Origin of the sequence: Tolypothrix sp. VBCCA 56010 (assembly GCF_050875635.1) — a bacterium.
In the GTDB taxonomy this organism is placed as follows: Bacteria; Cyanobacteriota; Cyanobacteriia; order Cyanobacteriales; family Nostocaceae; genus Hassallia.
In genome coordinates, this window is sequence record NZ_JBPAOH010000034.1 from 1 (window position 1) to 57029 (window position 57029).

The window sequence follows — 57029 nt, forward strand, 5'->3', positions numbered from 1 at the left end:
TGACTCTCACCTACATGGTCATTCAGTTGTCAAGGTTCTGTACCTTGCGGCTAATCCTCCAAGTCCATGTGGGCTTTAGTTTCTAGCCAACGATTCGCACCAACTTTCCTGGGTCTACACCGACTACAATTGGCTGCGTTTTGTCGCTAGCATACTTAGTTAGCTGGATTTGAAAGATTCCCAAATCGTTGTAAACAATTCGCGCTTTTCCTTCTTTCAACCAACGTCGCGCCCTACTGGGTTTTGTTGGCATTAAAGGTAATCCGCGTTTCGATAAAACTGGTACTCGTTGCATGGAGATAATCCTTTCGAGTCAAGTAATTTGTCCCCTCGCCCAACTAATTACAGATGTCTCGGCTTAACCCGACGACTTAACAAAAAGTCTTAAAATATTTCCGAACTAGGGAAGTATTCGGAAGTTTTAACCGCGATTAGTCTCAGTGGGCTATTCAACGCTTACGTTGCCAAGTTTGTTCTTAGCAATCCCCGTCCTCAGTCCCGAAGGGCAGGGCGGGGTAGTTGAAAAATTTTCCCGTGACTGATAACTTCAGCAACAGCAACCAATAATACAATCAGTCCCATCAACACCAAGCCGCTGACAAATAGTGCAGAACGGTGGTCTGCTGTGGCATAAGCCATTTCCAAGGCTATATTTGCTGTCAGGGTGCGGATGGGGTCAAATAAGCTTTTAGGGGTCTGTACCACATTGCCACACACCATTAAAATCGCCATTGTTTCGCCGATCGCGCGACCTATTTCTAGAATCAAACCTGTAAATAATCCCGATTTGGCAGCGGGAAACACCACCCGGCGGATAGTTGCCCACCGAGATAATCCCAATGCAGCTGCGCCTTGGAGATAAGAGTTTGGGACTTTTGCTAAACTGGCATCGGCTACAAGCGCAATTGTTGGCAGAATCATCACCGTGAGAATTGCAATACCCGCTAACAAACTTGCTCCCGGTGGATGTATCCTACCAATCAGGGGGACTAATACCACCAATCCCCAGAATCCATAGACTACCGAAGGAATTCCCGCTAGTAGTTCAATCAGGCGACGGTAAAGCCGAGCCACTGTTAGTGGAGCGTAGAATTGGCAAAAGACAGCGGAGATAATCCCAATCGGGGTAGCAATTAGCACCGAGCCGACCATTGCCAGGAGTGTACCCCAAAGCATGGGTAAGAGATTATATAGCCCTGCGGTTGGGTTCCAAGAAGAGTCGGTAAAAAAGCGCGTAAGTCCGACGTGGTTGAGGACTGGCAGAGATTCTAAAATCAGGAAGACGATAATTAAAAGTGCGATCGCTCCCGCCATTACCGCCAAGGAGCGCAGTATCCAAATTAACCACAGGTCATTTGGAGACGAGGACAAAGTTTTGCTTTTTAACAATGTCACTTACCTGCTGCGATTGAGCGAAGTCAATAAATTCTTTTGTCAATCCTTGGGGTTCGGTTTTTGTTACCAAGTTAAGTGGGCGAGAAATCGGAAATGTACTGTTTTGCACGTTGGCAGTTGTCGCCGCTACGCCATTTACAGGCAGTAGCTTAATGGGTACTTTATTTGCCGCGCTATTTTCTGCCGAACCAATGGAAACATAACCAATTGCATTGGGATTGCCTGCTACAGTCTTGATTCCCTGTTCGTTTTCACCAATTACTACTTGAGCCTTAATATCGCTATTCTTCAGCTTGAAGTAATTAGTAAACAATTCCAGGGTAGAACGCCCTTCGGCTTTGTTAACAACGGTAATTGCCCGATCTTGACCTCCTACCTGCTGCCAATTTGTTACCTTGCCAGTATAAATATCTACAACTTGCTTGTCGCTCAAAGATTGTACGGGATTTTCTTTGTGGAGAATCACCGTCACTCCATCGCGGGCAATCGAGAATACTTTTAAATCTTTTTCTTCTGGCTTTAAGGCACGGGATACCATACCAATATCAGCCACGCCCTGACGTGCATCAGTTATACCGCGAGAAGACCCCCCCGATTGCACGTCTACCCGTACACCTGGATGTCCGGATTCAAAACGCTTGCTGATTTCCGCAGTTAGTGGGGCAATGGTGCTAGAGCCTGTGAGTACTAGTTTTCCCTGAGGTTTATTTGTATTATTAGTTGCAGCCGTGTTGGATGAAGAGCAGCCTTGCAACCACACGCAGGATGTTAAGGCGATCGCTAGCGGTATCAAAAGTTGTGAAGGTTTGATCATGCTTTTTTATAAAGGCTTTTATTTAAACGAAAGAACACAACAGCCGAGATTCAGCGCTTTAGTTGTAGCTACTTCCACATCCGGAGCTAGACGGTAGAGAAATGCTTTGCCATCACGCTCTCTAACCACAAATTTAGAGGTTCGCAAAACTTGTAAATGATGGGAGAGCAAACTTTGTTCCAAGCCCAGAATCGCGTTCATCTCCCCTACACGCATCGGACTATTCATCAGCAGTTCTAATACTGCCAGACGGGTTTCATCTGCCAGCACCTTCAGCCTTTCTACGCAGTCAACCTGCGATGTGCTATCCACTTATCGCCCCCTAATACTGATACTGATTTTTTCCCACTTAACGAAAGCGATCGCGCTCTGAATGCTAATTCATATGAAATTGCATTCATATTAAATGCGATCATTATCACTTTTAATCGATGAGCTTAAACTTCTTTTAACTAAAACTTAATATTTATTTATTCTATCGAAATCAGCCGCTTGGTTCACCTTCTGTCATCTGCCTTGATTCTTGCTTGTTCATAGCGACGTCGGTAAAGCAATTCTAATTGTCCGCCATTCTCTTGAATCATGGCGATTTGCCGTTGGTAAAGTCCTCGGAAGGTGTTAGCAAATAACAGTGTAAAGATAGCAACTACTAAGCCTGATGCGGTAGAAACTAAAGCTTCACTAATCCCACTGGTAACACCCGCTGTTTGAGTACCTCCTATATCACCAATATTTAAAGAGGCAAAAGAAGCAATTAATCCTAAGACGGTTCCCAAAAGACCTAATAAAGGTGCAAGGCTTATAATTGTGTCGAAGATGTTTTGAAATCGTTTGAGTAAAGGTATCTCGGCTTGCGCTGCTGTTTCTAATGCTAAACGAAAGTCTTCTGGTGTGGCTTCTTCTAATTCTAATGCTGCTAAAAAAATGCGGGCGATGGGCAAGTTAGTATTTTGCTGCAATAGTGCGATCGCACTAACTACATTATTCAGACGATAAAAATTCAGCACCTCCTGCACCATCCGGCGTTGGCGGCTAACCAACATTACCCAAAACCTGATACGCTCAATAATCAACGCCACCGCTAACACACTAAACCCCAGCAGGGGTATCATAACCACGCCACCTGCGGTAAATATATTATTAATTGCCATCAGCTCTTTTTAAAAGGAATCAATGCACACCTAGAGTAACAGATTGCTTTGTTGCATCTTGGGATCATCCTTCATCTTTTAGCTGACCATCTTCCATATAAATGATGCGATGTCTAGCGACAAGCCGCTTCGCGTCTACGGCAATATCAAGGATGCGGTTGTCATGAGTAACCAGCAAAATTGTGCAGCCTTGTTCTTTGGCAAGTTTTTGCATTAATTCGACGACATCGCGTCCAGATTTTTTGTCGAGTGCAGCGGTGGGTTCGTCTGCTAAAACTATTTTAGGTTGACCGATCAAGGCACGAGCGATCGCTACTCTTTGTCTTTGTCCACCTGATAAATTCTCTGGGTAATAATTCGCACGATTTCCCAAACCTACTGTATTTAACATGGCAAGCGCTTTGGCATCCATATCTTGATTTAACATTTCGTCATGTAACTCTAGAGACATTCGCACGTTTTCTTTGGCTGTCAAGAATGTCATCAAGTTATGCGCTTGGAAAATATAGCCAATCTGCCGCCGAATTTGAGTTAACTGCTTTTTGGTGGCTTTGCACATTTCTTCTGATAATATTTTTAGGCTACCTTCTTGAGCTGAACGCAGTCCACCCATCAGGGACAATAGTGTGGTTTTTCCGGAACCACTTGGACCTGTCATAATTACTATGTCGCCTGGATAAATTTCTAAGTTAATGTCGAATAATGCTTGTTTGCGAAGTTCTCCGCTACCAAAGTAATGGTTGAGGTTTTGGACGGAGATGATGGGTTGTGTTGACATGGAATTTTTCTCACGCACTCGTAGCAAAGACGCAAAGGAGGAAAGTTAGAAGATGTCGGCGGGATCGGCGGCTTGTAGTTTTCGCATGGCGATCGCACCAGATGCACTGCACATGACTACGGTTAAAATAAATACACTGATGGCGCGGCTGAGTGTCATTCCAATCGGTAGTAGTGTCGCTACATAAATCAGTTGATAAAGTCCGATGGAAATCAAAAATCCGGGAATATACCCTAATACTGCTAACAAAAGTGCTTCTTGTAACAACACGCCTAGGAGGTAGCGATCGCTATAACCCATTGCTTTTAATGTGGCATATTCTGGTAAATGATTTGTCACGTCGGTGTAAAGTATTTGATAGACAATCACAATCCCGACGATAAATCCTACAACTACACCAAGTCCGAAAATAAAGCCAATTGTGCCTTGGCTTTCCCAGTAATATCTCTCAACTGCAATAAAGTCTTTGCGAGTCAAAACTTTGACATCGTTCGGCAGGGCGGCGGTAAGCTGCGCTTGAGTTATGTGAGGATTTATACCGTGTTTGAGTTGAATTAAACCTACGTCTATTTGATGCGCTTGACGTTCGCGAAACAACTTAAGAAATGTGGAATCGCTGGTGATGACGTTGCCATCGGCACCAAAGGATGCCCCAAGGGTAAACAGTCCTGCAACTTGAATGTTTTGGTTATTCAATTCTGTTTCCATTGTCTGATGTTTTTGCACTATATCAGCGATCGCCCCATATTCTGGGCGAGAAGCGCGATCGAATAATACGTTATTCAGAAGTTTTAACTCTGTCGCATTTTGTCTCACTTCTGGTAGTTTAAAGCTGGGGGCTTCAGGTTCTACTCCCCAGATTAAAATGGCGCGGTTTAAGCGAGTTTCGGCATTTTTCCACTGTCCCATACCAATATAAATTGAACTGACTGCTTCAACATTTTCCGAAGCTAATGTTTGATACAATCGTTCTCTAGGAAAGCTTTTTGGTGAGGCTAAAGTTTGAAATTGGGGATTAATAACTACTAAATCTGCTTCTAGTAAGCTATGCGCCAAGGTAGCGCTGTCATAAAGCGAGTCTTGTAAGCCCAATTGACTAAACATTAGCATGTCTGCAAAGGCGATCCCAGCCGCTGCAATTATCAGACGAGTTTTTTCTTTCATTAACTGCCGCCACGCTAGCGGAGTTTTCCGAAATAATTTGCCCAGCATATTATAGTCCTAAGTATTGATAACTTCGTAGTCGGCGCTTCAGCGCTGAAGCGCCGACTACAATTAGTCAGTTTGCTGTTCAACTTGGCGCTGTCGAATTAATAGAAACAATGGCAAACCAAACGAAACGCCAACCAAAAGATTGCAGACAACGTAAACCCAGAGATATCGCATTTTCAAACGTGTTCCTTCCGAAAATACAAATGTCCAGAGGACTAGGGATGACACCGCAACATCCATGCCAAAAAATCCAGAAATTCGGTTAGCAAAAAGCTGTTCAAAAAACAGCTTTATATCAAGTCCATGTTCTAAAAGAAACGGAACGAACTGAGAATAGGGCAAAACAAAACCAAGGATGCAAAGTATTAAGTAGAAACTTTGAAGCATATTAAACTCCTCCATTTATATCAAACATTCGTTATAAATCAGGTCATTGAAAATTTACAACTCAATTGCTGTCTGCACTTGCAAGTTAGTAAAACCTGCAACTCGCTGACTATCTTCTCTTTGAAGGCGAATTTTTACTTCAATCACGCGGCGATCTAAATTTTCTCCTGGCTGATTGCTGAAGACGTTTTGCCGATTTACCTGCAAGCCAATTTGAGAAACGGTGCCGCGCAGTTTACCAGAAAACGCCTGACTGGTAATTATAGCTTGCTGTCCGAGTTTAACTTTACTAATATCGGTTTGATAAACTTCTGTAACGGCAACCATCTTGTCAGTTTGCGCTAAGTCTGCAATGCCAGCATCATTAATCTTTTCTCCAATTCGCGTGTGAATCTTGAGAATCTTTCCTGTTATTGGTGCTTTGATGTAAGCTGCTTCTAAGTCGGTTTTGGCGTGTTTGGCTGAGGCGATCGCATTATTAACTTCTGTTTGCGCTGCTTGCACATCTACCGCACGAACTTCGGCAATACTATTAAATGTGGCTTTGGCTTCGCTAATTTGTTTGTCACCGGTAGCGTTGATTCGGTTGAGTGTGGCTTTAGCTTCGCTGATTTGTTTGTTACCAGTGGCGTTGATTCGGTTGAAAACGGCTTTCGCTTCGTTTAGTTGCTGTTTGCTAGTTTCTACACTCAAGCGCTTGCTGTCAAACAAAGAGTTAGAAATTGCGCCTTCTTGATATAATTGTTGATAGCGCTGATATTCAGCTTCGGCGTTGTTAAGTTCTGCCTTCAGTTTTCTAATTGTTGCTTGTTGGGCGATGTTGTCTCCTTGTAATTGCGCTTTTAATCGAGCTATAGTTTCAACTTGAGCGATTTTATCACCTTGCAATTGCGCCTCTACGCGTTCAACAAAAGCTTGTTGTGCTTGAATTTCTCCGGTTTTTGCGCCAGCTTTCACTTGTGCGAGTTTAGAAGAAGCAACATTTATTTGTTGTTGAGTTTGTTGCAAAGCATCCTGCAAGCGATCGCGTGAATCGAGAATTGCCACAACTTGTCCTGCTTTGACAGTATCACCAACTCTAACCAATAATTTGGCAATGCGATCGCCATCTAAAGCTAGAGGTGCAGACAACTTAATTACCTCTGCTTCTGGTTCAAGTCGTGCTAACGCTGTTACTTTTTGAGCGCGAGGCGTAGTTTCTACTTTATTAGATGTAGAATTGTCAGCAACCCCAAATTGAGAAACACCATAAAGAGCGATTCCGCCTGTAATCGCACTTGCAGCAACTATTATACCAATCAACCAGAAACGATTTGCAGCTTTAAATAAAAGATTTGTACTCATAATTTTTCCCTAACTCCCGTACAGACGTTCCACCGGAACGTCTGTACTATTTTCTTTCTCTAAATATGCAGTTAGCATCTTGCCCAATAAAGCGCATTGTTCGGGAATCGAAACCATTTCATTATTCAATAGCCGCTCGAAGATTAAGCCATCAATAAACGAGTAGATAAAGGCGGCAAGTACTGGATCTTGAATACCTAAAACATCATATATTGCTTGCTTATATCTTTTGTTTATCCGATTAAATGCGCCAACATTTTCCATACCTTTAAAGTTTTGATGCTGACAAAAATCAACTAATAAATAAGTCCATTTAATCAAGTAATCCTCTTTTTTTATTAGGAATTTGCCAATAATTTCCAGCTGTTCTGGCAGCGTTTGCGTTCCTGACAACTCAGCCGTTGCCATCGACACATCTTGTTGACATATTTCCTCCATCAATTGCTCAAATAAAGCTTGTTTGCTGGGAAAATAATGATACAGCGTTCCCGTAGAAACTCTTAAGCCGTCGGCAATTTGGCGCATGGTAATCGAGCCATAGCCTTTCTCGGCAAATAAATCAAAGCATTTGCTAAGTAGTTCTTTGCGATATTGGTCATGGTCAACAATCTTCGGCATTAGTTTTCCATGTATTTATATCGAACGGTCGTTATAAAATAATAATATGCTTTTTACAGTTTTGTCAAGGAAAGGGGAGCATCGAGCATCGAGATAATTTTTCTTATCAATTAGCACGTTCCCGATTGGACAATGCCCAAATCATCGCAGATTCGGATGAAGCAGATAAATGCTGTATATTATCGCATTTTTCGGTGACAATCTGAGCTTTATACGCCCAGATAAAATATGAAGATCGCCTATCTCAAGCTTTATCTGACACTCTTCATCATTTCCTCATTTTTATCCTCTAGCTTTCGTGAGATGGCAACTTACTCAAGTAAGAGGTTGGATATGAGCGGCTTATGTGTTTCAGTGGCTAAAAACTCTACTAAATTGCAGAGACTACTTTTGTCTGTGCGGGTAAATAGCAGCACCCAGTTAGAGATCGCTAAAATTATAAAGCAAAGTCCTGAGTTAAAAATCCTGAAAAGCCTAAGTAAGCGACTTGCTTTTCAGCATTTAGGACTAATGAAAAATATTGCCAATTGGTGCTACTTTGATGCGGTTGTTTTCCCTAATAAGCCTTCGTTATTTGCAGTGATTCCAGAAGCTTTATTAGCGATTCAGTCATTAGCTCAAAAGTGCCATGAAATAGCAGTTTACCTGACGACAGGGACTCTTGAGGGGGATATCGAGAGAGAAAGGGTAACGCTACAGGGTAAGAGTAAGCAACTCGCTTGTACTTATTATCCTTACTTTACTTATGAAAATTTGCGATCGCTTTCTTTGATTCCTCAATTTTCCACCCAAGGCAGTTTATCAGAATTAACAATAAGCATAATGAGTTAATACTCGGCAATGACGGAGTATGACATGAAAATTCTAGTAGTGGAGGACGATCAGCCTACTGCTTCGATGGTGTCAGAAGTGCTCAGATCCCATAACTATATAGTTGATACGATCGCTGAAAGTCAAACAGCTTTGCAACTAGTGCGAGGCTTTGCATACGATCTGATCGTTCTGGATATAGTTTTGCCGGGGTTGGATGGTATTAGTCTTTGTCGTCAATTGCGATCTAGCGGTTATCAAATGCCGATTTTGCTATTAACTGTCAAAGATAGCAGCACTGATAAGGCGATGGGCTTAGATGCAGGTGCGGATGATTACATGGTCAAACCTTTTGACGTATCAGAACTAATTGCCCGCGTTCGCGCTTTATTGCGACGAGGAAGTAATATTTTAGCGACCGTACTGACTTGGGGAAAGCTACAACTTGACACCAGTAGCAGCAAAGTTGTTTATGAAGGGAGGCTTTTACGACTGACAGCAACAGAATATCGTTTATTACATCTTTTTTTGCGAAATCCGCAACGTATATTTAGCCGGAGTATGATTTTAGACCGCCTTTGGTCGATTGCCGAGTATCCGGGTGAAGATGCGGTGACAACTCACATCAAAAAACTTCGCCAGAAATTAAAAGCAGCAGGAATGACTGCTGATTTAATTGAAACAATCTACGGCTTAGGATATCGCCTTTTACCTCCACCAGAACAGACACCTGCCCCTAAGTCGTCCGCAGTTTCTACTGATGCCGACAGGCAACAGGCTGAAAATATGGTGATAGAATCTGTTAACACTATTTGGCAGCGCAACAAGGAGAGTTTTACTTGTCAGGTGGCATTATTTGAGCAGGTGGTTGCAGCTTTGATGACAGACACCCTCACCTTGCAAATCCAAGACGCAGCAAAGCTAGAAGCTCATAAAATGGCTGGTTCACTGGGTTCTTTTGGCTTTAATGAAGGTTCGAGATTAGCACGCGAGATTGAACAGTTGCTAGAAAGTGAAGCAATAAAACAACAAGCAACACAACTACAGCAACTAGTTAATTTATTGCAACAAGAACTAGAAAAGCCACCAACTTTAAGTGCTGTTGCACCTGTTTTGGAGGAGCAATCTGCTTTAATACTGATAATTGATGACGATCGCTCATTAATTGAACAAATCACTCAATCGGCATACGCCTTAAATTTGCGCGTAGAAGTAGCGAATTCTTTGGCTGCTGGTAGAGAAGCGATCGCTCAAAATCCCCCGGACGCGATTTTGCTCAATCTGATTTTTGCTAACACCAATGAGAATGGACTGACGCTACTGGCTGAACTCGCACAAAGCAAATCTCCAATCCCGGTGTTAGTATTGACCATCAGGGGTAGCTTGCTTGACCGAGTAGAAGTAGCTAGTTTAGGCGCTCGTGCCTTTTTACACAAGCCCATAGACCCACAGCAAATCCTCAAAGCTGTCACCCAGATACTAAATCAAGCTACCGCGACTGAAGCCAGAGTTCTAATCGTGGATGACGATCCTCAAGTACTGACAACCTTGAGCGATTTACTACAACCTTGGGGACTTGATGTCACAACTTTAGAAGATCCGCAAAATTTCTGGGAAGTGCTAACTACCACAGTTCCCGACCTACTAATTTTAGACGCTTCTATGCCTACCTTCAGCGGCATAGTTCTTTGTCAAGTGGTACGTCAAGACCCTCATTGGGGAGATCTACCTATCGTAGTACTGACATCTGACACAAATGCTGATACCATACGTGAAGTATTTGCCGCAGGTGCAGATGATTATGTAGGTAAACCGATTGTGGAACCAGAACTTATTACCCGGATTATTAGTCGTTTAAAACGGGTACAACTGTGGTAAGACAAACTTTTGAGTCCTGAGTTACGAGTCGGAGAAAGTTTAGAAATCTTGAGTTCTGAGTCCTGAGTTTGAAATTTTGACTAATTTATTTAACTCAACACTCAATACTCAACACTTAATAATTAACACTTAATACTCTAACTCTGCTCTCAGCACTCGTAGTGATATTATTTATATTATTAATTGTTAATTTAAAATTAATCTTGCTTTTATTGGCAATGGGAAAAATTTGACTAACATCGAATAGCTATACCATCAAAAATAATCGCGTCAAATTTACCGTAAAGACGTTTTTTGGAAACGTCTCTACATTGCTGATGTCAAAAGGCTATACTAATCAATGCTTCAATTTAAAGCAAACATTTAATAGTTAAAAGTGTAATTATTATGCAAACAAATGTAGACTTAACTAACTGCGATCGCGAACCAATTCACATTCCAGGTTTAATTCAACCATACGGTATTCTTTTTGTTTTACAAGAACCAGAATTTACTATTTTACAAGTTAGCAAAAATACTTTTGATTTGATTGGTATCCATCCCGAAGAATTGCTAGGCAAACAACTTAAAGAATTACTGGATATACAGCAAATTTCTCAGATTAAACAATGTTTTTCTACCGATTTTGAAAGCATCAATCCCGTCAAAATATCTTTAAAAACTCCCAAGAATACTTTTTTGTTTGATGGAATTATACATCATTCTCAAGATGTTGTAATTCTGGAATTATTGCCTGTAACATCACAAGACGAACAAGACTTTTTTACTTTTTATCAGTTAGTCAAAGCCCCTCTTAACCAAATACAAAATACACTTACTTTACAAGATTTATGTCAAGTTTTAGCCAAACAAGTGCGAAAAATTACAGAATTTGACCGAGTTATGATCTATCGATTTGATGAGGAAGGCGCTGGTAAGGTCATAGCCGAAGATAAATTAGAAAGCTTGGCTCCTTATTTGAGTTTACACTATCCCGCATCAGATATTCCCAAGCAAGCAAAGCAATTATACATTTTAAATTGGCTGCGGTTAATTCCTGACGTTAATTATCAACCAGTAGAACTGATTCCTACTTGTAATCCAGTTACTAATGAACCAATAGATTTAAGTTATTCAGTCTTGAGGAGTGTTTCTCCCATACATGTTGAGTATTTGCAGAATATGGGCGTTAGCGCTTCGATGTCAATTTCTTTAATCAAAAATAAAAAATTATGGGGATTGATTGCCTGTCATCATAATACACCTAAGTATGTACCCTATTATATACGCACTGCCTGCGAATTTTTGGGACATGTAATGTCTTTAGACATTGGAACTAAAGAAGAAAATGAAGACTTAGATTACAAACTCAAACTCAAGACAATTCAATCAAAGTTTTTTGAGACTATTTCCGAAACCAAAAATTTGGTAGATGCTTTAATTGAGCGGAAAAATGAATTATTAGAATTAGTCAGCGCTGAAGGTGTTGCTATTTCCTTAAATCAAGAATTGGTATTATTTGGCAAAACACCATTAAAAGCGGAGATTCAAGACTTAATAAACTGGTTAGCGACGCAAATTAATAACGATAACGTTTTTTATACAGATTCACTCATTAAGGTTTATCCCGCATCAGAAAATTTTCAAGATGTTGCTAGTGGAATGTTAGCACTTGCCATTGCTCAAAGTCAAAAACATTGGATTTTGTGGTTTCGTCCAGAAGTGATTCAAACTTTAAAATGGGGGGGTAATCCCAACAAACCAGTGGAAGTTGGCGAAAATGGAAGTTTGCATTTATCACCGCGTAAATCTTTTAAAATGTGGCAAGAAACGGTACGATTTAAGTCTTTACCTTGGAGAAAATGTGAAATTGATGGTGCTTTAGAACTCAAAAGCGCTATTGTAGCAATGGTACTCAAAAAAGCGGATGAATTAGCAAAAATTAATGTCGAATTAGAACGCAGTAATAGAGAATTAGATGCTTTTGCTTACATTGCTTCTCACGATTTAAAAGAACCGCTACGGGGAATTCACAATTACTCAACATTTCTGATTGAAGATTACGCTGATTCGCTGCATGAAGATGGAGTTTCTAAACTACAAACTCTGGTGCGTTTGACTCAGCGAATGGAAGATTTGATTAATTCTCTGCTGCATTTTTCTCGTTTAGGACGAGTCGAACTAGTAATGCGACGAACTAACCTGAACGAATTAGTAGAAAGTGTGATAGAAGTATTAAAAATTAGTTTAAAAGAAACGTCTAATGTAGATATTCGCATTTGCCGACGATTACCGAATGTGAAATGCGATCGCATCCAAATGAGTGAAGTATTTAGTAATTTAATCAGCAATGCGATTAAATATAATGATAAAGCTAATAAATCAGTAGAAATTGGCTTTTTAGACCAAGAAGCAACAAACCAAAGTACAATCACTTTCTATGTGCGAGACAATGGTATAGGAATTAGGCAAAAACATCTAGATAATGTTTTTCGCATTTTCAAACGTCTGCACACAGCAAGTCAATATGGTGGTGGTACCGGCGCCGGTTTAACTATTGCCAAAAAAATTGTCGAGCGTCACGGGGGCAAAATTTGGGTAGAATCTACTTATGGGGAAGGTAGCACTTTCTATTTCACATTACCAAATTGAGGTAAGTAAGTAAATGTTTGGACAGCAAACTCCAACATTATTGGTTATTGAAGATAGCGATGAAGATTTTGTTGCTTTACAACGCATGATGAAGGGTGCATCTCTTCCTCACCGAGTTGAACGTTGTACTGATGGCGATGATGCTTTAGACTTTCTTTATCATACTGGCAAATACATAGACAACAAAACAGCGCCCCGTCCATCTTTAATTTTACTCGACCTCAATTTACCAGGTACAGATGGACGAGAAATTCTACACCAACTCAAGCAGGATGATAGTCTGAAAATGATTCCTGTAGTGGTATTTTCTACATCATCAAATCCTAAAGATATTGAAGCTTGTTATGAATATGGTGTAAATAGTTATATTCTCAAACCAATCGATGTTCATAAATTGAAAATGACAATCGAAATTTTTAGTAAATACTGGTTTGGAGTAATCAGTCTACCTGATAGTTAAAAAGGGTAAAAAATTAAGATTAAAAACTAATTATTAAATCTAATAAAAAGCAAGATAAGATTCCCGACTCTTTAAGAAGTCGGGTATATGAACGCAATAGCTGCACATTCCATGTAAAAGAAATGCATACTAGAGAACAAATTCAGGATATCACCGATGCCTATCGGCAAGCTACGCAACGCAAACAAACACAAGCCGCATTGCAAGATGAAAGACGATTTCGCGCTATCTTTGACCAGACATTTCAATTTATGTGGCTTTTAAAACTGGATGGTACACTTTTAGAAGCTAATCAAACAGCACTGAATTTTGCCGGATTGCAACCAACAGATGTAGTTGGACATCCATTTTGGCAAGCGCGATGGTGGATGATTTCTCAAGAAACACAAACGCAATTATTTAGCGCGATCGCTCAAGCCGCAAAAGGCGAATTTGTTCGCTACGAAGTAGATATACTTGGTGCAGGAGAAATAGTCCAAACAATTGACTTTTCCCTGAAACCAGTTTTAGATGAAACCGGCAAAATCGTATTACTAATTTCTGAAGGATGGGATATTAGCGATACCTGCGGCACACTTCGCGATCGCAAACTTGCATTATCAGCCTTACGCTGCTGCGAAGACGAATTTCGCGCTTTAAGCGAAGCTTCCCCAGTCGGCATCTTTCGAGTAAATCCCCAAGGAAAATGTATCTACACCAATCCTCGCGCTCAAGCAATTTGCGGCTACACTTTTGAAGAAGCTTTAGGACATGGCTGGGTCAAATTCGTTCACCCAGAAGATCGTCAGCTTTATTTTTCTCGTTGGTTACAAGCAGTAACAGCAAATCAAGAATTCATTGGGGAAGTGCGTTCTGTTCATCGAGACGGAACTATACGTTTTTGTCGGCTGAAAACAGCTCCTATTTTTTCTGACCAAAAAGAATTAATCGGTCATGTCGGAACCGTTGAAGACATCACCGAAATGCGAGCTATAGAAAAAATGAAAAACGAGTTTATTTCGATTGTCAGTCACGAATTGCGAACACCATTAGCTTCGATTCGCGGTTCTTTAGGATTGCTTGCTTCCGGACGACTCGACAACCAACCGCAAAAAGCGCGACGCATGTTAGAAATTGCCGCGCTTGATACCGAACGCTTAGTACGTTTGGTCAATCAAGTTCTTGATTTAGAGCGACTCGAATCAGGCAAAATTGTCTTGGCAAAACATTCATGTAATGCTGCTACTTTAATGCAGCAAGCAATAGAGGCTGTGCAACCTCTTGCCGAAGAAGCCAACATCAACCTAACAGTTTTTCCCCTATCTGTTGAGATATGTGCCGATCGCGATCGCATCATTCAAACTCTTGTCAACCTGTTAGCAAACGCCGTTAAATTTTCGCCTTCAGGAAGTACTGTTATTCTGAGTGCAGAAGTTGAAAAGGACAAGGGGGAGTGGGGGAGTGGGGGACAAGGAGACAAGGAGACAAGGGGACAAGGGGACAATTCTTTCTCCCCCTCTCCTTGTCTCCCCATCTCCTTGTCTCCCCCTCTCCCCCTCTCCCCCTCTCCCACTTCCCCCACTCCCCACTCCCCACTCCCCACTCCCTATCTCCTATTCAAAGTCAAAGACCAAGGACGAGGTATTCCTGCTGATAAACTAGAAAGTATTTTTGGCAGGTTTGAGCAAGTTGATGCTTCAGACTCTCGCAATTCCTGCGGTACAGGACTAGGGCTAGCTATATGTCGCACTATTGTGCAGCAGCACAACGGAAAAATCTGGGTAGAAAGCGTTTTAGGTGAAGGCAGTACCTTCTATTTCACCTTACCGCTGTAGAAACCCGACTTCTTTGAGAAGTCGGGTTTCTGAAGGACTTAAATAAAATCTACCTTTAGATTACCACCAGCGCTAGAGGAGGAGTAGAGCCTCGCAAAGTAGGCTGATTTGACCGCCTAAAAAAATACTCCTTTGGTAATGCGACGAATTCTGCTGATTGATGACGAAGAACGTTTGAGCGAAGTAGTTCAGACTTGCTTAGAAACCTTAGGAGGTTGGGAAGTACTCATCGCTACCACCGCTAATGAAGGGTTACTCATAGCGGAAATTGAACAGCCAAATGCCATTTTGCTAGATGTGATGCTGCCGGAAATGGATGGTATTACTTTATTTCATCATCTACAAGAAAAACCTGATACCCAATCGATTCCAGTCATTTTGCTGAGTGCGAAAATACAGTTTCCCTCGAATCAATTTGCTCACTTAGGTGTAGCAGGAGTAATTGCCAAGCCCTTTGACCCTTTGAAGCTGGCAGATCAAGTGGCAAAAATCTTAGGTTGGAGTTAGGGGGAGAGACGTTCCAATGGAACGTCTCTAGGGGAATGGGTAATACAATTATTTATAATCGCTAATCTGGAATTATCTATCTATCTTTAGATATAAATTATCGTAAGTTCATAATTTGCTCAGTTTTGAGAGATAACTTTGGTTGTGCAAAGGGAAATTAAGAATATCTGCTGTAAAAGCAGTAAAAGCTTAATTGGAGGAGGGCGATCGCCTGACTCCTGGGATTAAAAAAAATTATATGCAAATAAATAAACCAATTAAGGAAGCAAGCACAAATGAATTGCCGCTAAGGGTGGAAAAAATGGCACACAAGCGACGCAGTATTCTCATCGTTGATGATTGTCACGAAGACAGGCAAACTTTCCGCCGTTATTTACACCAAGCCTCGAACTACATATATAGTGTCATCGAGTCAGAGTTTGGCGAAGAAGCGCTAGAATTGTGCAAGATTTTGCAGCCAGATTGTGTTGTAGTCGATTACTCTCTACCTGATATGGATGGTCTTGAGTTTCTTGAGAAATTGAGGAACGCAACCAATCAGGTAGATATTCCCGTGGTGATGCTGACAGCTTGCGGTAATGAAGCGATCGCTGTCCAAGCAATGAAAAAAGGAGCTACCGACTATCTCACCAAAGAACAGCTCACAGCAGAAAATTTGCAAACAACCCTTCAGCACGCTCTCGAAAAAGTAGAACTGCTGTGGAAACTCAACTTCACTCAAGAGCAATTAAAATTTCAGGCTTATATTTTATCTCAAGTAACCGATGCAGTTATGGTTGCTGAAGTCAAATTGATTGATGAAATTAAAGCGCGGATTGTCTATGTGAATGCAGCATTCACTCACATGACTGGCTACACTGCTGAGGAAGTTTTAGGTGAGACACCGAATATCCTCAACGGACTGAAAACTGATGCAAAAGTACTAGAGCAAATTCGTGATTGCATCGCTAATTATCAGCCAGTAAAGGTAGAACTAATTAACTACCGCAAAGACGGATCGGAGTTTTGGTCAGAAGTTAATATTACCCCGATGCTTGACGAATCAGGGGAATGCACTAATTTTATTTTTGTACAACGCGACATCAGCGAACGCAAAGAAGCCGAAGCAGAACGCCAACAACTGTTAGCACAAGAAAAAGCCTGTCGCGCTGAAGCAGAAGCAACCAACCGCACAAAGGATCAGTTTTTGGCAATTATATCTCATGAATTGCGATCGCCTCTTAATGCTATACTCGGTTGGACAAAGTTAATTCAAGGTGGCAAGTTAGACGACTTGGCTACTGCACGAGCACTTGCAACTATTGAGCGTAACGCCAAGTTACAAAACGAGTTAATTCAAGACCTCTTAGACTTTTCCCGCATCAGTGAAGGTAAACTTCGTCTTGAACTGTGCCCAGTTGATTTGACACAAATAATTAATGCCGCAATTGATGTAGTCCGTCCATTAGCTGATGCTAAAAGCATTGCGATTGAGTCAGCACTTGAATTTACAATCGGCGAAGTTTTCGGCGATGCCAATCGATTGCAGCAAGTTTTGTGGAATTTACTGACTAACGCTATCAAGTTTACACCAGAACAAGGACAGATTGCAATTTGGTTAGAGCGAGTTGAGTCTGAAGCCCAAATCACCGTCAGTGATACAGGCATTGGTATTAGTCCTGACTTTTTGCCAAATGTATTCGAGCAATTTTGTCAAGCTGATAACCAATATACAGCAAGGCATAAGGGATTGGGACTAGGACTTGCGATCGTCCGTAGTTTGGTGGAAATGCACAATGGTACTATTACCGCAGCGAGTGACGGTGAAGGACTCGGTGCAACGTTTACAGTTAGGTTGCCGCTTCATAATAGGGCATCATAATAAAGGGCATCGGGCATCGTCCAAGTGGGCATCGTCCAAGTGGGCATCGTCCAAGTGGGCATTGGGCATTGGGCATTGGGCATTGGGAATTGGTAATTGGTAATTGGTAATTGGGCATTGGTAATAATTCTTTTCCTTTTTCCTATGCCCGATGCCTCATGCCCCACGACGCGGCTATGCTTCAAGTCGGCAAAGCCGCGATAGCGCACTGGCTCCCCCATGCCCTATGCCCTATGCCCCATGCCCAATGCCCGATGCCCAATGCCCATTGCCCATTGCCCAATGCCCATTGCCCAATTCCCAGTCCAATATGCGATCGCTTGCTGAAATTAACGATAAAATTACCCGCAAACGTGCAGTAGTCTTAACTGTTGAAGAACTCAAAGCACGAGTTGCAGAAGTCGGCGTTACTCAAGTTGCCAAAGAAACTGATGTCATTACCACCGGCACATTTGAGCCGATGGAATCATCAGGTGCGATTATTAACTTGGGGCACACCGACCCACCAATTAAAATTCGCCGCGCTTGGTTAGATGGTGTCCCCGTATATTCCGGTTTTGGGGCAGTAGATTTATACATAGGTGCAAGCTGTGCCGTGGAAGTCACCGACGGCGAAGAAGTCCGGGAACGCGGTGGCGGACATGTAATTGAAGATTTAATCGGCGGCAAACCCGTACATGTACGCGCACAAGGACAAGTAACAGATTGTTACCCCCGCGCCACCTTTGAAACCACAATTACCCGTGAAACAATAAATCAGTTTTATTTATTTAATCCGCGCAATCTTTATCAAAATTTTATCGTGGGGGTGAATGGAGGCGATCGCCCACTTTTCACTTATCTCGGTCCACTACAACCGCGTTTGGGGAATGCAGTTTACTCTAACCCAGGTGCGATTTCCCCTTTACTCAACGACCCCGAACTACAGCTTATCGGCATTGGTACGCGAATTTTCTTAGGCGGCGGTGTTGGCTATGTATCATGGGAAGGTACTCAGCACTTTCCCTTACAAAAGCGATTGCCTAATCATACACCCATTGGTCCTGCCGCCACTTTAGCGTTAATTGGCGATGCCAAACAAATGGATGCGCGTTGGGTACGCGGTTGTTACTTCAAAAGTTACGGACCTTCCTTAATGTTAGGCGTAGGCGTACCACTTCCGGTATTGAACGAACAAGTCGTAGAACGCGCTTGCGTGACTGACAAAGACTTAGTAGCGCCGATAGTAGACTTTTCCATCCCTCGGCGCGTCCGTCCCACCTTTGGGTTAGTGAGTTACGCCCAACTCAAATCTGGGCGAGTCACTATTGAAGGTAAAACAGTGCGTGCTGCTCCCCTTGCCAGTATATATCTTTCCAGACAAGTGGCACAAGAATTGAAACAGTGGATTGAGGCTGGTACATTTACCCTGACAGAAGCAGTTTCGCCAATTCCGATGGAGCGATCGTTTTTACCCCAAGACCGCTGGACGGAGTTTTGATATTGGGTAATGGGGTATGGGGCATGGGGCATGGGGCATGGGGCATGGGGCATGGGGCATGGGGCATGGGGCATTGTTGGTAATAATTCTTTCCCCTTTTCCCATTGCCCATTGCCCATTGCCCATTGCCCATTGCCCAATGCCCACTACTGCTGCGGCTTCGGTCGTTTTATTGGCTTAGGAGCGGGTGCTTTGGGTACGGGATTTGGCATTGGCGATGACTCGCCTTTCTTGATTGGGCGGGGGGTTTCGCCGCTACTGCGTCTGGGCGGATATGGTTTTCTGCCACCACCGCCACCACGACCGCCACCGCCACCACGGAAACCGCCTTTTTCAGGTGGTCTGCGTTTTTTGGGCAAATCAGCGATCGCCGTAGCGTTTTCTATCATCAATAAATCAGCTTCTCGCTTCGCTTGGAAGTCCCAAAACTTGCCGACAGCTTTTGTACCGAGTACACCCGTCAGTTTCAACTTGAAATATTTGGGTTTGTCATCTGTCTTGCGAGGGGCTTGTTTAATCTTAACCACCAAGCTTTTAGCGTCAAAAGATTGGTAAACTACTTCACCACGAACCGAAAAACCACCATCGGCAATTTCTGATGAAGGTGTAAGAGCGCTGGTAGTTTCTGCGGATTCTGATGAAGCTTCATCAGTAGAAACTAATTCTTGTGACTTTGAGTCTTGATTTTCATCCTCTATGGAATGTTTCGCCAGGTTTTCTGGCTCCCAAACCCCGACAATTTGTAGGTGCAGTGCATCATTTTCTTGCCTTGTACGCGGATATACTACCCACAAATGTTCTTTTTCTAAATCTAAATGATTCTTAACTAAACTCATTATCCGACCAAGAAGGACGGCATTGAGTTCTACACCATCTGTAGTCAGCAGCATTCCTTGAGTGAATTGTTCATCACTAGCAACGTAGCGACCTCGGACTAAGCCGATCGCTCGATATTGCATCGGTTCGCTGGGAGGGGGAATCGGTTGCTGCCGATTGCCTAAGTTTGCATCTGAGGCAGTCTCGCTGGGTTCAACGGAAGAATTCTCAGGTTTAGAAACTTGGACTGGTTTTTCAACTTGATTTGCTGCTTCTAGGCTAGTTGGCTCTTGATTAGAGGCAGATTTGGACGGTTCGGACGACGGCATCAGGTCGGAATTCATATAAACTCCTTGCGGCGGAGACACATCCCATTGTGGGATTTTACTAAGGCAGCTGAAAAGAGCGTTTGTGCGGCGCTTAAAAGTATATTTCTTTCAAGTTAGCCACGCGAAAGAGCGCTCTGTGTGATACTCTAAACGCTAAACTTACCATTTAGATACTAAATGTGTAATTTAACGCTTTTACACTAGTTTCGGCAGCTTAACATAGCTACAATTTCAGAGGATTTCCCCTCAAGTCATCACCTACTTTAGCAGTGTAAATTGCTAATTGTTATAAATTTCACAGCTAAATACCCGTATTCCGCAAACTTTTTAAAATTTTTAAAGGACGGTTTTGTGTCTCAACAAGGCAATCGTTGGATGGTTAAAGTAGTGCTGTTGCTGGCAGTAGTTGCTTTTGTCGGGGTTTCTCTGGTTCCCTTAATTACGGCATTTAATGATACGCAACGCCCAACTCAAAACACCAGTAGCGCCAAAGTCGCCACTTCGCCTGCTTCTGACCCAAAATCAAAGGTAGAAGACGAAGTACGGGGTTATGAATTAGTTTTGCAACGCGAACCAGAAAATCAAGCCGCGCTTAAAGGGTTATTACAAGCTAGGTTACAGCTGCTGAGTCAAAAAGGAAAAGGTGAAATTCAACCAGCTGACATTCAAGCGGTAATCGAACCTTTAGAAAAATTAGTCAAGCTAAATCCAGAACAAACGAAATACGCGGTGCTACTAGCGCAAGCAAAACAGCAAATAGGCGACAAAGAAGGAGCTGCTCAAGCTTATCGTTCTGTTTTGGCAACGAAACCAGGGGATATCGAAGCTTTACAAGGCATGGTGGCTCTTTTGTTATCTCAAAAACGCCCGGAAGCGGCGATCGGTTTGCTGCAAGATACGCTGACTACCTCAACCCAGGCAAATAAAATTCAACCGGGAAGTGTGGATGCGATCGCTGTCCAAGTACTTTTGGGCAACGTCTACGCTTCCCAAAAACGCTACACTCAAGCTTTCTCTATTTACGAGCAAGCAATTAAAAGCGATGCTAAAGATTTTCGCCCGGTTTTAGCAAAGGCGTTGCTCGTCAAAGAACAAGGCAAAATTGAAGAGGCAAAACCTTTATTTGACAAAGCTGCCACTTTAGCCCCCGCTCAATATAAAGACCAAATTAACCAACAAGCAATAGCCTCACCCAGTCCGACGGCTTCTCCGACACCGTGAGGGGGAGAGGGGGGGAGGGGGAGATGGGGGGAGGGGGGGACAAGGGGACAAGGGGACAAGGGGACAAGGGGACAAGGGGGACAACTAACCACTATCCACTAACCACTATCCACTAACCACTATCCACTATCCACTAACTCCTAACTCCCTTCGATTGCTGCCATTACACCAAAGACGATAAATAAGCATCCGCCAATTAGGGTAAGTTGGCGTTCGGAGATTCGTCCGGCGATCATTCGTCCACAACTTACGGCAATGACTGCACAAATAGAATGTCCTAATATGGCACCGACGGTTACGCCAAAAGGGTTATTGCTAGCGGCTAGAGCAATGGTGGCAAATTGTGTGCGATCGCCCCACTCTGCCATAAATGTTAATACAAAGGCTTCTATTATAATTGACAGTGGCGTTTTTTTCTTGGGCAGTTGCTTCTCTGCTTGTTCTACCGCCTCTTTAGCCTCTCCTACTACTTCTGCATCACAACTCAAAGCCGACATCCGATTCGCGTCATACAGCAGTTTGATACCAAAGCCGATAAATAAAACAATTTCTGCGTAATGAACGTAAAGTTTTGGCAAGAAAGATACTGCTTGCCCCGCTACCACAGAAATTATTGTCATCGCAGCTAAAGCCGCTGTCACACCGATTAATACCAGCCGTCGCGAGTGCCGCATCGCTAAAATTGCGGCGATAAAAAAAGTTTTATCTCCTAATTCGGAAACTGTAATTAATAATAAACCTGCGGTAAAAGCTGTTAGCACTCTCTCAAGCTCCTAAGGATTTTTTTCCTGTGTGGAGCTAAATGAGAGTTACGAAACTTCACCGAACTCCACACTTTTTTGTGTGAACTCAGTGAAGGTCTCGCTTTCAAATATCTAAATACTTGCCATCTGAACCAGGCTCATCGCCAGTATGTTGATTCAGATGCGCTGGCTTTCTTTAAAGTCTTTTTGCCAGCAGCTACTCCCCTTCTATGCGAATGTGATTATACATCTATTCCAGGTACAAGTCAACAAAGGAAAAATGAAGAAGTTTGAATAATTTCGTTTTTGTATAACGGTATTGGGCTGCGTGGTGCTTACTGAGGTAAAAACTCATCATTTGTCACTTCTGCTAGCTCGTATGGACACATCACAGGAAAGGACTCTACTGGCAAATTAGTTTCGGCTTTTGCTTGCTTAACTGCTTGTGCGTAACACTCTTTAAAGACGCTTTCAAGATAAGATTTGAGACTAGGCGAATCATCTAGAGCTTCTTTAACACGTCTACGATGCTCAATGATGCTTGCTTCCCAGCTACCGCTTTGCTTTTGCGGCTGAAACTGCCATTTGAGCAAATGCACCAAAATTACAATAAAATTACTCTTGAGGCTCCGACGCTCACTTTTTCCCATGTCGGCAATTTCCTCGATCAGGTTCTCCCAGTCTACGTTTGCGTAGTCCTGACTTTGCAATTTTTCCACAGTCGTTTCTATCCATTGCAAGTAGTCAGTATCATATAGCGTTTGGGAATGCGTTTTTAAGAAAGACATGGCAGTTTTTATCAAATTAGAGTGATTGTAGTTTGTGTAAGCGCGATACTCCGAAGGAGTCGCTTCTCCTGACGGAGACGCTACGCGAACGCGATCGCGTAGCGCGCCCTGTTGCCCAACCGTTCTGAAAGAACGGTTGCCCTGTCACTTTTTGTGACAGGGGAGGGGTTTTCTTGAAAGAAAACCCCTCGGCAACATACGGGCGATCGCAACGCTACAAAAGCATTTTGCTATTTTGTCCATAAAACTACTAACAGTTCAGCATCAAGTCAGAAGTGACTGCAAAACTCAACCAGTAGCGATCGCAACCAGCTATGAGCAATATCCCGACTCTTTCGTTCATGCCACATCATGCAGACCTTAATCGATGACTGCTCGAAGGGAAGTTCAGTCAGATGCAATGCAAGTGCGAATGGACTGCGTTGAACACTCCGATAGTTGATTGCGGCAATCAGATCGGAGTTTGCAAGCACGGATGGAGCGAGGGCAAATTGATTCACCGTCATCACAATTCGGCGCTGCAAGCCTTTTTCCTGCAAAGTGCGATCGACAAATCCCGTCGCTTCCCCCGTGAGGGTAATCAGCAGATGATTCGCACCCACAAATTGTTCCAATGTCAACTTCCGCTTGGCTAGCGGGTGTTCTTTTCGCATTCCACAGACGTAGTGGTCGGTGAATAGCTGCTGAGTTCGCAGTCGAGATTTCGAGGATGAAATTGCGCCGATCGCCAAGTCAATTTCGCTTTGCTCCAATAATAAAGGAGCATCGATATTAGTACTGGGCACAATTCGCACATTGATATTTGGCGCAGTTTGTTCCAGTCGCTGAATCAATGGAATGGCAAATAAGCTGGCGACATAATCATTCATTGCCAGCGTGAATGTGACAGCAGAAGTAGCTGGATCGAAACTAGAAGGCTCTGTCACCTGTCGAATTTCTGCCAATCCATTCCGAATCGGAATCCACAGTTTCATTGCCTTTGGGGTTGGTTTGACACCGCTTTGGACTTTGATAAATAAGTCATCACTAAAGGCACGACGCAGACGAGTCAGCGATTTACTCACCGCAGGTTGCGTCATCGAAAGTTTGTCCGCAGCGCGAGTCACGTTCAATTCTGACATCACCGCATCGAAGACAAGCAGCAAATTCAAGTCCAGGGACACATTATGCTTCTCAGGCATAATTATCATATACATTTTTCATTAGACAGCATAACGTATCCCGCTTACTGTGGAAACGTGAGGAATTACAAAGCCGCTCAAAGCAAGGGGTAAAAGAAATTCCAACCGTTTTTTTGAAACATCAAGCGAGGTTGTTATGACACTGCATAATAAGACAGTTGTAATTGTCGGTGGCAGTAGTGGAATCGGTTTTGAAACCGCAAGATTAGCACTTCAACAAGGCGCAAAAGTCACGATTTCTGGGCGCTCTGAAGAAAAACTTTCTAAGGCTCGATTAGCTTTGCTAGGTGATGTGAAAACGGTGGTAGCGGATGTAGCGAATGAAGCATCAGTACAGGAAATTTTTGCTGGACTCGATCGCGTCGATCACGTGTTCATTCCGGCAGGTGGTTTGAGTGTTGGTAAGATTCTTGACACTGACCCGAATGAGTTTCGCCAAGGTTTGGAAGAGCGGATTTTTGGGGCGTTGTATGTGGTTCGTGCAGCAGCTCCCAAACTGTCGAAAGAGGGATCGATTACGCTCATGTCTGGTGTGCGTGCCGATCGCCCTACTCCTGGAACCACAATGACCACCGTGGGAGTAGCGGCAGCTGAAGCCTTGACTCGCAGCCTTGCATTAGAATTGGCTCCGATTCGGGTGAATGCGATCGCTCCCGGTTGGATAGATACGCCGCTGGTCAGCAATGTGTTGGGTGATAACTACGACACCACAATCAATGCTGTGATTGAGAAGATTCCCGTCAAGCGCATCGGTAAACCCGAAGATGTGGCACAAGCTGTGACGATGCTGATGACAAATTTATTCATCACTGGCGAAGTTTTGCACATTGATGGTGGTGAACGCTACATCTAAGGCAAGCATTTCAATCAAACGAATCATACTCAGAGAAATTTATGTTTCTAATCACTGGTGCAACGGGTAACAACGGACGTGAGATTGTCAAACAATTGTTAGCAGCAGGGCAATCTATTCGGATACTGATTCGCGATCAAAAGAAGGCAGCAGACCTGAAGGCGTTGGGTGTTGAAATTGCAACGGGCGATTTCGACCATCCAGAGAGGCTAGAGCAAGCGTTACAGGGCATTGAAAAAGCATTGCTTTTATCAGCGAATACTCCACAGCAAGTTGAACAAGAACAAAATTTCATTAATGCGGCAAAACGAGCACGAACAAAGCATATCGTCAAGTTCTCAGCAGCAGGTGCGGATATTGACTCATCGATTCTCATCCTTAAGTGGCATAGTCAAGCGGAACAGTATCTTGAGCAATCCGGTATCGCTTTTACACATCTGCGACCCACATTTTTTATGCAAAATTTGTTGCAATTTGCAGCACCGACTCAAACCGAAGTGTATTTGCCGTTTGCCGATGCGACGATCGCAATGGTGGATATACGAGATATCGCAGCGGTCGCAACAGCTGTACTGACTGAAAACGGTCACGCAGACAAGGCTTATACGATTACAGGGTCAGAAGCCCTGACAATGAATCAAGCCGTCGAACAAATCTCGCAAGTACGCGGCAATCTTCTCAAGTATGTTGCCGTACAGCCAGAAAACTTCAAACAAAGACTTATGCAATGGGGACAGTCAGAATGGTTTGCGGATGCACTGACAGAACTCTTCACGCCGATCGCGCACGGTTCGCAGTCTGCAATCACCACAGCGATCGCTGATGTAGCGAAGAAACAACCCGTCACATTTAATCAATTCACCCAAGATTACGCATCGGTTTTTAAAGGCTAACTCTCGCACCTCAGGTATAAAAACATGACAATTATCAACAAAACAAAACCTACCGTTTTAATCATTGGTTCTACCGGACAAATCGGACGACTTATTATAGAAGCGTTGAGCCAAACGTCCGAACTTCAAGTTCGCCTTTCTTCCCGCAGACTCGAACAAGTTGAGACACTCTGCGCTCAGGGGCAGGATGTAGTTTACCTGGATTTAGATGATCCACGCACGTTTGCTGGCGCACTAGCAGGGGTAGATCGCCTCTTCTTGCTGACAGGGTATACGGTAGCGATGCTTGTGCAGAGCAAGACTTTGATTGATGCTGCGAAGAAAGCAGGTGTGCAGCATATTGTTCATCTGGGTATTTTTGGCGAGTGGGACTGTACCGATCCGCACTTCGCATGGCATCAGATGATTGAGCGCTATATCGAAGCCAGTGGCATTGCTTGGACTCACCTTCATCCAAATTATTTTATGGAAAATTTGCTAGGTATTGCTCCTTTAAAGGATGGGGCATTTTCAATGTTTTGTGGTGATAGACGTTTGGGTTGGATTGCACTCAAGGATGTCGCTGCGGTTGCTGCAACTGTGTTGCACGAAGGTTCAGCAAAATTCGGTGGTAAAGACTACTGGATGAGTACAGAATCCCTTAACGGTGCAGAAGTTGCTGCCATCTTAAGCGAAGTGCTAAAACAAAAAATCCGCTGTGATTATAAGCAACCCGACGATCTGCGGGAACTGCTGATGTCAGGTAAGATTCCTGTGGAGCCAAATTATGCTGAAGCGGGTGTAGAGTTTATGCGTCAAGTGATGGATGGTCGTATGGGCTACATCGGTAGTGTCCGCGATGATGTGCAATTTGTCACGGGTAAACCCTCAACATCCTTCAAGCAGTGGGCAATTGAAAATCGCGATCGCTTGCTGCCAAACAACTAAGTCATTCAAATTACTAATAAACGTCCTCAACTATACTATAGAGCCTTTCATCTGTCCGCTTTTACTACTCAGCTTTTTTGAGCTTTTCCATTAACAAAGCTTTTATCTCGCTGTCAGGATCAACAAGATCAAAGGGATAAGGTTGCTTTGTAGAAGGGTCACTACGACTCATCAAAACTTCCAATGCTGCGCGAAATTCTTCCTCATCATTTCTATGTTTGGAAATATACTGCTTTAGTTCAGTGTTTGTCATTTGGTGTAAGTTCTGCGTCATAGAACAAAGTCCCAATTTCCATCTTGATCAATTATGACTGCAATTTCATCAGTTACACCAGCCTGAATATAGAGCGTTTTCAACTTTTGGTCGTAGCGGAAAACTTGGATGGGCTGATAGAAAGCGCGACACTAACTGGCAAAGATATATCGCTGTATCCGATTGTTTCTGTCTCGGCAACTAACAACTTCAAACAAACACACCAACCGTAGCTTATCAGAAAGGATGTAATGCGATCGCTCCACAAAAACAAATGAATTCCTGCCGCACTCATTAAAGTTGTAAGTAATCTAGACAATAACTATAAGGTAATAAAAAACGTGCAGAAATATTTTATCCCCTTGCCAAAGAATTAATCGCACGCATGGAATTGGGATTACTTAAATAATTGTTGTGATAGTCGTATATTAAAGCTTCGACACCAGTAGTTGCTGGGCAGTCAGGTTAATTTGTGGAAAATTTTGCGATACAATTGCTTGATTGCCAGTAAATATTGTTTGATTGTAAACTGAACCAGCTAGCAAGTAGACTGTTACCTTGTCTTCTAACGGGTCAACAATCCAATATTCATTAACACCAAAAGCTGCGTATTCTAATGTTTTGATATTATAGTCGCGGTCAACAGATTCGGGAGATACGACTTCAACAATAAGTGGTGGTGCAGTTCTAAGAATAGCCGATTTATTTTCAATGCAAGCAGCTTGCTGTTGAGTCATAACCAATATATCGGGTCGCCTAATTTGTTTGTTGGTCATGACTTCGACACCATTGGAACGCGGTTCTAACGTTAGTCCCAGTCGTTGTTTTTCCAAAATAAACTGAAATAACACGAACGTGATGATTGCTTCGTGATTGCCAGTACCGGGAGGCATCTCTACCAACACCCCGTTTTCAAGTTCGTAACGCTTGTCTGTGCCATCATCGTAGGTTAGATACTCCTCAACCGTCATTTTTAAAGGTGTTTGGGACATAATTGCCTCCTAATATATAGTTAGTGGGCGTCTTTAACAGCGGATGTCCTGTAGAGACGTTCCATCGGAACGTCTCTACAGTGTAAATATTTTAGTATTTTCGCTCTTTTGGCTCAAACATGGTAATCGTCACCGGGCGATATTGAATATCAATTCCCGCAGGTGAATAATAAGCTAGTGTGTGTCTGAGGAAGTTTTCATCATCGCGTTGCGGATAATCTTCGCGGAAATGGGCACCACGACTTTCTTGGCGATTTAAGGCTGAGGAAAGAATTGTTTGTCCTACCACCATTAAACTTCGCATTTCCAAGGCTTCGACAATTTCTGTATTCCAAGAATTGCCTTTGTCATCTAAGTATATTTGCGAAGCTTTTTCTTGTAATTCTTGTATTTTTTCTAAGCCTTGATGCATTAATTCTTGGGTGCGGAAAACGCCGCAATATTCTGTCATACAATCCTGGAAGGCTTGACGCACTTGGTTAATGCGATACTGTCCAGGCTGATCTAACAAAGCTTGAATTTGTTGCTTTGCCTCTTTGATGTAACTTTGCTCGTCTACTGTGGGTAACTTGCGGTTTTGCACAAATCGAGCGATCGCACTTCCAGTTCTCTTTCCATAAACCACGCACTCCAACAGCGAATTACTACCAAGACGATTCGCACCATGTACAGATACGCAAGATGTCTCCCCAGCAGCAAAAAACCCCTCAACAAGCCCTTCGCCACTACTGCGGACTTGACCATCGGTGTTAACTGGGATACCACCCATACAATAGTGAATGGTTGGACGTACTGGCATCGGTTGCGTTACCGCATCAACACCAACTAAGCGGTGTGCTTCTTCCCAACAGAAGGGAACGCGGCTCATAATTTTTTCTTTGCCCATGTGACGCAAGTCGAGATAGACAAAGGGTCCGCCTGCACTACCATTAAGATGAACGCCACGACCGGCGCGAATTTCATAAGCGATCGCTCGCGAGGTAATATCACGAGGGGCAAGTTCCATCCGGCTGGGTGCGTAATTCGCCATAAAGCGATCGCCCTCACTATTAATCAAATAAGCGCCTTCGCCCCGCACCGCTTCAGAAATCAGCACCCCGACGGGATATAATCCAGTGGGGTGGAACTGGACAAATTCCATATCTTGGAGTGGCAAACCGGCGATCGCTGTCATCGCCAAACCATCACCCGTAGAAGCGTAATCGTTAGAAGTGGTGTTATAAACGCGACCATAGCCCCCTGTAGCAAACATCACCGCCTTAGCTCGCACCACCTCTATTTGCCCATCCAAAAGGTGGTACATCACTACACCTTTCGCCTGACCTTCTTCTAATATCAGGCGCATTACGTACCACTCTTGATAAATTTGCACACCGTAGCGGCGCAGGTTATTTACCAATTCGTGCAAAATTGCGTGACCGGTCTTATCGGCAGCGTAACAAGTGCGATTGTGAGAATGTCCGCCAAAAGCGCGTTGGGCAATGCGACCATCATTTAAGCGAGAGAATAAAACACCCATGTGTTCCAAGTCAATCACTACATCTGGCGCTTCACGGGTAAGAATTTCTACCGCGTCTTGGTCTGCCAAATAATCCGAACCCTTGACAGTATCGAAAGCGTGTGCTTCCCAGCTATCTTCTGTATCTACGTTTCTCAGCGACGCTGCCATCCCACCTTGGGCAGCTACCGAGTGGGAACGAATCGGGTGAGTTTTCGCCACCACAGCTACATTCAAGCTAGGATCGGTTCTGGCAATTTCCACTGCTGCGCGACATCCTGCCAATCCCCCCCCGATAATAATCACATCATGCTCAAGCATATATCAGCCCCCGACGGCAAAAAGAACTGTTGTTCTATTGTAAAGACATCAAAAAAAATTCCCTGCCAATAGACAGGGAGGTTAGTAGTATTTGTAGGGTGCGTTACGGATTTTATCCTAACGCACACCAGACATGATGGATAATGCGTTACCAAGGTCAAGAGCGCAACAGACCCTAAAGCGAGAACATCCACACCGCTTTAAGCCGGACTCTACGTATGTTTCGACAACTCCCCCAGGACAGCTATAGTATTTTCAAATTACTTAAAGTGATTAGTTAAAGTAAATTAGAGAAATAAGAAAAGACCCCTACCCGAAAATAAGAATCTTTTGCGACTACTTGAGATTACACCAATACATAAATGTTCAACAAGTCAAGCGCTTGTGCTAAGTGTATCTTAGCTTTATGCAAGTTAAGCAGTGCTTCTTGGTCGTAGCGATGGGGATACTCTAAACGCTTTGCTTGCATCGTTGCTTTAATTAATGCAGCTTGCTGATCTGTAGGTTGTCCCATCTGATCTAACGCTTGCCCTAAATCCTGATAACCTTTAAAGGTCATTCTTGTCAGTCCTTCCCCTTCCTTCATCTGACGCAAGGCAATAGCCGCAAAGGTCAACAAAGCGTCAATCCAAGCAGTTTTATAAGCAGGGTTGCCCAGTGGCTTAAGTCCGTACTGCTTGCACAGTCCCTTAAGTTCCCCTAAAGTTTTGATTTCCAATTCAGAACGTGTAAACATGGAATTGTCCATTTTAAAAAGGTGGATATTGGTAGGGGAGAACCGTGCAAAGTATTCCCCTGCCAATTAATAATTAATTCACGCGAACTCGCGTTAATCAATATATATTTATATTTCTTAATCAATGCCTAACCCCAAGGGGAACCCAGACAATCTGCAACCATTTACCACAACTAGAGATGAACCGCTTAAAGCGCAACTGACAATAAGAATTCCTGAGTCAGTAATGGCGCGTCTTAAAACAATAGATGATTATCGAGAATTCTGTAGACAGGCTATCTATAAAGCTCTGAGCGAACTAGAGAGTAGTGAGGATGAAATTACTTAAAGTAATTTACACAAAACACTATAGCCAATAAATATCATTCTTGTCAGTCCTTCCCCTTCCTTCATCTGACGCAAGGCAATAGCCGCAAAGGTCAACAAAGCGTCAATCCAAGCAGTTTTATAAGCAGGGTTGCCCAGTGGCTTAAGTCCGTACTGCTTGCACAGTCCCTTAAGTTCCCCAAGGGTTTTAATTTCCAATTCGCTTCGAGTGAACATAAAATGATAATGTCCGTTGATTGTTGTTAATGGATATTGGTAGGGGAGAACCGTCCAAAGTATTCCCCTACCAATTAAAGACTCTATACGTATGTTCACTAACGTTTCAAATTTTCTTCATATTTCTTAATTAATGCCTAACCCTAAAGGGAATCCTGAAAGTTTAAAAGGACATGGATTTAAAACTGATAGAGATAAACCACTAACAGGGAGGTTAGCCTTTAGGGTGACAGAGGAAGTAGAAGCGAAAGTAAAATCTCTCGATAACTATCCAGAATTCTGTAGACAGGCTATAGCTAAGGCTTTGAGCGAATTAGAGGGTAGTGGTGATGAAATTACTTAAAGTAATTTACACAAGGTACTACCACCATTATTTACCTACCAAGTACCAACTATAATGAAAAAATACCAACCTTAAGAATTATTTATTACCAATTTATTTGGTATTAATATATAAACAATAAATAAAAAAATACTCCTATGATTTAGGAATCATAATCAACCCCCCAACTGCAAAAAGAACTGCTGTTCTAAGGACATCAAAAAAAATTCCCTGCCAATCGACAGGGAGATTATTTGGATTAAAGGTGAGGAGTTAGGAGTTAGGAGTTATAAACGCTCCTCCTACTCCGTTCTCCTAACTTCTAACTTATTCTCAGCTGGTTGCTTCTACAGGTTGTTGCTGGGAAACGTTACCGGGTATTGGTTCCATTTTTGTTCCTGCGTCTACAGGAGACAATTCAATATGATTTAACAATGTAGTCACGAAGGCAAAAAGCAAGAAAGGCAACGATAGCAAAACAACAAGTCCAACTGTAGCTAAAGCATAAACGGGTCGTCTGGCACCCATCAGCGCCAAGGCAGCAGCTAAACTAATAGTGATGGTGATTAACCAAACAATTATTTGCCCGTAGATATCGCCAAAGGTCAGGGTACAGACAAACCGATACTTTTGAATATTATTTATGTTCACCATAATTGCCTCCAGTTTCTCCTACTAGGTTCTACGTTAGAGCCATGTTTGGATACTTGACGATTTCTAAATATTTTTGCAAGCTTTGTAATATCACTTTACAATTCTCATTATTTTTCTTATCTAAGGATAGATTTATGAAAGTTGATAAATTGGTAAGTCTTTTAAGAAAACAGAACTCGACTACACAAACAAACCGCGCCTGCGGGGTAAAAGCAAATTTGAGGTATATTATTTAAAAGTCTTACTAACTTATAAATTTCTTTTAATATTTGATTTGTATCAAAAGCTTTTTCAAATCGGTGATATCAGTTAGCTTATCTTGGTTAAGTTGGAAAATAGGCATTGTGGGAACTTTAATCCAGGCTTGACCTTATTTGATATTAAGCGATCGCATTCCTCAAAAGCAATTGCGATCGCTTTTGAGGTGAATGCATACAAGCAACGTTACAGCACAGCAATGCGCTTATGTGCAATGATAATATAAACTAGCCCCATAAATGTTGTGAGATGAGCGCCAAATGGTATTAACTGCACAGCAACTAGAAGCAATGATGCCTGACGCAAGTCAGTTATACAGCGATGAGCCGGAAATGGAAAGTTCCCTCCACTATATGCAGCTATTGCTGCTTGTCACTTGCTTAGATTGGCTGTGGCGCGACAAAAATGATTATTTCATCGGTGCTAATCTTACCATTTATTTTAGTCGCCAACAACTGCGAAATCGTGATTTTCGCGGTCCCGATTTTTTCTTAGTCAAACAAACTCAAAAGCGTCCCCGCAACTCTTGGGTAGTTTGGGAAGAAGACGGCAAATATCCCAATTTGATTATCGAATTATTATCGACTAGCACTGCCGACACAGACCGTAATTTGAAAAAAAACCTGTATCAAAACTCTTTCCACACACCAGAATATTTCTACTTTTCACCTGACACGTTAGAATTTGCAGGATTTAGACTAGTTGGAAGTGAATATAAAGAAATTACTGCCAATAACAATGGTTGGCGCTGGAGTCAGGAGTTAAGCTTGTATTTGGGTCTCGACTCCGGCAAACTGCGCTACTTTACCGGTGAAGGTAGTTTAGTGCCAACACCCCAAGAAGCTGCATTACAGGCACAATTAGAGTTAGAACAAGAACGACAACGCGCTGAACATTTGGCTGAAAGATTAAAATCGCTTGGCATTGACTTAGACTAAATAAGCAACTATTTCAACTTAAATTCATCAAACTTTACAATTTGCGAATTCGGTTTGCGAATATCAAAACGATAGCTGCTAATTGTCCCCGTTCCCGTGTCGAAAATGCTAAAAACAGTGATGTCATTACTAGCAATATACGGCAAAGGTTTACCATTTTCACCTAACAGTGGGGCAATCGAGGGTATAATTGGTTCTAAATCATTTGGATCGCCAACTTCCGCATAATCTTCTTGATATCCAATTGGCACTTTTCGCTTGTTTTCACCCCAGTGGGCACCGTAAGAATTACCAACATTAGATGTTTCCAAAAAGTGCATTCCCGATTGACTAACAAAGCGGTTCCACAAATGCGAATGCCCATAAAATACAAATTGCACTTTCGCCGCTTCTAGTAAGGGTATAATATCCCGAATAATATAATCTGCATTTTTGGGATATTCATAACGCACTGCTTTAATATTAGCATCTTCATCGCGTTCAATTATCTGCACTGGATCGGTATATGCAGGAACAACGTTACCACCCAAAGAATGAGGTGGATGATGCAACATGACAACTTTGTATTTTGCTTGTTTAAACTCAGGACTATTTAGTTCTTGCACTAGCCAATTATATTGCTTGCTATTTTTAGCGATCGCCTCATAAATATGCTGTCCGTAACCCCAATTTTCACTTGTTTTTAAATCAGCATCTCGTTCCCGATACCTACCTTTTGCGTCTGCATCCATGTTAGGAAATCGCCACATATTCGTCGCGTAAAGTACTACCAAACGCACATCACCAAAGCTAGTTGCATAATAAGTTTTGCCACCTTCTATACTTTGCGGTAGGGTGAAAATCTCTTCGTAAGTATCGGTGTTAAAAGAATTATCTTTCAGAGATTCCCCATACAACTTTTGGGCTACTGTACGGGGAATCGTATCATCAAATTCATCATTTAAACTTTCTGTTCTGGCACGTCCCATAATTTCATGATTACCAATGCAAGTAAACATTGGTGTATGTTGAATTATTTGCCCGCCAGTGTAGGATGTATTATCTATTTTATAATTAGCACGACCTTGCAAACACGGAAAGAAAGCACCACCGCGATTATCATCAAACCATTCGCTAGCGCGATCGCTTACATTTACCAAATCACCTGCAAACCAAACTGCATCCACTCGTCCAACCGTCTCCACCATCTTTTGCAGATTTGCCGCTACCATCGGCTTGATTTGATGGTCGGAAGTAAGTAAAATTTTCAGAGGTGTACCTGGTTTTGGCGAAGGTGCAAGAGTAAATACATCGCTGCTAACGCTTTCGCCATCTTCCCGCACACTCGTGACGCGGTAAGGAATCCGTACACCGCAAGTTAAACCAGTAACCTCAGCTTCATGTCGCCAAATATCGCGTTTGACAGGTTGTTGATATTCAGTTTGATTTGCTACTTGCGAGTTTTGGTCTTCCCGCGTGCGACTGAGTTTAGTTGTGGTAGCAACAACTATTTTATCGAAATTTTCGCCATAGGTGACTGTGTGTTGACCGGCAAACTCGGTAAACCAAACAACTCGTACTGAAGTTTCAGTAGGTAGTTGTAGAAACGGATCGGTTAGTAGCTGGGGTGCAGATGTCATACCGATTTGGGATTGGGAATTACTAAAAAACTGTAGCTAGGACATTGCCCACACTACAGCTTACACTGCTTTGTAAATATTTACTTTATCAATCGGAGCGGCGGGATTCGAACCCACGACCTCCACTACCCCAAAGTGGCGCGCTACCAAGCTGCGCTACGCCCCGTTAATTTGATTTTGGATTTTAGATTTATCCAATTTTGAATCTAAAATCAATCAACTTAACTTTGCCATTATAGCATAAGTTATAAAGAAAAACAATAACGAATTGATTCAAAATACTTTCAGCGTTGCAGCGGCTTGCTGCAAGCCAGCAACAGCGTCAGCATTCCATTTACCTTCTACACAACGCCCTGTATTGAGGATAAAGCGCAAGCTGTAGGCGTCGGGATAGCCTTCAACTTCCATCCATAATAAATCGCTTTCGGCTTCGCAGGCGATTTTCTCTTCATCCATCAATTCGCCAGCTAATTGCTTCATCGTGTCTGCTAGCTGCGCTAGTAACCGACAAAAGTCATTTAATTCGGCTTCGGTTAACTCGATCGCCCAATCATCTGTACCCACCAAACCTTTAAATTCAGGTGCATTAGGATTCCAGCCAATACGCCAATCAGATCCACTTTTTATTAATTGGGCATGGGGCATAGGGCATTGGGCATTGGGTATAAATAATATAATAATTCTTTTTCTAGTCCCTAATCTCTAGCCCAAGCGTCCCTAATTCCTGGGGGTAAAGATGTTGACTAAGACTTGCACTAAGGCGTTTCGCTGACTAATGTTAAGACGGGAAATGGCTGCTTTGTCGCCTTCTAAAGGATTTTGCCGTAAAGTATCATTACCGGGATACGTCGTCACATACATAACTTCATTTGCACCGAGGTAATCAGCCAAAGTTAACTTCCAATCTAATCGATAATTTGGCGCACGTTCTTTTACATAAACATGATACCTGAGCAAGCGACTTGCTAGAGTATTGTTTTCGGCAACTTTGCCAGATTCTTTGCTGATGTATTTATTTTCTCGTGGAAAGTCGGGCAATTGCTGATATACTTTTTGCCAAACTTCACCCGGACTAATTCTTTGGGCTATAGCGGGTTGGATATTAAGTAAATTTGTGTGAATTATGCCCTGTCCCGAACCGAAAACAAGCAAACTCACTACCATTAAGGCAGTGAGTGCTTGCAAGTACGGTTGAATGAACGATGATTTTTTGCTCATCCTACCTTTCTGGAGGCGTTTTTTATTAAAGAAAGAGCGGTAATATAGAGCATTGAAGTTTCACAGTAAGTACGCCACCGTTTATAAAGGGTACATAATTAGTCCTAGTCCCCAGTCCCTAATCCCTAGTCCCTAGTCCCTTCATAATTCGCCAATAATTTCTGGCTGAGTAAGTTCATCAGACATCTCGATAATTGCCCGAAGTACTGGCTTCATCATTATATCTTCATTATTTTCAAAGTCTTCATAACGCCGGCGTTTGGCACGATTTGCCACCTGAACCGTGATGCGGTAGCGATTTGAAGCTGCACTAATTAGATCCTCAGCACGGTGCATAATTTGGGACTGAGTTGTCTCGAATTTAGAACGCTTTAGCATAGTCGGTGGTTCTTGGGGTCTTCCCCAGTTTAGCAGCACTGATAGATATACTGCTCTGTTGATAGAGGTTAATAGGATGATTGTCTATTTATAAGTAGTTTGTAACACCAAATTAATTAATCAAAGCGATCGCATGGCTAATCTTGTGGAAACTGCTGTCCAAGCCGGAAACTTCAACACCCTCATTAAAGCCGTTAAAGCTACCAAACTCGATGAAGAAATTCTCAATACTCCTGGTTCCTATACAGTCTTTGCACCGACTGATGAAGCTTTTGCCAAGCTACCCGAAGGAACTTTAGATGCGTTGCTGCAAGATATCCCCAAGCTAAAAAAGATTGTCGCGTATCATGTCAGTTTTGGCGATGTTAGGTCTGACGACTTAGCGCAAATTGAAGAAGCAGAGACGGTTGAGGGTTCTGTTTTGGCGATCGAGTCTGCTGACGGCAAAATAAAAGTCAATGATGCCAATGTCCTGAAAACTGACATTATCACCGATAATGGCGTAATTCATGTTATTGACCAAGTGTTAATGCCTGCTATGGTTGCTGGTTCCTAAAATGTTTGCTCTGGCAAGGAATGTAGTTATAAAAATTACTTGCCCTCACAAACCCGGTTTCTGTAAGAAACCGGGTTTCTGCGTTTTTTGCGGTAATTTTAAAATAAATTGTATCAATTAATACCAAAAATTATCCCAAAGATAGATGTAATTAGCTCACAAAAATTAATACTATCAATGCTGTTTGTTATAAAAATTCATGAGTTCGCATTGCAGATACTGCTTATAAAGCTTGGTCTTTAGATGAAGGTTGTCAAGATTACATGGCATCTTCCTAACTAAGACATTAAAGCAGCTCAAAAAGCAGTAATCTGCGCTGTCAACTGCTATGCATTTTTTTACAAACAAATACCGTAAATTAACTAATGGAGAATCTACTCATGGCAGCCGATTTAAATGCAACTATCTCAGCCTTAAAGAGTGGTATAACTTCTATTCCAGCTGATGCAGCGGTAAGCAACATTGAAAGCTGGGAAAATGAACTTAAGGATGCTGCACCGGAAATTGCTAGCGCTTTAGCTCAACTCAAAACGGCTCTATTAAATAGTAGCGCTACTCCTGACTCACTAAGTCAGCTGTTAAAGAGCCTTGGTGAAAAAACTTCATCTGCTGGTGCTGGTAACGCGCAAGCTGAAGAGTTAGGTTCTCTGCTGAAACAAGCAGGTAGTTCATTAGGTTAGATATACAGGTAATGGGCATTGCGAAGGGGGCATTGGGCATTGGGAATTAAAAAAGCGGCTTTTCGTGATGGACGAATAAATAGGATTCTTTCCATCCCCCATGCCCGATGCCCAATGCCCCATGCCCCATTAGCAACTATTACCCATTACCTATTACTAAATAAAGATGGTGGGCATTGCCTACCATCTTTATTTATTGTTTAACCTACACCCAAAATGCAGGCATTGCGTGGAGGAAGAGTCAAAGAAAGTTGCTTATCTCCCTCATTAGTCCACTCAACTTCAGCGGTGCCAAATAAAAGTTTGTCCGGTTGAGATTGCAGATTTACAGATTCTAAATTGGCTTTTGCTTCCGCAGTACCAACGTTAACTGCAATTATTAATTCCTCGGTTCCCAAAGTTCGCGCAAAGATGTAAAGTGCTCCTTGAGCGTACAAGACTCGGTAATCACCTGTACGCAAACATGGGTAAGAATGGCGTAAAGCAATTAACTGACGGTGAGTATTGAGGATTTCGCGATTCCATTTAGCTTCTAAAGGAAATCCACGACGCGAGTCAGGATCGATCGCACCAAGTAAACCAACTTCATCACCATAGTAAATGCTGGGCGCACCGGGAAAGGTTAATACTAGTAAAGTTGCTAAATCTACACTCGCAACATCACCACCAGCAATTGACATCAATCTTGCTGTATCGTGACTCGCAAGCAAATTTAGTTGAGTTAGTTGAATTTCCCAAGGATAAAGTTCCAATAATTCTTGGATTTTTTCAGCGTACTCAGCCGCAAATAAGGGTGGATAGGGTTTGTAGTCGCGACTTTGCACTTGTTCTAAGTCTACACGATCGCCTGCGGCAAAAGCGATCGTCGGTCCGGCAAACAAGTAATTCATCACTCCGTCAAATTGCGTACCATCCAACCACTCGCGGGAATCTCCCCAAACTTCCCCGACTATATATGCTTCGGGATTGATCGCTTTAACGCGATCGCGAAATTCTTGCCAAAAACCAGGAGTTTTTATTTCAAACGGCACATCTAACCGCCATCCGTCAACGCCTAATTTAATCCAATATTCGGCAATTTCCATGATATATTCCCGAACTTCCGGGTTATCGTGGTTAAATACTGGCAAGGCTCGATTTCCGCCCCAACCTTCATAATTTGCCGGATACTCACCGTTGTAAGGCGAAACGGGCCAGTCTTCAATTTTAAACCAATTTACCCAAGGCGAATGAGGACCATTTTCTAAAACGTCGTGGAAAAAGAAAAAGCCGCGACTCGAGTGATTGAAAACTCCATCCAAAACAACTTTGATATTGCGATCGTGCGCTGCGTCTAGCAATTCCTTAAAAGCCGTATTGCCCCCCAGCATCGGATCTACCTGATAATAATCGTGGGTATGATAGCGGTGATTGCTAGCCGATTGAAATATGGGCGTAAAGTAAATAGCGTTAATGCCCAAATTTTGTATATAGTCCAGTTGCTCTATAATACCCCACAAATCCCCCCCTTTGTAACCTTGGAGTGTAGGCATTGCTTCCCAATCTTCCCAACGTGCTTCATGCAAAAGCCGTTTGCGTGGCTGTTTACTTATCGCAAAGCGATCTGGAAAAATTTGGTAGAAAACTGCATGTTTAACCCAGTCTGGTGTTTGAATATCCATGAATCGCTCAATATACCTTCACAGACATCGTTACAAATACTTACATATTTGTAACTCACACTTATGATAGATAATTATTGCTGGGGAATGGGCAATGGGCAATGGGCATTGGGCATTGGGCATTGGGCATTGGGCATTGGGCATTGGGCATTGGGTGGGGGAACCCCACCCCTACTTGTCCCCCACTTCCCCACTCCCCCACTCCCTACTCCCTACTCCCTATTCTTTCTGGGCAATGGGGAATGGGGAATAGATGTAGGGTGTGTTAGGCGGAACGCTCTAACGCACCCTACGTAAAAAGTATCGTAAATTATATCACTTTAATTTTCCTTGTTCCACAAAAAACTATGTATTAATTTTTACTAATAGTTTTTGTATTTTCTTGCTTAATAATTTTTGATTTTTCTTGATTTAAGTTTTTCCGTAATCTCTAAGACTGGGGGTGAATCAATAAGCAGCATTTTTTTGCTGATTACAATTATTAATGGCATGATTTGGTAATTATGGCAGATAGAGAATCGAAAAATTTTCGCCAAACCACGCCAAAACACTTGCATGGAGAGATTATTCATGAAGCAGAGTATATGCTTGCAGCGAGTAATAAGAAAGCGCAGAGTTATAAGTTTTGCAACTTGTAAATTTTTTAATGTTGTCTATAAAAACTATAGATGACTATAGTGACAACTAGAAATTAAAGCGCCAAAAAAAGAAATGTGTGAATTAATGCGCTTGATGCTGATGCTGCTAAAATCAATACTTTGCTTACAGGAATTCAACAGAATTTGAGGTAAAAATGAGACACCAAAAACTTTCACCTGGTCTGCTGTTAGCGTATGAAGACTACCAACGCGAAGGAGTGCAAGCTTTAACTCCACAGACGCGATCGCTTGGTATCATGGCATCCAGAAGCGCTATGCAGCAAACCAAGAGCATCGTTTTTATTTACTGCGACGAAGACGCTGACCTAAGACACCTTCTACAACAAGGTATCGAAGTCAACCAAAACACCGGAAGTGTCCGCACAGCTTATTTACCCCTGAGTAGTTTAGACCCTTTATCTGAAGAAGCTGTAGTCCATCGCATCAAGCCATCACGCAAAATGCATCTGCGGATGGATGTCGCGAAAAAAGACGTACATGTGTCAGAGTTTCAAAACAAAAGCGGACTCACAGGAGAAAAAGTCGTTATCGGTGTAGTAGATACCGGTATCGATCCGAAGCACCCTGCTTTTAAAGGTCGAATTTTACGCATTTGGGATCAAACTCTACCCGGTCCCGGTGTCAAAGAGGGCGCTTACGGGGCAGAATTAAGCAAAGACCAACTGACAATTTCCCAGGATATAGAAGGACACGGCACTCACGTTGCCGGCATTGCCTCGTCTGCTGACAACACTTATAGCGGTGTCGCACCAAAAGCAGAATTAGTCATCGTCAAAAGCGATTTACAAGATGCTCACATTGCCGATGCAGTTCGTTACATTTTCCGCGTTGCCAGTGAACTAAAACGCCCAGCAGTAGTAAATTTGAGCTTGGGTGGACACGCTGATGCTCATGATGGCAGCGATTCGTTATCAAAAATCATTGATGCGGAAACTGGTCCTGGAAGAATTGTATGCTGTGCCGCAGGTAATGAGGGTAACGACAACATTCATGCTCAAGCGAAAGTCTCTACCAGTAGCATGTCTACTATCCGCTTTAATGTTCCTCAAAATCAAGTAGGCATTGTTTGGTTAAACGGTTGGTATTCTGGCAAAGGTAAGTTAGAAGTATCTGTGCGGAGTCCTAACGGTTTTGTCACTCCCTTCCAAAAAATTATTACCAAAGACAATCCCACCCAAGATTACCAACTGCCAGATGCACGGGTGCAAATAGCCACACCAGGACCCGATCCGATAAATGGCGACCATAATTTCTTTGTGCAAATTCGGGGTAATGGTACAATGCCAGTTATGGGCGGCATTTGGCAGTTACGGATACGTAACACCGGTTCGAGTGAAACACGTTTGGATGTGTGGACGCTAGACGATAGCTCGGCGGTATTCTTCACCGGTAAAAGCGTGCAAGATGCTGTGAAAATTGGTTCCCCAGGAGCTTGCAAGAGTGCAGTTACGGTGGCTTCTTACACTACGAAAGTGAAATATACAGATATTGATGCCAAACCTCAAGAAGTGGGCTTGGAATTGCGTGATATCTCTGATTTTAGCAGTGAAGGTCCGCTGCGAAATGATGCCAAAAAGCCGGATGTCGCAGCACCAGGAGCGATGATTGTTTCTACACTTTCATCTACTGCTCAAGGTTTCGGGCGATCGGCGATGATTAATTCTAAGTTTGTGGTTTCCGCTGGCACTAGTATGGCGACACCTTTTGTTACTGGCTTGGTGGCACTATTGTTGCAACGTAACCCCAAACTTGACCCAGCTGGTGTTAAAGAATTGTTACGCAAACATAGTTCTATCCCCAAAAAAGCAGCCGGAACGTTTGATAGTAAATGGGGCTTTGGATTGATTGATGCCAAAAATCTTTAAACAGGCATAGAAGCAGAGTAAATCGAGTTGGTACAAGGGTAGACTAAAAGTCTGCCCTTTTTACGTGATTACCTAAAAGGGTTGGAAGAATCCCTGAAGTTTTTATACCTATTTCCGATCAATGCCGTTATTTTGCCAATCTTTCTGGGAAAACTAGTCTTATTACTCTTTGTTAGATTCCTAGATTGTTATGGCAATTTTTTTCTTTTCTGGAGATGCGACGCGAACAGATAGCTACGTTGAGGCAAATGTTCAAATTTCCGGCTATCACATCACCGAAGAGATTTACTCAGGGGGTCGAACCTTAATTTATCCTGACCTATTTGCCGTTGTCATTAAACAATCTACGGAAGCATCTACACGCGATGTCTGCGAGGGGCAAAGCTTACGCATCGAAATCCTCAAGCTGTTCTGTGTTCAAGCGGCTATTTCTCTAAAAAATGCACGGCTTGATCAACAGGCACAACTGCAACTGCTACAAAGTAAGAAAATGTCACCGGGAAACTTAGTGGTAGGGGTGGCACATGTAATTAATAACTCGGTCGGTTTAATTGCTGGAAATTTGCAACTTGCTCTAAATGAGGTGTTTGATGTCCACAATTAGCCTTAAAAAGATTTTTAACAAAAAAGAGTTGCTGTCTTTGCTTCAGGACTTAGTACACCAGTTCAACATTGCTATTGATGTTGAACTGGTAGACGGCACAAAACTCATGAGCATTGGAAAGCAAACTGCAAAAAACCGATATCCAATCGAGGTGTCAGGAGAAATTATCGGTTGGGTTGTTGGAGAGCAACAAGCAATTTCACTGGCGACTTTGCTTTCATTTGTGGCGAAACAGGAAGCTGATAAGAAGGTACTCGCCAAAGAATTGCTGGAGCGATACCAGGAAATTGATTTGTTTGAGGATATCTCGACTCAACTGACAACAAGTTTGAATACGCGACAAATTGCCCAACTAGTGCTTCAGGAATTAAGTCAATTGGTTGAATCCTCTGCGGGGATGATTCTACTGTTGAGTCCAGATGCAACTGCGTTTGAAATCATTGCCGAATTTGGAGTGTTTTTTCACGACAGTCAGCCGAAACCGGGCAAGGGAATTATTGGCAACATTGTGCAATCCAACCGGGCAGAACTTATTAATGATGTCCAAGCCGATCCTCGATCGCGCGGGCAGAAAAACGTTAGCGCTTTGATTTGTGTACCGTTGCGAGCAAAGGAGCGGGTACTGGGAGCGATCGCCATTGGAGCGGACAAAACTGACTCATACAAAGCTGAACATCTCAAGCTCGTGAGTATCTTTGCCTCTCAAAGTGCGATCGCCATTGAAAAGGCTTTACTTTACGAGCAAAGCACTCAAGCAGCCATCCAGGCAAAAGCCCAGACAGAGAAACTTCAGCAAGCTCTCCATGAGTTGCAACTAGCACAAACCCAGTTAATTCAAAGCGAGAAAATGTCGAGTTTAGGGCAACTCATTGCCGGAGTTGCCCACGAAATCAACAACCCAGTTAACTTTATTTGCGGCAATTTAAGATATGTTGCCGAGTATGCTAAAGACTTGTTGCACGTGCTGCAAGAGTATCAGAAATTTTTACCTGTTGCTCCGCCAGACCTGGAATTAGAGTTAGACAATATCGACCTGGAATTTATCATGGAGGATCTCCCCAAACTGCTGGATTCGATGAAGCTGGGCACCGGTCGCATTGTAGAAATTGTGCAATCCCTGAAAAACTTCTCCCGCCATGACGAAGCCGAAATGAAAGCCGTCAACATCCACGATGGCATCGACGGGACGCTGATGATTCTTCACCATCGTCTGAAAGCGTCTACTCACCGTCCAGAAATTGAAATCGTTAAAGACTATGCAAAACTTCCCTTAATTGAGTGCTACCCCGGACAGTTGAATCAGGTGTTTATGAACATCCTGGCAAATGCCATTGATGCTTTAGAGGAGTCAATGGTCAATAGTCAACAGTCAACAGTCAAAAGCCCTGAACTATCAACTATAAACTATGGAACGCCAGTTCACTCAACGGGGGCAACCCCCGCAGGTGACTGGCTCATTTTGACTAAACCCCAAATTACTATTCGCACCGCAGTCCTGGATAACCAGTGGGTGGTGATTCAAATTGCCGACAACGGTCTGGGTATGAAGGAGGAGGTAATCCGACGCATTTACGATCCCTTCTTCACCACGAAAGACGTTGGCAAGGGAACTGGGTTAGGCATGGCAATCAGCTACCAAATTGTTGTGGACAGACACCGAGGAATTCTCAAGTGTCGTTCTCAACCGGGTGAAGGAACAGAGTTCTGGATTCAGATTCCAGTGAATTGTCCAGTGGTGGACGCTGCACAAGAGCAGAGTTGCACTTCAGCAAAGCCAACTTCCACAACCGATGCCGATAACTTCATTTCATCAACAATACCAATGCTCAAACCGACTGACCTGCTGATCCGCCATACTCAATTGATCCAGCGACTTTCACACCACAGTCTGGAGGTTGACATTACATCAGCCGAGCAAATTTACCAAATGTTCCAACGCCAGCCAATTTCCTTAAAGCTTTACGTCACTTTGTTGGCTTGGTTCTGTTGTTCTAATCCTAGCCAAACACACGAATAAGGAAACCTCAACTATGTTTAGTCAAGATCAATACAACCGTCAGCTATTTGAACAATGTCCCGTTGGTTTGGTACTCTGCCAAACAGATGGGACGCTGATTGATATCAACCCCGCTTATGCTGACATTTTGGGGCGCACTGTCCCGGAAACCCTGAATCTCAGCTATTGGCAAATTACTCCGGAAAACTATGCCGCCGAGCAAGCCCTGGTAGAGAACCTAGAACAAACTGGTCGCTACGGACCTTATGAGATGGAGTTCATCCACAAAGACGGGCATCTAGTTCCGGTCAGGGTCTCCGGACTAATGATTGACAAGGATGGAGAGCGCCTGATCTGGTCAAGTGTGGAAGACATTAGCGACCTCAGGCGTGCCCAGCAGGAACGTCAACACTCCGAAAAAATTTTGAAACAGAGCGAAGCACGATACCGCTCTTTGATCAAAACTAACACGCAAATTATCTGGGTCAGCACACCAGAAGGAATTTGCTTTGAATTGACAGACTGGATCGCCTACACAGGTCAAAGTCTAGCTGAAGCTGAGAATGGGGGCTGGATTGATGCGGTACATCCCGACGATCGCGCCTATACCGGAGAAGCCTGGAGTGCTGCCGTGGCAAACCTGAGTATGTATCAAATTGAATACCGAATTCGTGGCAAGGATGGCAACTATCGCTACTTTTGGGTCTGGGGTGCCCCCGTCATCGAAGATGATGGCAGCGTCCGGGAGTGGATTGGCACTTGCACCGATATTCACGATCGCAAACTGGCAGAAGCCGAAAATCAGCGTCTTAAAGAACGATATCGCTCGTTAGTAACTGCTACTTCACAGATCGTCTGGGGAGCTACCCCGGAAGGACTGGGAATCAGCAGTGAAATGCTCACCTGGATAGCCTATACGGGGCAGAGCGAAACTGAAGTTGATGGTTGGGGCTGGATCGATCCAATTCACCCCGATGACCGTGCTAGATCCACAGAAGTTTGGAATGCTGCTGTGGCGAACCGGGGGATCTACCAAACCGAATATCGGCTGCGTGGCAAGGATGGTACATATCGCTACTTCTCTGTCTGTGGTGCCCCCGTGCTGGAAGAAGACGGCAGCATTCGGGAATGGATTGGCACTTGTACTGATATTCACGATCGCAAGCAGGCAGAAGCTGAAAATCAACGTTTATTGGATATGTTGAATCATTCCAGCAATGCCATCATCGTCCGCGACATGACCGAGAAAATTTTGTACTGGAATCAAGGTGCTGAAACTCTCTACGGTTGGATGCGCGAGGAAGTCAAAGACCAATACATTCACTCTTTTATCAAAAAAACCTTTCCAAAACCAAAACAAGAAATTATAGCAGACTTATTACAGCAAGGAAATTGGGAAGGAGAAGTGGAACACCTCACCCGTGAAGGCAGACTGATTACCGTCCAGAGCCGATGGACGTTGCAACGGGACATCTCTGGTCAGCCCTGCGCGGTACTGGAAATTAATACCGACATCACTGCCCGCAAACAAGCAGAAGTCGCTCTGCGGCAACTGAATCAAGAACTGGAAGCCAGAGTTGCAGAGCGGACGGCTGCCATGCAAAATACTCTAGCAGAAGCACAGGGATTAAATGCCATTTTAGATAACTTAGCAGATGGTTTGTTAGTGGCAGATACCGCAGGACAAATCACACACTTTAATCCTGCCTTTTTAGCCATGTATGGATTGACAGCTACTGCCCTCAACGGTCACTACCGAGAACTGCCGATATCTGGTTTAGTAGACCTGGTTGACCGAACCCAGTCCCATCCCAAAGAGGTGTTCGCTGCCGAAGTTGCCCTAACAAAGGAACGCATTGGTCAGGCAGTGGCAACCGCCATCTTCAAAAAGACGGTTGCTAACGAACCCGCCGTGTGCTTCGGTTCTGCGCTGTTGATTCGGGATGTAACGGCAGAAAAGGAAATCGACAAGATGAAGACCGATTTCATCTCTACGGTTTCCCACGAGCTGCGAACACCTCTAACTTCTGTTCTCGGTTTTGCGTCCATTATTAAAGAAAAGCTGGAAACCGATGTGTTTCCAATGATTTCTGCCGAAGACCGCAAGCTCCAGAAAACGATTAAGCGGGTGGGTGACAATCTCAACATTATTGTGTCTGAAGCAGAACGGCTCACGTCTTTGATTAACGATGTCTTAGACATTGCCAAGATGGAAGCAGGTAAGGTGGAATGGCAGATGCAGCCCATAGATCCCAGCGAATTAGTCGATTGGGCAACCAATTCTACCGCAGGGTTGTTTGAAACCAATGGCTTGCAGTTGGTCAGCGAGATTGAACCTGGACTGCCTCAGATAGTAGGCGATCGCAACCGTCTGCTGCAAGTCCTAATCAATCTGATTTCCAATGCCGTTAAGTTTACCGAATCTGGTAGTGTCATCTGCCGCGTTAAACAAGGAAACGATGGTGTTTGCATCAGCGTCATCGACACAGGCATTGGCATTACACTTGAAGACCAGCCCAAAGTGTTCGAGAAATTCCGGCAGGTTGGCGACACGCTCACAGATAAACCTAAAGGCACAGGGTTAGGACTGCCCATCTGCAAACAAATCATCGATCATCACGGTGGTAAAATCTGGGTGGAGAGCGAACCAGGCAACGGTAGTACGTTCTCGTTCACCATTCCCACCTACGCCTGCGATCAAAAAACCACTGCTAATCTGAATCTGGATACGCTAGTCAAACAACTCAAAGAACACGTCATCACCACAAACGCTGTGCTGAACGAAAATCGCAAAACCATTTTGGTTGTGGATGATGATCTCAACATTCGGGAACTGCTTCGTCAACAACTGGAAAACGAAGGTTACAATGTTCGGGAAGCGAAAGACGGCGTGGATGCGATTCATCAAATCAAAACAGCCCGTCCGGATCTGATTCTTTTGGACGTGATGATGCCCCAAATCAACGGCTTCGACGTGGCAGCTGTCTTAAAAAATGATCCCCAGACCGCAGACATTCCGATCATCATTCTGTCAATTATTGAAAACAAGGAACGGGGCTACCACATTGGCATCGATCGCTATCTCACCAAGCCCATCAATACAGAGAAACTCCTCAATGAAATTGGCTCACTGCTTTCCCAAGGTACTTCGAGTAAAAAGGTGTTGGTTGTGGATAAAAATGCCTCAACCTTAAAAACCATATCGGATGTACTGCAAACTCAAGGATACAGTGTGATTGAAGCCTCCGATCCCCAAGAATGCGTCCATAAAGCTTTATCAACTAAACCAGATATGATCATTATCGATTCTATCTTCTCTCAAGAAGCCGATCTGGTGAAAGCCCTACGGTTTGAAAAGCAGTTGGAGAATGTATTCTTCATCATGCTGTCCGATCGCTAAACCTCCTGCCTTGAAAATACTACTTCGACAAATATCTCTGTAGATACCCAATTCCCAATCCTTAATTTCTATGACATATGAAAATTCTAATTGTTGACGATGAACCCAATATCGTGATTTTGATGGAACAAGCCCTAGAAGCATTAGAAGACGAGGGGGTTGAACTCCTAACTGCCAGAAATGGAGAAGAAGCTCTCGAAACTATTAAAACGGAAAAACCAAACCTGGTATTTCTCGATGTGATGATGCCTAAAATGAGTGGTCTGCAAGTCTGCCAAATCGTTAAACATGACCTGCAAATGACTGACATCTACATCGTGATGTTGACAGCTAAGGGACAGGAATTTGATAAACAAAAAGGAATTGATGTTGGTGCTGACCTATATCTGACTAAACCATTTCGCCCTAAGGAAGTACTTGAAAAATCAAGGCAGGTGTTGGGCTTTAAATAGCAGATGCACTTTTTTTGCCGGACATGATGAAATTGTCAAGTTCAATAAATCAGGATATTCAAGTGAAGAAAATCTTATTTTTAGCAGCAAATCCCAAAGGTACTGCGCGTTTGCGTCTCGATGAAGAACTGCGAGAAATCGAAACAGGGTTACAACTTGCTCTAAACCGCGATCGCTTTATTTTAGAATCGAAAGGGGCGGTACGTCCTATAGACGTTAGACGAGCGATATTAAATTTTGATCCGCAGATTGTACATTTCTCTGGACATGGTGTAGAAAATGAAGGATTAGTATTTGAAGATGATGCTGGACGAGAGAAATTTGTAGATGCTTCAGCATTAGCAGGACTTTTTGGTGTATTCCACGATCAAGTAGAGTGTGTAGTGCTTAATGCTTGCTATTCTAAAGTTCAAGCAGAAGCGATCGCTCAACATATTAACTATGTGATTGGCATGAACCGACAAATAGGCGATCGGGCAGCGATTGAATTTTCTGTGGCTTTTTATGATGCTTTAGCAGCAGGAAAATCCGTTGAGTTTGCCCACAAATACGGCTGTGCGGCAATTCGTTTGGCAGGTATTCCAGAGGAACTAACTCCTATTCTCATCAAAAATCCTAATTTAAGTAATGTAGCTACTCAGCCAGATACACCTAAAGAACAGCCTTTAGTGACAAAAGAAATTGATCCTCCTGCAACTCAACAAATGCAGCCTACCAGCAATATGTTTAATATATCTGGCAGCACTATCACTAATCTCAGCGGTTCCGGGCAAATTAACTACAATGAATCTTCTAAATAAGCTAATAAGATTCTGCATAAGGAAGTTTTTCTTTTGGTTCCTGAGATTTTTCGCTAGAAGGCTTTTTGGTATAAACAAAATCCTCAATAAACTGTAAAAATTCTGTATTTCCTTGGTTTCCTTTATTTCTCATATCTTCTACAATACTTGAGATTCTGATACCTTTTTCTCCAACTGTTCTAAACTTTTTAATGCCGTCTTCTTCAAATTCTTCGGCTATAGCTGCATGATGCAATGCTACCAATTGCCATTGCTGGTTTAATACTGGGCTACCTGATGAACTAAAGTCAGCATCAGCTTCATATAGTATGAAATCTTTGAGTATTTTTGAAGTCCAATTGTTGGAAAGAATAATTTCTTTTCTTCTTCCTTTTGGATGCTGAATAATGTTAACTGGTTCTCCAGACTTAGCTCGTTTCTTGAGAGTTTCTATATTTAAATCAATACCAGCATTATCTAATTTTTGTTTAAGTACTTCATCTGTTATATCATCAATTGGTGGGGCAATTAGCATCGGATCATCTGACATCGGAATCCAATCAAAGAAATCTCCTGCCTGTTCTAAACTTGTATTATTATTTATAGGATGATTTTCTAATTTTGCAATAACATAGTCTAAATTTTTATTAAAACAAACAATTCTTTCTAACCGATAAGAAATAGGTTCTATTTTACGTCCCAGAATATCTTGCTCATAACTAAACTGAGCAATATACTCACTTACATACTCTTGATCCAGATTTCCTTCAGCTTTTTCGGGAAAAACATGATAGTTCGTCAATAAATAGTTTCTACTTACTAAAAAACCAGTAGCAGTAGGTACACATTCCATTTTTACTAATTTTTCTGGTGTAAAATCCTCCAAACCCTTTTGAAACTCTTGCACAAAATTAGGTCTTTCTTCTTCATCAATAGCAAGTATTTCAGCTAAATCCTCTGGTGAAAAGCTTCTATTTATACTTTCTTGAGATTTTTTTATGATTTTCAGAAATTTTTCAGCACTATCCTCATTAGCAAACTTACGTACTAATCGACATACCGCAGCACCTCGTTTAATACCTATTTGCAAAAAAGGAAATGGTAAAAAATCTGGTTCACCAAAAACTGCACTAATAGCTGGATTTTTTTTAGGAGCAAGACGCCGAACAATCATTTCTGCTCTTTCTTCAGGAGAAGCTTCCTCAGAAGGTACGGGAGGTACGAGTTGACCTGAACTGTCTAGGAAAAATACAAGAGATCCTAAACCGGGTACGGAAACAGGTACACCATTATTGGGCAATATTACGAAAGTTGTCATGTTTTATTTAAGTCTCAATTAAAACATTGTAATATTTTCCACATAGTCTAAACAAAAATCATGTAAAGAAAAATGAATAAAGATATTCGCGGTCAGCGTTTTTCTCAAGAATTGTTACCAAATAATTTACAAAATGTAATTGCTGGTCAAACAACAATTCTCAAAATCATCATAATTGCTGTTAGCATTATGCTCGGCATTGTTTCAGCCAGTGTTGCAGGGTTTCTTGGCTCTGTAATTTGTTTAGAAGTCATCGCATCTTCCGATCCACAATCTCGTTTCTCATATTTATGCATGACTTTAGTTATAGTAGCTTGGATGATCGCTACTCTCAAGCTAGGTATAATAAAAGGTTTATTTGTAGCACTGATTAGCACTTTAATAGCAGTAATTGCTGCTGTTGTCATAAGTGTCTGGAGTTTAAATGATTATTATCCTGGCAGAGTTTTTTTAGTTATAATTGTTTTTACAAGTTTGGCTATTTTTAGCTTCTTTGTTAGTAGATTTTCTATATATTTCAATAACGCTTTATTAAATAAAAATCTCCACTTTATAAATAATTTTTTTACTTGTATCTTTTTTAGTACAGCAATCCTTATTAGCTATAAGTTTATATTTTCAGATGAAACTTCACAATACATAGAGAAAATTTATCAATCTAGGTTATTAATAATTGGTTTGCCGTTTTATCAAATTAAGTATATTGCTGTTTTATGTGGAGGTATAGCTGGTTTGAGTATGACAATAGCTAGTTTAAGAGCTATAGACTTAGACAAAAAGCGCAATAATTCAGATTTTTTAAAGTTGTGGGCGATCGCAGCGGCTTCTTGGGGTGGAACATCATTTTATAACTTAGACTTAAGTAACGTTGATTTTACTAATTCTGAGTTAGCAAATACTGATTTCAGGGCAAGAAAACTTTACCGTACTTGTTTAAAACATGTTAGAGGACTAGATAGAGCCAGAATTGATAATCAATACTTAGATTTGAGTAATCCCCAAGTACAAAAACTGCTAATTGATGGATCTAGTGAAGATACAGACTTTAGCAGAATAAATTTGCAAGGAGCATATTTACGAAATGCAGATATGAGGCATTTTAAGTTTATAGAAACTAATTTAAACGGAGCATATTTACAAGGTGCTGATTTGCGCGGAAGTATTTTAATTCGCGCTCAGGTTACAGGAGTTGATTTTACAGGTGCTAATTTAACCGGAATTTGTATTGAAGATTGGAGTGTCAATACTAAGACTTGTTTGACGAGAGTTGAATGTGATTATATCTACCGGAAATTAGATGAAAAAGGAGAGGGAACAGAACGCTATCCTATAGATCGCAACTTTGAAAAAGGAGAATTTGAAGCTTTATATCAAGAAGTAGAAGAAGTAGTTGAGTTAGTCTTTAAAGAAGGTGTGAATTGGCGTGCTTTGAGCTTCACTTTTCGCCAAATTCAATTAGAAGATGAGGGTTTAGGGTTAGAACTCAAAGGAGTAGAAAAACGCGGTGAACTTTGGGTTGTGAAAGTAACCCACAAAGAAGGAATTCCTCGGCAAGAGGTTGAACAACGTGTGATTCCAATTTACAATCTTCTAGAAAAGCAGATTGCTATAATGGGACAGCAATTAGACAAAGCTTTAATGATTGGCGCAAATCAATCAGAAGCCTTAAAAGAATTAAGTAAAAAATCTTTTGGGAATAATTTTTCGATTACTGGCAGTACAATTACAAACTTGGCTGGTTCTGGCGAAATCGATTATGACGAAGCTGCTAGTAAAATTCGCAGTTTTGTTGCTAATGGTAGCGAACCATCTCAAGCCACACGCATAGCTCAAAGTCTCTTAGAACAATTTCAGAATCAAAATATCGCTACTTCTGCTGATGAACAAGCTGAACTTATTCAGCAGGTAATTTTGAGTGAGGCTAAAAAAGATCCAATTTTCAAACAGTTTATTGTGCAGCAAGGACAGCAAATAGCAGATAATATGCCAGAAAGTGCGATCGCAACAGCTATCAGAGAAGCATACTCCCAACTCATTTAACCTCAATACATTGGACAAGCAACATTGGGTGATACGTTAAATCTATAATCAGACGTAGAACGCATGACATTACGTCTGTATAAGGGTAGGGGCTAAAAACCGATAAATTTGGTAACTTGGTAAAACGGTAGGAAAAAACCTGCTCTATTTACCTTTTCACTTGGGAGTCGTCGCAATATGAATTATCAAAAATTAGATGCCCCCCTGTCTGTGGCACTTAAAGACGTTCAAAATACAGATGAACCTAGCTTGCAGGTTTTCATCCATACCAAGCCTGTTTCAAATGCCGAAACTGCCACTTTAGAAAATTTAGGTGTCAGTGGAGTTACTAGGGGCAAAGATGTATTCACGGCAACACTGTCTCCAAGTGCTATTTCCCAATTGTCTGAGCAACCGTGGGTGCAACATGTGAAACTGTCGCAAACATTGCATCTGGCTAATCAGCGCTACGGTATGAAACGTCTGCGATGATTGATAATTGTTAATGCAAATTGATACAGGCGATCGCCAATGCCCGCGATAACCTTTCTCATTGATTACTAGAAACATCCCGTAAAGTTAACTTAGAACAATATACGATCCCCCCCTTACCAGCAGTCTCAGACAGTCCTAAACTGTATGTGAGAGTTGAAAGGCAGTTGGGAGAAATTTTGTGAAAAATGTATTAGCAATCATTCTCGGTGGCGGTGCGGGTACTCGTCTTTATCCGCTTACCAAATTACGCGCTAAACCAGCGGTACCCGTAGCCGGAAAGTACCGCTTAATAGATATTCCTGTGAGTAACTGCATAAATTCAGAAATATTCAAAATTTATGTTCTGACTCAATTCAACTCAGCCTCTTTAAATCGCCACATTGCGCGTACATACAACTTCACTGGTTTTAATGAAGGGTTTGTAGAAGTCTTAGCCGCACAGCAAACGCCGGAAAATCCCAATTGGTTCCAAGGGACTGCGGATGCTGTGCGTCAGTATATTTGGCTGTTGCAAGAATGGGATGCAGAGGAATTTATCATTCTATCAGGCGATCACCTTTACCGGATGGATTATCGCCAGTTTGTGGAGCGTCATCGAGAAACTGATGCCGATATTACTCTATCAGTTATCCCGATGGACGATCGCCGCGCTTCGGATTTTGGCTTGATGAAAATCGATCAGTCTGGTAGAGTTATCGATTTTAGCGAAAAACCCAAAGGCGATGACTTATATCAAATGCGCGTTGATACAAGTCTACTCGGTTTATCAGCAGAACAGGCTCAACGGCAGCCCTACATCGCTTCGATGGGGATTTATGTCTTTAAAAAAGACGTTTTGATCAAGTTGTTGAAAGAATCTTTAGAAAAAACTGACTTTGGTAAAGAAATTATTCCGGATGCAGCTAAAGATCACAACGTTCAGGCATACTTATTTGATGGCTACTGGGAAGACATTGGAACAATTGAATCATTTTATGATGCTAATTTGGCGCTGACTCAGCAACCCTTACCACCTTTTAGCTTCTACGATGAAAAATCTCCAATTTATACCCGCGCTCGTTACTTACCTCCGAGTAAACTATTAGATTGCCAGATTTCCCAATCGATGATAGGCGAAGGTTGTATTCTGAAAAATTGCCGAATCGATCATTCGGTTTTGGGAGTGCGATCGCGTATTGAATCCGGTTCCGTAATTGAAGATACTCTAATCATGGGAGCCGATTTCTATCAAGCATTCGCCGAACGACATACACACTGTCAAGATGGTGAAGTTCCCTTGGGTATCGGTGCTAACACAACAATTCGCCGCGCCATCATTGACAAAAACGCCAGCATCGGCTGTGATGTACAAATCATCAATAAAGATAACGTGCAAGAAGCCGAACGCGAAAGTCAAGGCTTTTATATCCGTAGCGGAATCGTCGTTGTGCTGAAAAATGCCGTGATTGCTGATGGAACGATAATTTAAAAGTTAGGGGCATTGGGCAATGGGCATGGGGCATCGGGGATGGGGCATGGGGCATAGAAATACGTCTAGCTTCTTTTTATTGCCATTGCCCATTGCCCATTGCCCATTGCCCATTGCCCAATGCCCAATGCCCCACTTGTTGTTGCTAATTGGTCTTCCTGGTAGCGGTAAATCCACTTTGGCGAAACAATTACTGTTATGTCCCCAGAGGCAGTTGATTTCTAGCGATGCCATCCGGGGACAGCTTTTTGGTGATGAGGCGATTCAGGGAGTGTGGATGAGAGTTTGGCGAGAGATTCAGCGGCAACTTCAGCAGGCGATCGCTACAAATAGCACGGCAATTTATGATGCTACCAATGCTCAACGACGCAATCGACGTGAGGTAATCCACACTTGCCGCGAGTTAGGCTTTACTCACATTACCGGGATGTGGCTGGATACACCGATTTGGCTGTGTTTGGCACGCAATAAAAAGCGGCTGAACCCGGTTCCTGAAGAAGTCATTTTTCGGATGCATCGTCAACTCCGGGATGCACCCCCAAGCTTGGAGGAGGGACTAGACGAGTTGATTTGCTTTTCCCCAGCGCGAAGGTAGCGTCAATATACGCCCGCAGACCCCGCAGGCTAGAAGCCTGGACGCCAGGTGCTTCAAGTCGGCAAAGCCGCCCAACGCACTGGCTCGGCTATACGAACGAAGCCTGCGAAGGCAGGCTTTGTCCGTATAGCGATACCCTTGTAGGGTATTGCGGCTTTCATTGGAATGTTTCCCCAGCACGAAAGTACGGGAATTGCCCTCATACTGTCAAGAACAACCCCACTTGATTTTTGCTAATGTTTGTTAATTTAAAATCATGGTTTATTTGCTGGGCATTATACCTGGCAAACAGCTTATCTCATATCTTACATAAAAACATAACAGGGATTTCTATAGGAGGCTGGTAGATGGCTGCAACCGATTTTAAAGACTATTATGCAATTTTGGGAGTTAATAAAACTGCCACTCCAGAAGAAATTAAACAAGCTTTTCGGAAACTAGCGCGTAAGTATCACCCTGATGTCAATCCTGGCAACAAACAGGCTGAGGCAAGCTTTAAAGAAGTTAACGAAGCTTACGAAGTTTTGTCAGACGCAGACAAACGTAAAAAGTATGACCAATTCGGTCAATACTGGAATAAGGTTGGTCAAGGCTTTCCGTCTGGTGGTGGTGCTGGTGTCGATATGGGCGGTTTTGACTTCGGTCAATACGGCAGCTTTGACGAGTTTATCAATGAGTTGTTAGGACGCTTTGGTGGCACTACAGGCAGCCGTACTAGACAACAAAGCTATTCTTACAGCACTTCCACAAATGGGCAAACTGGTTTTGGTGGCTTTAACGATTTTGGCTTTCAAGATGCAAGTGCGGGTGCTACTGCACAGGATAGCGAAGCAGCGATCGCTTTAACTTTTGGCGAAGCTTTCCACGGTGTCCAAAAACGCTTTAGTTTAGGTAACGAAACAATTGATGTCCGCATTCCCGCAGGTGCTAAATCCGGTACTCGTCTGCGTTTGCGCGGCAAAGGTCAAGTTAATCCCTTTAATCAACAACGAGGCGATTTATACTTGCGGGTAGAACTTCAGCCGCACTCCTTCTATCAATTTGAAGGTGATAATTTGGTGTGCGAAGTGCCAATTACGCCAGATGAAGCTACTTTGGGAGCCTCAATTGATGTACCCACACCTGATGGTATGGTTAACGTCAAGCTGCCGGCTGGAGTGCGTTCCGGTCAATCTTTGCGGTTACGCGGTAAAGGTTGGCATTTACCCAAGGGTGGACGTGGGGATCAGTTGGTGAAAGTGGCGATCGCTCCGCCAAAAGACCTCAGCCAACAAGAGCGCGAATATTATGAAAAACTCCGCGCTATCCGTACTTACAATCCCCGCAGTCATTTGCAGCAAGTTAAGCTGTAAAATTTTCACCGCAGATAAACGCGGATGCAGGCAGATTTTTATCTGTTGAATCTGCGTGTATCTGCGTATATCAGCGGTTGCAATAATCCACATCAATTCTAGTCATTAGCTAGGTGCGAATTTACCTTAATCTTTTAACTTGTATTTTATCGCGCCATTAGAGTTTGGAAGATAGGCTTGAAGGCTTGAATCATTTCTGGGGTTGTTTGGGTAGTTTGCCAGGTTGGACGCTCGATCAAGCGATCGCACCAAGCACTCAATTTCGGATAATCACTTAAAGAAATGCCAACTTGTGGCAAAATGGTGACAATAGTTCCCGCAACAGGTTCGGCAAGAGTTAAATTTTCACTGCCAAAGTAAGGGCGATCGTCAAGTAAACTTTCAAACAACTTCAGTACTATTGACGTTTTCTGCTTTGCCTGTTCCATTTTTTCTGGATCTCCAGGGAAGCCTAACATCAGTGGAAACAGTGGATTTGCTGCGGGTAACAATTCATTAACAGTTATCAG

At 42.7% G+C, this 57029-nt stretch carries 62 protein-coding genes and 1 tRNA gene (1 of these 63 running past the window's edge); 30 read left to right on the forward strand and 33 right to left on the reverse strand.

The genetic code is table 11. From position 1 onward, the window contains the following. Nucleotides 1-82: 82 nt before the first annotated feature. From AABK37_RS14085 to AABK37_RS14130, 10 genes are all read right to left on the reverse strand, one after another. A complete protein-coding gene (locus tag AABK37_RS14085) occupies nucleotides 83-295 on the reverse strand; it encodes an RRXRR domain-containing protein (protein WP_432552188.1) in 213 nt (70 codons plus the stop codon). 197 nt (nucleotides 296-492) lie between these two features. Then, nucleotides 493-1371 carry a phosphate ABC transporter permease subunit PstC gene (pstC, locus tag AABK37_RS14090; protein ID WP_432552189.1) on the reverse strand — a complete coding sequence of 293 codons (879 nt, stop codon included), beginning with the start codon at nucleotides 1369-1371 and terminating at the stop codon, nucleotides 493-495. Next, complete coding sequence (locus AABK37_RS14095; RefSeq protein ID WP_432552190.1) at nucleotides 1352-2209, reverse strand: phosphate ABC transporter substrate-binding protein; 858 nt, start codon at nucleotides 2207-2209, stop codon at nucleotides 1352-1354. The genes pstC and AABK37_RS14095 overlap by 20 nt, the downstream gene beginning before the upstream one ends. A gap of 18 nt (nucleotides 2210-2227) precedes the next feature. Next, on the reverse strand, nucleotides 2228-2521 hold the full coding sequence (locus AABK37_RS14100; protein ID WP_432552191.1) for an ArsR/SmtB family transcription factor: 294 nt from the start codon (nucleotides 2519-2521) through the stop codon (nucleotides 2228-2230). Between the two features lie 185 nt (nucleotides 2522-2706). Continuing rightward, nucleotides 2707-3360 carry a MotA/TolQ/ExbB proton channel family protein gene (locus AABK37_RS14105; RefSeq protein WP_432552192.1) on the reverse strand — a complete coding sequence of 218 codons (654 nt, stop codon included), beginning with the start codon at nucleotides 3358-3360 and terminating at the stop codon, nucleotides 2707-2709. A 64-nt stretch (nucleotides 3361-3424) separates the two neighbouring features. Next, entirely contained in the window at nucleotides 3425-4138 is a 714-nt protein-coding gene (locus AABK37_RS14110; RefSeq protein ID WP_432552193.1) for a DevA family ABC transporter ATP-binding protein, read from the reverse strand. A gap of 45 nt (nucleotides 4139-4183) precedes the next feature. Next, nucleotides 4184-5350 carry an ABC transporter permease DevC gene (gene devC / locus AABK37_RS14115; protein WP_432552194.1) on the reverse strand — a complete coding sequence of 389 codons (1167 nt, stop codon included), beginning with the start codon at nucleotides 5348-5350 and terminating at the stop codon, nucleotides 4184-4186. Between the two features lie 63 nt (nucleotides 5351-5413). Continuing rightward, nucleotides 5414-5737: a DUF2834 domain-containing protein gene (locus tag AABK37_RS14120; protein ID WP_432552195.1), complete on the reverse strand. Its 324-nt coding sequence runs from the start codon at nucleotides 5735-5737 to the stop codon at nucleotides 5414-5416. 54 nt (nucleotides 5738-5791) lie between these two features. Beyond that, nucleotides 5792-7081, reverse strand: coding sequence for an ABC exporter membrane fusion protein (locus AABK37_RS14125; protein ID WP_432552196.1), 1290 nt, complete (start codon nucleotides 7079-7081; stop codon nucleotides 5792-5794). 9 nt (nucleotides 7082-7090) lie between these two features. After that, on the reverse strand, nucleotides 7091-7699 hold the full coding sequence (locus AABK37_RS14130) for a TetR/AcrR family transcriptional regulator (protein WP_432552197.1): 609 nt from the start codon (nucleotides 7697-7699) through the stop codon (nucleotides 7091-7093). A gap of 228 nt (nucleotides 7700-7927) precedes the next feature. On the opposite strand from AABK37_RS14130, the gene AABK37_RS14135 reads away from it, so the two are divergent. The 7 genes from AABK37_RS14135 (at nucleotide 7928) to AABK37_RS14165 (ending at nucleotide 17660) form a co-directional block, all read left to right on the forward strand. Then, nucleotides 7928-8530, forward strand: a complete 603-nt coding sequence (locus AABK37_RS14135) for a hypothetical protein (protein ID WP_432552198.1) — start codon at nucleotides 7928-7930, stop codon at nucleotides 8528-8530. A gap of 24 nt (nucleotides 8531-8554) precedes the next feature. Continuing rightward, nucleotides 8555-10387: a response regulator gene (locus tag AABK37_RS14140; protein ID WP_432552199.1), complete on the forward strand. Its 1833-nt coding sequence runs from the start codon at nucleotides 8555-8557 to the stop codon at nucleotides 10385-10387. A gap of 387 nt (nucleotides 10388-10774) precedes the next feature. Beyond that, a complete protein-coding gene (locus AABK37_RS14145) occupies nucleotides 10775-13018 on the forward strand; it encodes an ATP-binding protein (RefSeq protein WP_432552200.1) in 2244 nt (747 codons plus the stop codon). 13 nt (nucleotides 13019-13031) lie between these two features. Beyond that, the gene (locus AABK37_RS14150; protein WP_432552201.1) at nucleotides 13032-13478 is read left to right on the forward strand and encodes a response regulator; all 447 of its coding nucleotides are present in this window, start codon (nucleotides 13032-13034) and stop codon (nucleotides 13476-13478) included. 122 nt (nucleotides 13479-13600) lie between these two features. Continuing rightward, the gene (locus AABK37_RS14155; protein WP_432552202.1) at nucleotides 13601-15292 is read left to right on the forward strand and encodes a PAS domain-containing sensor histidine kinase; all 1692 of its coding nucleotides are present in this window, start codon (nucleotides 13601-13603) and stop codon (nucleotides 15290-15292) included. A 132-nt stretch (nucleotides 15293-15424) separates the two neighbouring features. Next, nucleotides 15425-15799 carry a response regulator gene (locus AABK37_RS14160; protein WP_432552203.1) on the forward strand — a complete coding sequence of 125 codons (375 nt, stop codon included), beginning with the start codon at nucleotides 15425-15427 and terminating at the stop codon, nucleotides 15797-15799. A gap of 238 nt (nucleotides 15800-16037) precedes the next feature. Beyond that, entirely contained in the window at nucleotides 16038-17660 is a 1623-nt protein-coding gene (locus AABK37_RS14165; protein WP_432552204.1) for an ATP-binding protein, read from the forward strand. On the opposite strand, the gene AABK37_RS14170 is transcribed toward AABK37_RS14165, so the two are convergent. Further along, nucleotides 17629-17778: a hypothetical protein gene (locus tag AABK37_RS14170; RefSeq protein WP_432552205.1), complete on the reverse strand. Its 150-nt coding sequence runs from the start codon at nucleotides 17776-17778 to the stop codon at nucleotides 17629-17631. The two genes, AABK37_RS14165 and AABK37_RS14170, sit on opposite strands and share 32 nt — an antisense overlap. Between AABK37_RS14170 and AABK37_RS14175 the strand changes: the two genes are divergently transcribed. Together AABK37_RS14175 and AABK37_RS14180 are read left to right on the forward strand one after the other, a co-directional pair. Next, nucleotides 17771-18022, forward strand: a complete 252-nt coding sequence (locus AABK37_RS14175; protein ID WP_432552206.1) for a hypothetical protein — start codon at nucleotides 17771-17773, stop codon at nucleotides 18020-18022. The two genes, AABK37_RS14170 and AABK37_RS14175, sit on opposite strands and share 8 nt — an antisense overlap. Further along, nucleotides 17971-19140: a homocysteine biosynthesis protein gene (locus AABK37_RS14180; protein ID WP_432552247.1), complete on the forward strand. Its 1170-nt coding sequence runs from the start codon at nucleotides 17971-17973 to the stop codon at nucleotides 19138-19140. Before AABK37_RS14175 ends, AABK37_RS14180 begins: the two co-directional genes overlap by 52 nt. Here AABK37_RS14180 and AABK37_RS14185 read toward each other — a convergent pair. Together AABK37_RS14185 and AABK37_RS14190 are read right to left on the reverse strand one after the other, a co-directional pair. Next, on the reverse strand, nucleotides 19111-19287 hold the full coding sequence (locus tag AABK37_RS14185; protein ID WP_432552207.1) for a hypothetical protein: 177 nt from the start codon (nucleotides 19285-19287) through the stop codon (nucleotides 19111-19113). The two genes, AABK37_RS14180 and AABK37_RS14185, sit on opposite strands and share 30 nt — an antisense overlap. Further along, nucleotides 19287-20300, reverse strand: coding sequence for a hypothetical protein (locus AABK37_RS14190; protein ID WP_432552208.1), 1014 nt, complete (start codon nucleotides 20298-20300; stop codon nucleotides 19287-19289). Before AABK37_RS14190 ends, AABK37_RS14185 begins: the two co-directional genes overlap by 1 nt. Nucleotides 20301-20636: 336 nt before the next feature. Here AABK37_RS14190 and AABK37_RS14195 point away from each other — a divergent pair, with 336 nt between their 5' ends. Continuing rightward, nucleotides 20637-21506 carry a tetratricopeptide repeat protein gene (locus AABK37_RS14195; RefSeq protein WP_432552209.1) on the forward strand — a complete coding sequence of 290 codons (870 nt, stop codon included), beginning with the start codon at nucleotides 20637-20639 and terminating at the stop codon, nucleotides 21504-21506. Between the two features lie 140 nt (nucleotides 21507-21646). On the opposite strand, the gene AABK37_RS14200 is transcribed toward AABK37_RS14195, so the two are convergent. From AABK37_RS14200 to AABK37_RS14210, 3 genes are all read right to left on the reverse strand, one after another. After that, nucleotides 21647-22267: a TMEM165/GDT1 family protein gene (locus AABK37_RS14200; RefSeq protein WP_432552210.1), complete on the reverse strand. Its 621-nt coding sequence runs from the start codon at nucleotides 22265-22267 to the stop codon at nucleotides 21647-21649. Between the two features lie 317 nt (nucleotides 22268-22584). Continuing rightward, complete coding sequence (locus AABK37_RS14205) at nucleotides 22585-23037, reverse strand: DUF29 domain-containing protein (protein WP_432552211.1); 453 nt, start codon at nucleotides 23035-23037, stop codon at nucleotides 22585-22587. 269 nt (nucleotides 23038-23306) lie between these two features. Next, complete coding sequence (locus AABK37_RS14210; protein ID WP_432552212.1) at nucleotides 23307-24218, reverse strand: LysR family transcriptional regulator; 912 nt, start codon at nucleotides 24216-24218, stop codon at nucleotides 23307-23309. Between the two features lie 136 nt (nucleotides 24219-24354). Between AABK37_RS14210 and AABK37_RS14215 the strand changes: the two genes are divergently transcribed. From AABK37_RS14215 to AABK37_RS14225, 3 genes are read left to right on the forward strand one after another with little or no spacing between them, the layout of a single operon-like run. After that, nucleotides 24355-25071: an SDR family oxidoreductase gene (locus AABK37_RS14215; protein WP_432552213.1), complete on the forward strand. Its 717-nt coding sequence runs from the start codon at nucleotides 24355-24357 to the stop codon at nucleotides 25069-25071. Nucleotides 25072-25112: 41 nt separating this feature from the next. Beyond that, complete coding sequence (locus tag AABK37_RS14220; RefSeq protein WP_432552214.1) at nucleotides 25113-25964, forward strand: SDR family oxidoreductase; 852 nt, start codon at nucleotides 25113-25115, stop codon at nucleotides 25962-25964. 24 nt (nucleotides 25965-25988) lie between these two features. After that, entirely contained in the window at nucleotides 25989-26891 is a 903-nt protein-coding gene (locus AABK37_RS14225) for an NmrA family NAD(P)-binding protein (protein WP_432552215.1), read from the forward strand. 64 nt (nucleotides 26892-26955) lie between these two features. Here the strand turns inward: AABK37_RS14225 and AABK37_RS14230 are convergent, their stop codons facing one another. The 6 genes from AABK37_RS14230 to AABK37_RS14255 form a co-directional block, all read right to left on the reverse strand. Next, the gene (locus AABK37_RS14230; RefSeq protein ID WP_432552216.1) at nucleotides 26956-27165 is read right to left on the reverse strand and encodes a DUF6887 family protein; all 210 of its coding nucleotides are present in this window, start codon (nucleotides 27163-27165) and stop codon (nucleotides 26956-26958) included. Continuing rightward, a complete protein-coding gene (locus tag AABK37_RS14235) occupies nucleotides 27162-27248 on the reverse strand; it encodes a hypothetical protein (RefSeq protein WP_432552248.1) in 87 nt (28 codons plus the stop codon). Before AABK37_RS14235 ends, AABK37_RS14230 begins: the two co-directional genes overlap by 4 nt. Beyond that, entirely contained in the window at nucleotides 27245-27463 is a 219-nt protein-coding gene (locus AABK37_RS14240) for a hypothetical protein (RefSeq protein WP_432552217.1), read from the reverse strand. The genes AABK37_RS14235 and AABK37_RS14240 overlap by 4 nt, the downstream gene beginning before the upstream one ends. A gap of 109 nt (nucleotides 27464-27572) precedes the next feature. Continuing rightward, nucleotides 27573-28136 carry a Uma2 family endonuclease gene (locus AABK37_RS14245; protein WP_432552218.1) on the reverse strand — a complete coding sequence of 188 codons (564 nt, stop codon included), beginning with the start codon at nucleotides 28134-28136 and terminating at the stop codon, nucleotides 27573-27575. A gap of 91 nt (nucleotides 28137-28227) precedes the next feature. Next, nucleotides 28228-29955, reverse strand: coding sequence for a succinate dehydrogenase/fumarate reductase flavoprotein subunit (locus AABK37_RS14250; RefSeq protein ID WP_432552219.1), 1728 nt, complete (start codon nucleotides 29953-29955; stop codon nucleotides 28228-28230). Nucleotides 29956-30301: 346 nt separating this feature from the next. After that, nucleotides 30302-30691, reverse strand: a complete 390-nt coding sequence (locus tag AABK37_RS14255) for a hypothetical protein (RefSeq protein ID WP_432552220.1) — start codon at nucleotides 30689-30691, stop codon at nucleotides 30302-30304. 124 nt (nucleotides 30692-30815) lie between these two features. On the opposite strand from AABK37_RS14255, the gene AABK37_RS14260 reads away from it, so the two are divergent. Then, a complete protein-coding gene (locus AABK37_RS14260; RefSeq protein ID WP_432552221.1) occupies nucleotides 30816-31019 on the forward strand; it encodes a hypothetical protein in 204 nt (67 codons plus the stop codon). Here AABK37_RS14260 and AABK37_RS14265 read toward each other — a convergent pair. Then, nucleotides 31016-31333 (reverse strand): hypothetical protein, encoded by a 318-nt coding sequence (locus AABK37_RS14265; protein ID WP_432552222.1) that lies wholly within the window; start codon nucleotides 31331-31333, stop codon nucleotides 31016-31018. The genes AABK37_RS14260 and AABK37_RS14265 overlap by 4 nt on opposite strands. A gap of 34 nt (nucleotides 31334-31367) precedes the next feature. Here AABK37_RS14265 and AABK37_RS14270 point away from each other — a divergent pair, with 34 nt between their 5' ends. Next, nucleotides 31368-31577: a hypothetical protein gene (locus tag AABK37_RS14270; RefSeq protein ID WP_432552223.1), complete on the forward strand. Its 210-nt coding sequence runs from the start codon at nucleotides 31368-31370 to the stop codon at nucleotides 31575-31577. 312 nt (nucleotides 31578-31889) lie between these two features. On the opposite strand, the gene AABK37_RS14275 is transcribed toward AABK37_RS14270, so the two are convergent. Continuing rightward, entirely contained in the window at nucleotides 31890-32210 is a 321-nt protein-coding gene (locus AABK37_RS14275; RefSeq protein WP_432552224.1) for a hypothetical protein, read from the reverse strand. A 518-nt stretch (nucleotides 32211-32728) separates the two neighbouring features. On the opposite strand from AABK37_RS14275, the gene AABK37_RS14280 reads away from it, so the two are divergent. Next, the gene (locus AABK37_RS14280; protein ID WP_432552225.1) at nucleotides 32729-33406 is read left to right on the forward strand and encodes a Uma2 family endonuclease; all 678 of its coding nucleotides are present in this window, start codon (nucleotides 32729-32731) and stop codon (nucleotides 33404-33406) included. 8 nt (nucleotides 33407-33414) lie between these two features. Here the strand turns inward: AABK37_RS14280 and AABK37_RS14285 are convergent, their stop codons facing one another. The 5 genes from AABK37_RS14285 to AABK37_RS14305 all read right to left on the reverse strand — a co-directional run bounded on the left by AABK37_RS14285 (nucleotide 33415) and on the right by AABK37_RS14305 (nucleotide 36621). Continuing rightward, a complete protein-coding gene (locus AABK37_RS14285) occupies nucleotides 33415-35025 on the reverse strand; it encodes a metallophosphoesterase family protein (RefSeq protein WP_432552226.1) in 1611 nt (536 codons plus the stop codon). A 92-nt stretch (nucleotides 35026-35117) separates the two neighbouring features. Further along, nucleotides 35118-35191: transfer RNA gene (locus AABK37_RS14290), tRNA-Pro, on the reverse strand. 107 nt (nucleotides 35192-35298) lie between these two features. Next, nucleotides 35299-35670, reverse strand: coding sequence for a DUF1818 family protein (locus AABK37_RS14295; protein WP_432552227.1), 372 nt, complete (start codon nucleotides 35668-35670; stop codon nucleotides 35299-35301). 72 nt (nucleotides 35671-35742) lie between these two features. Then, nucleotides 35743-36243, reverse strand: a complete 501-nt coding sequence (locus AABK37_RS14300; protein ID WP_432552228.1) for a hypothetical protein — start codon at nucleotides 36241-36243, stop codon at nucleotides 35743-35745. A 141-nt stretch (nucleotides 36244-36384) separates the two neighbouring features. After that, a complete protein-coding gene (locus tag AABK37_RS14305) occupies nucleotides 36385-36621 on the reverse strand; it encodes a DNA-directed RNA polymerase subunit omega (protein ID WP_039741965.1) in 237 nt (78 codons plus the stop codon). Nucleotides 36622-36754: 133 nt separating this feature from the next. Between AABK37_RS14305 and AABK37_RS14310 the strand changes: the two genes are divergently transcribed. The 3 genes from AABK37_RS14310 (at nucleotide 36755) to AABK37_RS14320 (ending at nucleotide 38061) form a co-directional block, all read left to right on the forward strand. Next, nucleotides 36755-37177 (forward strand): fasciclin domain-containing protein, encoded by a 423-nt coding sequence (locus tag AABK37_RS14310; protein WP_432552229.1) that lies wholly within the window; start codon nucleotides 36755-36757, stop codon nucleotides 37175-37177. Nucleotides 37178-37557: 380 nt separating this feature from the next. Then, nucleotides 37558-37857 (forward strand): hypothetical protein, encoded by a 300-nt coding sequence (locus AABK37_RS14315; protein WP_432552230.1) that lies wholly within the window; start codon nucleotides 37558-37560, stop codon nucleotides 37855-37857. 18 nt (nucleotides 37858-37875) lie between these two features. Beyond that, nucleotides 37876-38061, forward strand: coding sequence for a hypothetical protein (locus tag AABK37_RS14320; RefSeq protein WP_432552231.1), 186 nt, complete (start codon nucleotides 37876-37878; stop codon nucleotides 38059-38061). Here the strand turns inward: AABK37_RS14320 and AABK37_RS14325 are convergent. Continuing rightward, nucleotides 38058-39518, reverse strand: a complete 1461-nt coding sequence (locus tag AABK37_RS14325; protein WP_432552232.1) for a glycoside hydrolase family 13 protein — start codon at nucleotides 39516-39518, stop codon at nucleotides 38058-38060. The genes AABK37_RS14320 and AABK37_RS14325 overlap by 4 nt on opposite strands. Nucleotides 39519-39579: 61 nt before the next feature. Continuing rightward, complete coding sequence (locus tag AABK37_RS14330) at nucleotides 39580-39720, reverse strand: histidine kinase (RefSeq protein ID WP_432552233.1); 141 nt, start codon at nucleotides 39718-39720, stop codon at nucleotides 39580-39582. Between the two features lie 591 nt (nucleotides 39721-40311). On the opposite strand from AABK37_RS14330, the gene AABK37_RS14335 reads away from it, so the two are divergent. From AABK37_RS14335 to AABK37_RS14360, 6 genes are all read left to right on the forward strand, one after another. Beyond that, nucleotides 40312-42042: a S8 family peptidase gene (locus AABK37_RS14335; RefSeq protein ID WP_432552234.1), complete on the forward strand. Its 1731-nt coding sequence runs from the start codon at nucleotides 40312-40314 to the stop codon at nucleotides 42040-42042. Nucleotides 42043-42232: 190 nt separating this feature from the next. Beyond that, nucleotides 42233-42646, forward strand: coding sequence for a hypothetical protein (locus AABK37_RS14340; protein WP_432552235.1), 414 nt, complete (start codon nucleotides 42233-42235; stop codon nucleotides 42644-42646). Continuing rightward, nucleotides 42633-44663, forward strand: a complete 2031-nt coding sequence (locus AABK37_RS14345) for a sensor histidine kinase (protein WP_432552236.1) — start codon at nucleotides 42633-42635, stop codon at nucleotides 44661-44663. Before AABK37_RS14340 ends, AABK37_RS14345 begins: the two co-directional genes overlap by 14 nt. A 13-nt stretch (nucleotides 44664-44676) precedes the next feature. Further along, entirely contained in the window at nucleotides 44677-48042 is a 3366-nt protein-coding gene (locus tag AABK37_RS14350; protein ID WP_432552237.1) for a PAS domain S-box protein, read from the forward strand. Nucleotides 48043-48119: 77 nt separating this feature from the next. Continuing rightward, a complete protein-coding gene (locus AABK37_RS14355) occupies nucleotides 48120-48494 on the forward strand; it encodes a response regulator transcription factor (RefSeq protein WP_089128753.1) in 375 nt (124 codons plus the stop codon). 62 nt (nucleotides 48495-48556) lie between these two features. Then, nucleotides 48557-49294 (forward strand): CHAT domain-containing protein, encoded by a 738-nt coding sequence (locus tag AABK37_RS14360; RefSeq protein WP_432552238.1) that lies wholly within the window; start codon nucleotides 48557-48559, stop codon nucleotides 49292-49294. A gap of 1 nt (nucleotide 49295) precedes the next feature. Here the strand turns inward: AABK37_RS14360 and AABK37_RS14365 are convergent, their stop codons facing one another. After that, entirely contained in the window at nucleotides 49296-50591 is a 1296-nt protein-coding gene (locus AABK37_RS14365) for a trypsin-like serine peptidase (protein WP_432552239.1), read from the reverse strand. Between the two features lie 72 nt (nucleotides 50592-50663). Here AABK37_RS14365 and AABK37_RS14370 point away from each other — a divergent pair, with 72 nt between their 5' ends. The 5 genes from AABK37_RS14370 to AABK37_RS14390 all read left to right on the forward strand — a co-directional run bounded on the left by AABK37_RS14370 (nucleotide 50664) and on the right by AABK37_RS14390 (nucleotide 56520). Then, nucleotides 50664-52631, forward strand: coding sequence for a pentapeptide repeat-containing protein (locus tag AABK37_RS14370; protein ID WP_432552240.1), 1968 nt, complete (start codon nucleotides 50664-50666; stop codon nucleotides 52629-52631). A 177-nt stretch (nucleotides 52632-52808) separates the two neighbouring features. Further along, nucleotides 52809-53102, forward strand: a complete 294-nt coding sequence (locus AABK37_RS14375) for a hypothetical protein (RefSeq protein WP_432552241.1) — start codon at nucleotides 52809-52811, stop codon at nucleotides 53100-53102. A gap of 181 nt (nucleotides 53103-53283) precedes the next feature. Beyond that, the gene (locus tag AABK37_RS14380) at nucleotides 53284-54573 is read left to right on the forward strand and encodes a glucose-1-phosphate adenylyltransferase (protein WP_432552242.1); all 1290 of its coding nucleotides are present in this window, start codon (nucleotides 53284-53286) and stop codon (nucleotides 54571-54573) included. Between the two features lie 127 nt (nucleotides 54574-54700). Further along, nucleotides 54701-55168, forward strand: a complete 468-nt coding sequence (locus tag AABK37_RS14385; RefSeq protein WP_432552249.1) for an AAA family ATPase — start codon at nucleotides 54701-54703, stop codon at nucleotides 55166-55168. A gap of 347 nt (nucleotides 55169-55515) precedes the next feature. Continuing rightward, nucleotides 55516-56520, forward strand: a complete 1005-nt coding sequence (locus tag AABK37_RS14390; protein WP_432552243.1) for a DnaJ C-terminal domain-containing protein — start codon at nucleotides 55516-55518, stop codon at nucleotides 56518-56520. 146 nt (nucleotides 56521-56666) lie between these two features. On the opposite strand, the gene AABK37_RS14395 is transcribed toward AABK37_RS14390, so the two are convergent. Then, a protein-coding gene (locus AABK37_RS14395) for a glutathione S-transferase family protein (RefSeq protein WP_432552244.1) crosses the window boundary here: on the reverse strand, nucleotides 56667-57029 show its 3' portion. The gene runs 288 nt beyond the window's last position; the window shows 363 of its 651 coding nt (coding positions 289-651); its start codon lies beyond the right edge, outside the window; the stop codon is at nucleotides 56667-56669.

Excerpts from the sequence above, each read along its gene's own strand:
- AABK37_RS14085 (WP_432552188.1), bottom strand. The coding sequence starts at position 295 with ATGCAACGAGTACCAGTTTTATCGAAACGCGGATTACCTTTAATGCCA.
- AABK37_RS14095 (WP_432552190.1), bottom strand. The coding sequence starts at position 2,209 with ATGATCAAACCTTCACAACTTTTGATACCGCTAGCGATCGCCTTAACA.
- AABK37_RS14105 (WP_432552192.1), bottom strand. The coding sequence starts at position 3,360 with ATGGCAATTAATAATATATTTACCGCAGGTGGCGTGGTTATGATACCC.
- AABK37_RS14110 (WP_432552193.1), bottom strand. The coding sequence starts at position 4,138 with ATGTCAACACAACCCATCATCTCCGTCCAAAACCTCAACCATTACTTT.
- devC (WP_432552194.1), bottom strand. The coding sequence starts at position 5,350 with ATGCTGGGCAAATTATTTCGGAAAACTCCGCTAGCGTGGCGGCAGTTA.
- AABK37_RS14120 (WP_432552195.1), bottom strand. The coding sequence starts at position 5,737 with ATGCTTCAAAGTTTCTACTTAATACTTTGCATCCTTGGTTTTGTTTTG.
- AABK37_RS14125 (WP_432552196.1), bottom strand. The coding sequence starts at position 7,081 with ATGAGTACAAATCTTTTATTTAAAGCTGCAAATCGTTTCTGGTTGATT.
- AABK37_RS14130 (WP_432552197.1), bottom strand. The coding sequence starts at position 7,699 with ATGCCGAAGATTGTTGACCATGACCAATATCGCAAAGAACTACTTAGC.
- AABK37_RS14135 (WP_432552198.1), top strand. The coding sequence starts at position 7,928 with ATGAAGATCGCCTATCTCAAGCTTTATCTGACACTCTTCATCATTTCC.
- AABK37_RS14140 (WP_432552199.1), top strand. The coding sequence starts at position 8,555 with ATGAAAATTCTAGTAGTGGAGGACGATCAGCCTACTGCTTCGATGGTG.
- AABK37_RS14145 (WP_432552200.1), top strand. The coding sequence starts at position 10,775 with ATGCAAACAAATGTAGACTTAACTAACTGCGATCGCGAACCAATTCAC.
- AABK37_RS14150 (WP_432552201.1), top strand. The coding sequence starts at position 13,032 with ATGTTTGGACAGCAAACTCCAACATTATTGGTTATTGAAGATAGCGAT.
- AABK37_RS14155 (WP_432552202.1), top strand. The coding sequence starts at position 13,601 with ATGCATACTAGAGAACAAATTCAGGATATCACCGATGCCTATCGGCAA.
- AABK37_RS14165 (WP_432552204.1), top strand. The coding sequence starts at position 16,038 with ATGCAAATAAATAAACCAATTAAGGAAGCAAGCACAAATGAATTGCCG.
- AABK37_RS14170 (WP_432552205.1), bottom strand. The coding sequence starts at position 17,778 with ATGCCCAATTACCAATTACCAATTACCAATTCCCAATGCCCAATGCCC.
- AABK37_RS14180 (WP_432552247.1), top strand. The coding sequence starts at position 17,971 with ATGCGATCGCTTGCTGAAATTAACGATAAAATTACCCGCAAACGTGCA.
- AABK37_RS14190 (WP_432552208.1), bottom strand. The coding sequence starts at position 20,300 with ATGAATTCCGACCTGATGCCGTCGTCCGAACCGTCCAAATCTGCCTCT.
- AABK37_RS14205 (WP_432552211.1), bottom strand. The coding sequence starts at position 23,037 with ATGTCTTTCTTAAAAACGCATTCCCAAACGCTATATGATACTGACTAC.
- AABK37_RS14210 (WP_432552212.1), bottom strand. The coding sequence starts at position 24,218 with ATGCCTGAGAAGCATAATGTGTCCCTGGACTTGAATTTGCTGCTTGTC.
- AABK37_RS14215 (WP_432552213.1), top strand. The coding sequence starts at position 24,355 with ATGACACTGCATAATAAGACAGTTGTAATTGTCGGTGGCAGTAGTGGA.
- AABK37_RS14220 (WP_432552214.1), top strand. The coding sequence starts at position 25,113 with ATGTTTCTAATCACTGGTGCAACGGGTAACAACGGACGTGAGATTGTC.
- AABK37_RS14225 (WP_432552215.1), top strand. The coding sequence starts at position 25,989 with ATGACAATTATCAACAAAACAAAACCTACCGTTTTAATCATTGGTTCT.
- AABK37_RS14230 (WP_432552216.1), bottom strand. The coding sequence starts at position 27,165 with ATGACGCAGAACTTACACCAAATGACAAACACTGAACTAAAGCAGTAT.
- AABK37_RS14245 (WP_432552218.1), bottom strand. The coding sequence starts at position 28,136 with ATGTCCCAAACACCTTTAAAAATGACGGTTGAGGAGTATCTAACCTAC.
- AABK37_RS14250 (WP_432552219.1), bottom strand. The coding sequence starts at position 29,955 with ATGCTTGAGCATGATGTGATTATTATCGGGGGGGGATTGGCAGGATGT.
- AABK37_RS14255 (WP_432552220.1), bottom strand. The coding sequence starts at position 30,691 with ATGTTTACACGTTCTGAATTGGAAATCAAAACTTTAGGGGAACTTAAG.
- AABK37_RS14260 (WP_432552221.1), top strand. The coding sequence starts at position 30,816 with ATGCCTAACCCCAAGGGGAACCCAGACAATCTGCAACCATTTACCACA.
- AABK37_RS14270 (WP_432552223.1), top strand. The coding sequence starts at position 31,368 with ATGCCTAACCCTAAAGGGAATCCTGAAAGTTTAAAAGGACATGGATTT.
- AABK37_RS14275 (WP_432552224.1), bottom strand. The coding sequence starts at position 32,210 with ATGGTGAACATAAATAATATTCAAAAGTATCGGTTTGTCTGTACCCTG.
- AABK37_RS14280 (WP_432552225.1), top strand. The coding sequence starts at position 32,729 with ATGGTATTAACTGCACAGCAACTAGAAGCAATGATGCCTGACGCAAGT.
- AABK37_RS14285 (WP_432552226.1), bottom strand. The coding sequence starts at position 35,025 with ATGACATCTGCACCCCAGCTACTAACCGATCCGTTTCTACAACTACCT.
- AABK37_RS14295 (WP_432552227.1), bottom strand. The coding sequence starts at position 35,670 with ATGCCCCATGCCCAATTAATAAAAAGTGGATCTGATTGGCGTATTGGC.
- AABK37_RS14300 (WP_432552228.1), bottom strand. The coding sequence starts at position 36,243 with ATGAGCAAAAAATCATCGTTCATTCAACCGTACTTGCAAGCACTCACT.
- AABK37_RS14305 (WP_039741965.1), bottom strand. The coding sequence starts at position 36,621 with ATGCTAAAGCGTTCTAAATTCGAGACAACTCAGTCCCAAATTATGCAC.
- AABK37_RS14310 (WP_432552229.1), top strand. The coding sequence starts at position 36,755 with ATGGCTAATCTTGTGGAAACTGCTGTCCAAGCCGGAAACTTCAACACC.
- AABK37_RS14315 (WP_432552230.1), top strand. The coding sequence starts at position 37,558 with ATGGCAGCCGATTTAAATGCAACTATCTCAGCCTTAAAGAGTGGTATA.
- AABK37_RS14325 (WP_432552232.1), bottom strand. The coding sequence starts at position 39,518 with ATGGATATTCAAACACCAGACTGGGTTAAACATGCAGTTTTCTACCAA.
- AABK37_RS14335 (WP_432552234.1), top strand. The coding sequence starts at position 40,312 with ATGAGACACCAAAAACTTTCACCTGGTCTGCTGTTAGCGTATGAAGAC.
- AABK37_RS14340 (WP_432552235.1), top strand. The coding sequence starts at position 42,233 with ATGGCAATTTTTTTCTTTTCTGGAGATGCGACGCGAACAGATAGCTAC.
- AABK37_RS14345 (WP_432552236.1), top strand. The coding sequence starts at position 42,633 with ATGTCCACAATTAGCCTTAAAAAGATTTTTAACAAAAAAGAGTTGCTG.
- AABK37_RS14350 (WP_432552237.1), top strand. The coding sequence starts at position 44,677 with ATGTTTAGTCAAGATCAATACAACCGTCAGCTATTTGAACAATGTCCC.
- AABK37_RS14355 (WP_089128753.1), top strand. The coding sequence starts at position 48,120 with ATGAAAATTCTAATTGTTGACGATGAACCCAATATCGTGATTTTGATG.
- AABK37_RS14365 (WP_432552239.1), bottom strand. The coding sequence starts at position 50,591 with ATGACAACTTTCGTAATATTGCCCAATAATGGTGTACCTGTTTCCGTA.
- AABK37_RS14370 (WP_432552240.1), top strand. The coding sequence starts at position 50,664 with ATGAATAAAGATATTCGCGGTCAGCGTTTTTCTCAAGAATTGTTACCA.
- AABK37_RS14375 (WP_432552241.1), top strand. The coding sequence starts at position 52,809 with ATGAATTATCAAAAATTAGATGCCCCCCTGTCTGTGGCACTTAAAGAC.
- AABK37_RS14385 (WP_432552249.1), top strand. The coding sequence starts at position 54,701 with ATGCCCCACTTGTTGTTGCTAATTGGTCTTCCTGGTAGCGGTAAATCC.
- AABK37_RS14390 (WP_432552243.1), top strand. The coding sequence starts at position 55,516 with ATGGCTGCAACCGATTTTAAAGACTATTATGCAATTTTGGGAGTTAAT.